This is a genomic window from Rhodoligotrophos defluvii (assembly GCF_005281615.1).
In the GTDB taxonomy this organism is placed as follows: Bacteria; Pseudomonadota; Alphaproteobacteria; order Rhizobiales; family Im1; genus Rhodoligotrophos; species Rhodoligotrophos defluvii.
Window position 1 is genome coordinate 109,740 of the sequence record NZ_SZZM01000004.1, and the last position, 57,671, is coordinate 167,410.

At 61.4% G+C, this 57,671-nt stretch carries 54 protein-coding genes and 1 pseudogene (2 of these 55 cut by a window edge); 13 read left to right on the forward strand and 42 right to left on the reverse strand.

From position 1 onward, the window contains the following. From E4P09_RS17655 to E4P09_RS17680, 6 genes are all read left to right on the forward strand, one after another. Positions 1-619 carry the 3' portion of an ABC transporter ATP-binding protein gene (locus E4P09_RS17655; protein WP_137390946.1) on the forward strand. The gene continues 176 nt to the left of window position 1, outside the view, so only the last 619 of its 795 coding nucleotides appear in the window; its start codon lies off the left edge, out of view; the stop codon is at positions 617-619. Further along, positions 619-1,422 carry an ABC transporter permease gene (locus tag E4P09_RS17660; protein ID WP_137390947.1) on the forward strand — a complete coding sequence of 268 codons (804 nt, stop codon included), beginning with the start codon at positions 619-621 and terminating at the stop codon, positions 1,420-1,422. The genes E4P09_RS17655 and E4P09_RS17660 overlap by 1 nt, the downstream gene beginning before the upstream one ends. Positions 1,423-1,457: 35 nt before the next feature. Continuing rightward, a complete protein-coding gene (locus E4P09_RS17665; protein WP_137390948.1) occupies positions 1,458-2,534 on the forward strand; it encodes an ABC transporter substrate-binding protein in 1,077 nt (358 codons plus the stop codon). Positions 2,535-3,010: 476 nt separating this feature from the next. Next, entirely contained in the window at positions 3,011-4,054 is a 1,044-nt protein-coding gene (locus E4P09_RS17670; protein ID WP_137390949.1) for a putative 2-aminoethylphosphonate ABC transporter substrate-binding protein, read from the forward strand. A gap of 16 nt (positions 4,055-4,070) precedes the next feature. Then, positions 4,071-5,195 (forward strand): putative 2-aminoethylphosphonate ABC transporter ATP-binding protein, encoded by a 1,125-nt coding sequence (locus E4P09_RS17675; RefSeq protein ID WP_137391216.1) that lies wholly within the window; start codon positions 4,071-4,073, stop codon positions 5,193-5,195. Continuing rightward, positions 5,192-6,898 (forward strand): putative 2-aminoethylphosphonate ABC transporter permease subunit, encoded by a 1,707-nt coding sequence (locus E4P09_RS17680; protein WP_137390950.1) that lies wholly within the window; start codon positions 5,192-5,194, stop codon positions 6,896-6,898. The genes E4P09_RS17675 and E4P09_RS17680 overlap by 4 nt, the downstream gene beginning before the upstream one ends. 116 nt (positions 6,899-7,014) lie before the next feature. Here the strand turns inward: E4P09_RS17680 and leuB are convergent, their stop codons facing one another. The 14 genes and pseudogenes from leuB to ehuR all read right to left on the reverse strand — a co-directional run bounded on the left by leuB (position 7,015) and on the right by ehuR (position 21,678). Beyond that, on the reverse strand, positions 7,015-8,082 hold the full coding sequence (gene leuB / locus E4P09_RS17685; protein WP_205042171.1) for a 3-isopropylmalate dehydrogenase: 1,068 nt from the start codon (positions 8,080-8,082) through the stop codon (positions 7,015-7,017). Positions 8,083-8,100: 18 nt separating this feature from the next. Next, on the reverse strand, positions 8,101-8,685 hold the full coding sequence (gene leuD, locus E4P09_RS17690) for a 3-isopropylmalate dehydratase small subunit (protein WP_137390952.1): 585 nt from the start codon (positions 8,683-8,685) through the stop codon (positions 8,101-8,103). A gap of 2 nt (positions 8,686-8,687) precedes the next feature. Continuing rightward, positions 8,688-10,079: a 3-isopropylmalate dehydratase large subunit gene (gene leuC, locus E4P09_RS17695; RefSeq protein ID WP_239025273.1), complete on the reverse strand. Its 1,392-nt coding sequence runs from the start codon at positions 10,077-10,079 to the stop codon at positions 8,688-8,690. 109 nt (positions 10,080-10,188) lie between these two features. Beyond that, entirely contained in the window at positions 10,189-10,887 is a 699-nt protein-coding gene (locus E4P09_RS17700; protein ID WP_137390954.1) for a LysR substrate-binding domain-containing protein, read from the reverse strand. After that, positions 10,854-11,150, reverse strand: a complete 297-nt coding sequence (locus E4P09_RS26905; protein WP_137390955.1) for a LysR family transcriptional regulator — start codon at positions 11,148-11,150, stop codon at positions 10,854-10,856. Before E4P09_RS26905 ends, E4P09_RS17700 begins: the two co-directional genes overlap by 34 nt. A gap of 18 nt (positions 11,151-11,168) precedes the next feature. Then, positions 11,169-12,935, reverse strand: coding sequence for a putative 2-aminoethylphosphonate ABC transporter permease subunit (locus tag E4P09_RS17710; RefSeq protein WP_137390956.1), 1,767 nt, complete (start codon positions 12,933-12,935; stop codon positions 11,169-11,171). After that, positions 12,928-14,025, reverse strand: a complete 1,098-nt coding sequence (locus tag E4P09_RS17715; RefSeq protein WP_137390957.1) for a putative 2-aminoethylphosphonate ABC transporter ATP-binding protein — start codon at positions 14,023-14,025, stop codon at positions 12,928-12,930. The genes E4P09_RS17710 and E4P09_RS17715 overlap by 8 nt, the downstream gene beginning before the upstream one ends. A gap of 83 nt (positions 14,026-14,108) precedes the next feature. Continuing rightward, positions 14,109-15,116 (reverse strand): putative 2-aminoethylphosphonate ABC transporter substrate-binding protein, encoded by a 1,008-nt coding sequence (locus E4P09_RS17720; RefSeq protein ID WP_239025256.1) that lies wholly within the window; start codon positions 15,114-15,116, stop codon positions 14,109-14,111. A 1,213-nt stretch (positions 15,117-16,329) separates the two neighbouring features. Next, complete coding sequence (locus E4P09_RS26780; RefSeq protein ID WP_338049009.1) at positions 16,330-16,689, reverse strand: hypothetical protein; 360 nt, start codon at positions 16,687-16,689, stop codon at positions 16,330-16,332. Positions 16,690-16,966: 277 nt separating this feature from the next. Beyond that, positions 16,967-17,236: pseudogene (locus E4P09_RS26910) on the reverse strand (CRISPR-associated helicase/endonuclease Cas3); the annotation flags it as partial. 379 nt (positions 17,237-17,615) lie between these two features. Next, complete coding sequence (locus E4P09_RS26785) at positions 17,616-18,041, reverse strand: CRISPR-associated endonuclease Cas3'' (protein WP_338049010.1); 426 nt, start codon at positions 18,039-18,041, stop codon at positions 17,616-17,618. 409 nt (positions 18,042-18,450) lie between these two features. Beyond that, the gene (ehuD, locus tag E4P09_RS17730) at positions 18,451-19,107 is read right to left on the reverse strand and encodes an ectoine/hydroxyectoine ABC transporter permease subunit EhuD (RefSeq protein WP_137390959.1); all 657 of its coding nucleotides are present in this window, start codon (positions 19,105-19,107) and stop codon (positions 18,451-18,453) included. Continuing rightward, positions 19,107-19,769: an ectoine/hydroxyectoine ABC transporter permease subunit EhuC gene (ehuC, locus tag E4P09_RS17735; RefSeq protein ID WP_137390960.1), complete on the reverse strand. Its 663-nt coding sequence runs from the start codon at positions 19,767-19,769 to the stop codon at positions 19,107-19,109. The genes ehuD and ehuC overlap by 1 nt, the downstream gene beginning before the upstream one ends. A 523-nt stretch (positions 19,770-20,292) precedes the next feature. After that, complete coding sequence (gene ehuR, locus E4P09_RS17740) at positions 20,293-21,678, reverse strand: MocR-like ectoine utilization transcription factor EhuR (protein WP_137390961.1); 1,386 nt, start codon at positions 21,676-21,678, stop codon at positions 20,293-20,295. A 343-nt stretch (positions 21,679-22,021) separates the two neighbouring features. On the opposite strand from ehuR, the gene ehuB reads away from it, so the two are divergent. The 3 genes from ehuB (at position 22,022) to E4P09_RS17755 (ending at position 25,143) form a co-directional block, all read left to right on the forward strand. Continuing rightward, on the forward strand, positions 22,022-22,894 hold the full coding sequence (gene ehuB, locus E4P09_RS17745) for an ectoine/hydroxyectoine ABC transporter substrate-binding protein EhuB (RefSeq protein ID WP_239025257.1): 873 nt from the start codon (positions 22,022-22,024) through the stop codon (positions 22,892-22,894). A 306-nt stretch (positions 22,895-23,200) separates the two neighbouring features. Next, on the forward strand, positions 23,201-23,788 hold the full coding sequence (locus E4P09_RS17750) for a maleate cis-trans isomerase family protein (protein ID WP_137390963.1): 588 nt from the start codon (positions 23,201-23,203) through the stop codon (positions 23,786-23,788). 233 nt (positions 23,789-24,021) lie between these two features. After that, positions 24,022-25,143 carry an alcohol dehydrogenase family protein gene (locus tag E4P09_RS17755; RefSeq protein ID WP_137390964.1) on the forward strand — a complete coding sequence of 374 codons (1,122 nt, stop codon included), beginning with the start codon at positions 24,022-24,024 and terminating at the stop codon, positions 25,141-25,143. Positions 25,144-25,290: 147 nt separating this feature from the next. On the opposite strand, the gene E4P09_RS17760 is transcribed toward E4P09_RS17755, so the two are convergent. The 9 genes from E4P09_RS17760 to hutI form a co-directional block, all read right to left on the reverse strand. After that, positions 25,291-26,703 (reverse strand): ABC transporter ATP-binding protein, encoded by a 1,413-nt coding sequence (locus E4P09_RS17760; protein ID WP_137390965.1) that lies wholly within the window; start codon positions 26,701-26,703, stop codon positions 25,291-25,293. Continuing rightward, positions 26,700-27,524: an ABC transporter permease gene (locus tag E4P09_RS17765; RefSeq protein ID WP_137390966.1), complete on the reverse strand. Its 825-nt coding sequence runs from the start codon at positions 27,522-27,524 to the stop codon at positions 26,700-26,702. The genes E4P09_RS17760 and E4P09_RS17765 overlap by 4 nt, the downstream gene beginning before the upstream one ends. After that, on the reverse strand, positions 27,521-28,459 hold the full coding sequence (locus tag E4P09_RS17770) for an ABC transporter permease (RefSeq protein ID WP_137390967.1): 939 nt from the start codon (positions 28,457-28,459) through the stop codon (positions 27,521-27,523). The genes E4P09_RS17765 and E4P09_RS17770 overlap by 4 nt, the downstream gene beginning before the upstream one ends. A gap of 8 nt (positions 28,460-28,467) precedes the next feature. Further along, entirely contained in the window at positions 28,468-29,991 is a 1,524-nt protein-coding gene (locus E4P09_RS17775; RefSeq protein WP_137390968.1) for an ABC transporter substrate-binding protein, read from the reverse strand. A 170-nt stretch (positions 29,992-30,161) separates the two neighbouring features. Further along, the gene (locus tag E4P09_RS17780; RefSeq protein WP_137390969.1) at positions 30,162-30,731 is read right to left on the reverse strand and encodes a HutD/Ves family protein; all 570 of its coding nucleotides are present in this window, start codon (positions 30,729-30,731) and stop codon (positions 30,162-30,164) included. Between the two features lie 28 nt (positions 30,732-30,759). After that, positions 30,760-32,430 carry a urocanate hydratase gene (gene hutU / locus E4P09_RS17785; protein ID WP_137390970.1) on the reverse strand — a complete coding sequence of 557 codons (1,671 nt, stop codon included), beginning with the start codon at positions 32,428-32,430 and terminating at the stop codon, positions 30,760-30,762. Continuing rightward, entirely contained in the window at positions 32,427-33,236 is an 810-nt protein-coding gene (gene hutG, locus E4P09_RS17790) for an N-formylglutamate deformylase (RefSeq protein WP_137390971.1), read from the reverse strand. The genes hutU and hutG overlap by 4 nt, the downstream gene beginning before the upstream one ends. Further along, positions 33,233-34,771, reverse strand: coding sequence for a histidine ammonia-lyase (hutH, locus tag E4P09_RS17795; protein ID WP_137390972.1), 1,539 nt, complete (start codon positions 34,769-34,771; stop codon positions 33,233-33,235). The genes hutG and hutH overlap by 4 nt, the downstream gene beginning before the upstream one ends. Beyond that, a complete protein-coding gene (gene hutI, locus E4P09_RS17800) occupies positions 34,768-36,000 on the reverse strand; it encodes an imidazolonepropionase (RefSeq protein ID WP_137390973.1) in 1,233 nt (410 codons plus the stop codon). The genes hutH and hutI overlap by 4 nt, the downstream gene beginning before the upstream one ends. 105 nt (positions 36,001-36,105) lie before the next feature. On the opposite strand from hutI, the gene E4P09_RS17805 reads away from it, so the two are divergent. Together E4P09_RS17805 and hutC are read left to right on the forward strand one after the other, a co-directional pair. Beyond that, positions 36,106-37,452 carry a formimidoylglutamate deiminase gene (locus E4P09_RS17805; protein ID WP_137390974.1) on the forward strand — a complete coding sequence of 449 codons (1,347 nt, stop codon included), beginning with the start codon at positions 36,106-36,108 and terminating at the stop codon, positions 37,450-37,452. Positions 37,453-37,505: 53 nt separating this feature from the next. After that, positions 37,506-38,246 carry a histidine utilization transcriptional repressor HutC gene (hutC, locus tag E4P09_RS17810; RefSeq protein WP_137390975.1) on the forward strand — a complete coding sequence of 247 codons (741 nt, stop codon included), beginning with the start codon at positions 37,506-37,508 and terminating at the stop codon, positions 38,244-38,246. 22 nt (positions 38,247-38,268) lie between these two features. Here the strand turns inward: hutC and E4P09_RS17815 are convergent, their stop codons facing one another. Beyond that, entirely contained in the window at positions 38,269-38,868 is a 600-nt protein-coding gene (locus tag E4P09_RS17815) for a TetR/AcrR family transcriptional regulator (protein WP_137390976.1), read from the reverse strand. A gap of 92 nt (positions 38,869-38,960) precedes the next feature. On the opposite strand from E4P09_RS17815, the gene E4P09_RS17820 reads away from it, so the two are divergent. Continuing rightward, entirely contained in the window at positions 38,961-39,467 is a 507-nt protein-coding gene (locus E4P09_RS17820; RefSeq protein ID WP_137390977.1) for an anthrone oxygenase family protein, read from the forward strand. A 197-nt stretch (positions 39,468-39,664) separates the two neighbouring features. Here the strand turns inward: E4P09_RS17820 and E4P09_RS17825 are convergent, their stop codons facing one another. Genes E4P09_RS17825 through E4P09_RS17855 form a run of 7 tightly spaced genes read right to left on the reverse strand, consistent with a single transcriptional unit; the run spans position 39,665 to position 46,818 of the window. Beyond that, entirely contained in the window at positions 39,665-40,687 is a 1,023-nt protein-coding gene (locus tag E4P09_RS17825) for a thioesterase, FlK family (protein WP_137390978.1), read from the reverse strand. After that, positions 40,684-42,267: an AMP-binding protein gene (locus tag E4P09_RS17830; RefSeq protein WP_239025258.1), complete on the reverse strand. Its 1,584-nt coding sequence runs from the start codon at positions 42,265-42,267 to the stop codon at positions 40,684-40,686. Before E4P09_RS17830 ends, E4P09_RS17825 begins: the two co-directional genes overlap by 4 nt. Positions 42,268-42,315: 48 nt before the next feature. Next, complete coding sequence (locus E4P09_RS17835) at positions 42,316-43,470, reverse strand: ABC transporter substrate-binding protein (RefSeq protein ID WP_137390980.1); 1,155 nt, start codon at positions 43,468-43,470, stop codon at positions 42,316-42,318. Then, positions 43,467-44,198 carry an ABC transporter ATP-binding protein gene (locus E4P09_RS17840; protein WP_137390981.1) on the reverse strand — a complete coding sequence of 244 codons (732 nt, stop codon included), beginning with the start codon at positions 44,196-44,198 and terminating at the stop codon, positions 43,467-43,469. The genes E4P09_RS17835 and E4P09_RS17840 overlap by 4 nt, the downstream gene beginning before the upstream one ends. Next, entirely contained in the window at positions 44,185-44,964 is a 780-nt protein-coding gene (locus tag E4P09_RS17845) for an ABC transporter ATP-binding protein (RefSeq protein ID WP_137390982.1), read from the reverse strand. Before E4P09_RS17845 ends, E4P09_RS17840 begins: the two co-directional genes overlap by 14 nt. Further along, positions 44,964-45,947 carry a branched-chain amino acid ABC transporter permease gene (locus E4P09_RS17850; protein WP_137390983.1) on the reverse strand — a complete coding sequence of 328 codons (984 nt, stop codon included), beginning with the start codon at positions 45,945-45,947 and terminating at the stop codon, positions 44,964-44,966. Before E4P09_RS17850 ends, E4P09_RS17845 begins: the two co-directional genes overlap by 1 nt. Before the next feature lies 1 nt (position 45,948). Then, positions 45,949-46,818, reverse strand: a complete 870-nt coding sequence (locus E4P09_RS17855; protein WP_137390984.1) for a branched-chain amino acid ABC transporter permease — start codon at positions 46,816-46,818, stop codon at positions 45,949-45,951. Positions 46,819-47,038: 220 nt separating this feature from the next. On the opposite strand from E4P09_RS17855, the gene E4P09_RS17860 reads away from it, so the two are divergent. Further along, complete coding sequence (locus E4P09_RS17860; protein WP_137390985.1) at positions 47,039-47,692, forward strand: GntR family transcriptional regulator; 654 nt, start codon at positions 47,039-47,041, stop codon at positions 47,690-47,692. A 151-nt stretch (positions 47,693-47,843) separates the two neighbouring features. On the opposite strand, the gene E4P09_RS17865 is transcribed toward E4P09_RS17860, so the two are convergent. From E4P09_RS17865 to E4P09_RS17915, 11 genes are all read right to left on the reverse strand, one after another. Beyond that, positions 47,844-48,617, reverse strand: a complete 774-nt coding sequence (locus E4P09_RS17865) for an ABC transporter ATP-binding protein (protein ID WP_170984483.1) — start codon at positions 48,615-48,617, stop codon at positions 47,844-47,846. Next, positions 48,608-49,411 (reverse strand): ABC transporter ATP-binding protein, encoded by an 804-nt coding sequence (locus tag E4P09_RS17870; protein ID WP_137390986.1) that lies wholly within the window; start codon positions 49,409-49,411, stop codon positions 48,608-48,610. The genes E4P09_RS17865 and E4P09_RS17870 overlap by 10 nt, the downstream gene beginning before the upstream one ends. Beyond that, on the reverse strand, positions 49,408-50,370 hold the full coding sequence (locus E4P09_RS17875) for a branched-chain amino acid ABC transporter permease (protein WP_170984484.1): 963 nt from the start codon (positions 50,368-50,370) through the stop codon (positions 49,408-49,410). The genes E4P09_RS17870 and E4P09_RS17875 overlap by 4 nt, the downstream gene beginning before the upstream one ends. A gap of 79 nt (positions 50,371-50,449) precedes the next feature. Further along, positions 50,450-51,322, reverse strand: coding sequence for a branched-chain amino acid ABC transporter permease (locus E4P09_RS17880; RefSeq protein ID WP_137390988.1), 873 nt, complete (start codon positions 51,320-51,322; stop codon positions 50,450-50,452). Between the two features lie 27 nt (positions 51,323-51,349). Then, entirely contained in the window at positions 51,350-52,513 is a 1,164-nt protein-coding gene (locus tag E4P09_RS17885; protein WP_137390989.1) for an ABC transporter substrate-binding protein, read from the reverse strand. Between the two features lie 53 nt (positions 52,514-52,566). Continuing rightward, positions 52,567-53,109, reverse strand: a complete 543-nt coding sequence (locus E4P09_RS17890) for a 3-hydroxyanthranilate 3,4-dioxygenase (RefSeq protein WP_137390990.1) — start codon at positions 53,107-53,109, stop codon at positions 52,567-52,569. Positions 53,110-53,139: 30 nt separating this feature from the next. Beyond that, positions 53,140-53,994 (reverse strand): NAD-dependent epimerase/dehydratase family protein, encoded by an 855-nt coding sequence (locus E4P09_RS17895; RefSeq protein ID WP_137390991.1) that lies wholly within the window; start codon positions 53,992-53,994, stop codon positions 53,140-53,142. Continuing rightward, positions 53,991-54,413, reverse strand: a complete 423-nt coding sequence (locus E4P09_RS17900) for an ester cyclase (protein WP_137390992.1) — start codon at positions 54,411-54,413, stop codon at positions 53,991-53,993. The genes E4P09_RS17895 and E4P09_RS17900 overlap by 4 nt, the downstream gene beginning before the upstream one ends. 107 nt (positions 54,414-54,520) lie before the next feature. Continuing rightward, entirely contained in the window at positions 54,521-55,978 is a 1,458-nt protein-coding gene (pdxR, locus tag E4P09_RS17905) for a MocR-like pyridoxine biosynthesis transcription factor PdxR (RefSeq protein ID WP_137390993.1), read from the reverse strand. Between the two features lie 224 nt (positions 55,979-56,202). Beyond that, on the reverse strand, positions 56,203-57,039 hold the full coding sequence (locus E4P09_RS17910) for an aspartate dehydrogenase (protein WP_137390994.1): 837 nt from the start codon (positions 57,037-57,039) through the stop codon (positions 56,203-56,205). 4 nt (positions 57,040-57,043) lie between these two features. Then, on the reverse strand, positions 57,044-57,671 hold the 3' portion of the coding sequence (locus E4P09_RS17915; protein ID WP_137390995.1) for a dihydrodipicolinate synthase family protein. Its footprint extends 329 nt past the window's final position; only the last 628 of its 957 coding nucleotides appear in the window; its start codon lies beyond the right edge, outside the window; the stop codon is at positions 57,044-57,046.

Here is a 57,671-nt window from a genome sequence, read left to right on the forward strand (position 1 = left end):
GAGAATTCTGGCAGGGCTGTCACCCCCGACACGCGGCAAGGTACTCATCAACGGGGACCTTGTGACCGAGCCTCGCAGAGATATTGGAATCGTATTTCAAACCCCCCTGCTTTTCGAGTGGAGAACCGTCCTCGATAACACACTACTGCCCGTGGACGTTCAGCGATTGGGGCGTGCCCGGAACACGGAAAAAGCCCGCGAGTTGCTCGCCCTCGTCGGGTTGTCGGATTTCGAAAGTTATTATCCAAAGCAGCTCTCCGGCGGGATGCAGCAACGGGTCGGGATTGCACGCGCACTCGTCCATGATCCGGCAATGCTGTTGATGGATGAACCTTTCGGTGCACTGGACGCCATGACACGTGAAAAGATGAACCTCGAATTGAAGCGTATCTGGGAAGCCCGGAGGAAGACTATCGTCTTCATCACACATTCCATTCCCGAAGCGGTCTTTCTTGGCGAGAGAGTGGTGGTTCTGGCTCCACGGCCGGGGCGGATCGCCGATGTGCTCGAAGTCGACCTGCCGCGTGACCGGGGCCTCGACATTATGAACACAGACCGATTTGGAAGCTACGTGCGACGTATTCGCGCCCATTTCGGGTCCTCGGGAGGGATCGACTGATGGGCAGCGATATCGACACGATCGGCAATCGGTTGCTCAGTGTTTTCGGCCTCTTCTCGACGCTGGCAGCATGGGAGATTATCGTACGTCTGCTTTCTGTCCCAGCCTTTATTCTTCCCGCGCCAAGCTCAGTGATCGCCGCCCTTTGGAATGGCATCAAAAGCGGGGTCTATCTAGACCATCTTCTGGTAACGCTGACGGAACTTGTTCTCGGCTTTGGGCTGGGGTCCATCCTCGGCCTGGGGCTCGGGCTTGCGATTGCATTGAACCGACACCTGGCCTACTTCTTGTTTCCTTACATCATCATGTTTCAATCGCTTCCCAAGGTGGCCCTAACACCGCTGATCGTTCTTTGGTTCGGGCTGGGTATCACCTCCAAAGTCGTCACTGCCGCGCTGACGGCATTCTTCCCATTGATGATCAATACGATCGCCGGATTGAAAGCGGCGGATGCCGACCGTATTAGTCTCATCCGCTCGTTGGGTGGGTCGGAATTTCAGATCTTCATGTTGCTACGCCTGCCGGTCGCGTTGCCCTATATTATGGCAGGGCTGGAGATCGGGCTCACCTTTGCTTTGATCGGCACCATCGTCGCTGAGTTTCTCGGGGCTGAGAAAGGCCTTGGGATGCTCATGCAAAGCATGAATTTCACCATGGATGTTGCCGGATCATTCTCCATTCTGTTCATCCTCTCGCTCCTTGGCCTATCTCTCAACCGGTTACTTGGATTCGTGCGTCGGCGCGTCCTCTTCTGGGAAGAAGACAGCCCCTCTCCAATCATCAAAACAAGAACAAACACGTGAAATTCGACCTCATCGAGAACAGTGGGAGAGCTCAGATGAAATTCTCGCAATTCCAATATTTCGGCGTCCCCCTCTTCGCTGCCAGCGTGCTGGTGAACGCCTCAACAATCCCGGCTTTTGCCGAAAGCGATATTCAAACGGTCCGTATAGGGTGGTGCACTCAAACGCTGAATGTGACCGCGGCTCCCCTGGCGATCGCGGAGAAAATGGGCTGGTTTGAGGAAGGAGGGGTCAAGGTCCACCTCGTACCTCTTCCCGGCTCGGCAGACTGCGCGCGAAATGTGGCAACGGGCGAAATAGATGCTGCTGTGGCGGCCCCTGAGCCCATTGCAGTGCTCCGGACCCAAGGCGTCGATCTGAAGGTGTTTTACACCGCCTATCGCCGTAACATCTTTGGCCTTGCTGTTCCTCAAAGCAGTGACATACAGACTTATAATGATCTCCGCGGCAAGAAGATAGGTGTCACCTCGATGAGTTCAGTCGGCGTGATCATTGCTCGCTCGGTAGCTGCGGACGCTGGTCTGAACCCTGACAGCGATATAAGGATAGTCGTATCCGGGGAGCCTGCGCAGAGCGCTTCCCTGCTCCGGTCAGGTGAGGTGGCGGCGCTCAGCCAGTGGGATACCAACTATCTGCTCGTCGAGCGCGCAGGAGTGCCCATGCGCAGGATTGAGGACCAGCAGATTGCATCCTTCCCGTCCAATAGCCTCGTTGCGCTCCAATCCACCTTCGAGAAGAAGAGCAAAGAGCTTGCGGCCGTTGCGAGGGGATATGCGATGGGCACCGTATTTGCGATCGAGAACCCGGCTGCGGCTAGCGAAATTATGTACGAGCTTCATCCCGATATCCGGCCGACCGGACTTGACCCGGAAACCGTGCGGGCGATCGATATGAAGACCTTGGCCGAACGTGCGAGGGTATGGGCGCTGGAAGATGGTCAAAGGTGGGGTGAGAGCAACCCTGAAATCTATCAGCGGTATGTTGAATGGCTTCAAAAATGGGGCATCGTAAAGGGTGAAGTGAAGGCAACGGACATGATAAGCAACGAGTTCTTGGATGAAATCAATAACTTTGATCCATCCGAGGTCAAGCAGACCGCAGCCGAGTACTGAAACCTCTACGCGGCCAGGATGCAGCCACACTCATGTTGGCCGACCAACCAGTTCCTCGCCCGCCCCTTCCCGTGGTCCGACCGAGAGTGCGGGGTAGGGGCTCGGCATTTCACCCGGTGGCGCTCATAGATCCTATCGAGGGCTCCAACCTGACGGGTCATCAGTCTGCGGGATTAGATCGCCGGGCGTGGCGGGCCAAAAGATGATTTTCCCCATCATGGAGGAGATCACTGCGCGATGGCGCAAGCACTTCAGATCCTTCGAGCCCCCGCTAGCTCTGAGAAGCGTTAGGCATCGCGACGATTCCGACTGCTGGTTTGAAGACGAATTGCTAGCCTGTTCCCGGTCTGCGCTCACCGTCGATCAGTTGAACTGCCATCACTGATGATCATCGTGATCATCACAAGACGTTATTTTCATCGCCTTCACGTTTCGTTGTAGCGTTTGCGGCTCCGGTCGAAGGGAGGGAATACTAAATGCCTCGACGCGTTCGCATTTCCACAGCTTTGGTCACGATGGCGGTCGCGCTTTCGGCGATCGCGCACTGGTCAGTCGCGGCTGCCCAGGATCGCACGAAGCTTACCGTCTACACAGCGTTGGACAATGACCAGCTGGCAGCGTTCGAAAGTGCCGCCGAAGCCGCAAACCCCGGCATCGACATCACCTGGCTGCGCGAGGGAACAGGTGTCCTCACCTCGCGTGTCCTTGCCGAAAGAGAGAACCCTCAGGCCGACGTGATCTGGGGCTTAGCCGCTACCAGCTTGATCTTCTTGGAATCGGAGAACCTGCTGGAGCCGTACGAGCCGACCAACGCTTCTGCGCTAGTCCCGCTTTTCCAAGATCAGAAAGAACCGAAGACGTGGGTCGGTATGGATGCATATCTCTCTGTAATCTGCTTCAATCCGATCGAGGCCGCAAAGAAGAACATCCCGGCGCCGAAGACTTGGCAGGATTTGCTGGATCCGGTGTACAAAAACGAGGTCGTCATGCCCAATCCGGCATCCTCGGGTGCGGGCTATCTGACCGTTGCCGCTTGGCTGCAGCTGATGGGAGAGGAGAAAGGCTGGCAGTACATGGACGGGCTCCACAAGAATATCGCCGTGTACACCCATTCAGGCTCCGCATCCTGCGTGCAGGCTGCCCGCGGTGAGCGCGTCGTAGGAATCGGCTTCGACATGCGGGCTGCAGCCGAGAAGACCAAGGGAGCTCCGATCGAGATCATCATCCCCGAGGAAGGTGCCGGATGGGAGTTGGAGGCCACTGCCATTGTACGCGGCACGGATCATCTAGAGGCCGCGAAGCAGCTTGTAGACTGGTCGGTAACGCGGGAGGCGAACGAGCTCTATTCCCGGTATTACGCGATCGTCGCCCATCCGGAGGTAAGCAATGCTCCTCCCAACTACCCGGCAAATGCCAAGGAAAAGATGATCAAGAACGACCTCGAATGGTCTGCCGCGAACCTTAAGCGTGTAACGGAAGAATGGACCAAGCGCTATGACGGGAAATCTGCTCCCAAATAGAGGGGCAGGATTGGAAATGCGTCTACAGAGAAAGGCGTTCACAGCGCTCCCGGATCAACCCCAGACCGGCCCATGCCTGAAAGTAGAGAGGGTTACGAAGCGCTTCGGCACATTTGTCGCCCTCAAAGACATTTCGTTCTCCGTTGCCTCGGGTGAATTTGTCTGCCTGCTTGGTCCCTCGGGTTGCGGTAAGACGACACTTCTTCGCACCATCGCCGGTTTGGAGTCTCAATCCGATGGTCGTATTGAGCAGTATGGCAGGGACGTGTCGCTCCTCCCGGCTGCCCAGCGGGACTTCGGCATCGTCTTCCAGTCCTACGCGCTCTTTCCGAACCTCACCGTCTTTCAAAACATCGCCTACGGTCTGGTCGCTCGGCGTCAGCCCGCCGACCGCATCAAAAAGCGCGTCGGTGAACTGTTGGACCTGATCGGTCTGCAGGACGAAAGCGGCAAGTATCCTGGTCAGATTTCCGGCGGTCAGCAGCAGCGCGTTGCATTGGCCAGAGCAATCGCGGCTTGGCCCGGCCTGCTCCTGCTGGATGAGCCCTTGTCGGCGCTGGACGCGCAGGTTCGGGTGAGCTTGCGCGAGGAATTGCGGATGCTCCAACAGCGTGTGGGTATTCCAACCATCATGGTCACGCACGATCAGGAGGAAGCGTTGGCCTTGGCGGACCGGGTGATTCTGATGAACCGGGGTCACATCGAGCAGATCGGTACACCGCCGGAAGTCTACAACAACCCCGCTAGCGAGTTCGTTGCACGGTTCGTCGGTGCTTCCACGTCTTTGCCCGGAATACTGACCACAGATGGCCGGGTGAGGGTCGGAAACGCAGAATTCTCCGCCGCCGCTGAAGATCGGCTGAGCCACGGAGACGCTGTCACAGTATGCATTCGGCCTGAGTATGTCACTGTCACATCAGCCAATGCCTACCCTGGCCAACTTGCTGTGTCCGTCAGGAGCAAAACCTTCATGGGCAGTCACTGGCGTCTGGAGCTTCGACTCGTCGATGCACCGGAGTTCAGCCTGAAGGCGGATATTGCGGATGATTTGCAACGAAAGCTCGCCCTTGAAATCGGCAGCCAGGCCTGGATTTTCGTCGATCCTGACCGTGTTCGCGTTTTCCCCAGGACCGCGAAATGAGCCTGCAAAGCGAAGCCAACCACGGGCTGATATCCCCGAAGACCGCGTATGTGATCGATCGCGCATTTTGGATCGGCATCTGCCTTCTCGCGATCCTACTCTTTGCGATTTTCCTGATCTTCCCGCTGGTATCGGTATTTTCTCGGAGCCTGCAGGATGCGTCTGGCGAGTTTGTCGGCATTGCCAATTACCTTGAGTATTTCCGCAATGAGACGCTGCGTGTGTCGCTTCTCAACACAATATTTGTGGCCGGCGCTACCGCCATCATCTGTGTTCCTCTGGCGTTCTTTTTCGCATATTCGGTGACCCACACCAAAATGCCGGGGCGCCGTATTTTCCAATCAGCGGCAATGCTTCCGCTATTTGCGCCGTCATTTCTTCCTGCCATGTCTCTCATCTATTTATTCGGCAATCAGGGACTTATAGGAAACTGGGTGTTCGCAGGAGATATCTACGGTCCAGCCGGGATCATCGTCGCTGATATATTCTTCTGTTTTCCGCACGCCGTCCTCATCCTCTCTGTGTCTCTAGGTCTGAGCGACGGGCGACTCTACGAAGCTTCGGAGGCCCTTCGCGCGTCGAAATGGACCACGTTCAGACGTGTCACACTGCCGTCCTGCCGATACGGGCTGCTGAGCTCCTTTTTCGTGGTATTTACGCTCGTCACGACGGACTTCGGCATACCTAAGATTATCGGAGGCAACTATTCCGTCCTGTCGACCGAGATATACAAGCAGGTCGTGGGACAGCATAACTTCCAGATGGGGGCAGTTGTAGGTTTCCTGTTGCTTGCGCCTGCCGTGATTGCGTTCAGTCTCGACCAGGCTCTGCAACGCAGGCACGTGGCATTGTTCTCTACTCGCTCTGTTCCCTATGTGCCCAAGCCGACAGCGTTGGACGGGGTAGCGCTGGTCTACTGCTCTGCCATAGCGGCCTTCATCGTCTGCCTGATTGCCGTAACAGCTTGGGGCTCCCTGGTCACCTACTGGCCCTATAACCTGTCGCTTTCCTGGGCGAACTATAACTTCAAGAATTTCGATGTCTCTGGCTGGTCGCCATTCTTCAATTCACTTCAGTTGGCAGCCATCGTGGCCATCAGCGGGAGCTTGACAGCTTTGCTCAGCGCTTATGTGGCAGAGAAGATATCTGGGCTACAACCGGCACGCTTCATCATCCGTGCTCTCGGCATGTTGCCCGTCGCCGTTCCCGGTCTCGTTCTCGGATTGGGCTATGTCTTGTTTTTCAACAGCCCTTCGAACCCGCTCTCTTTTTTAGTGGGGTCCTTTGCGCTCATGGCGCTGAACACAATCATTCACTTCTTTACCGTCCCCTATCTGACCGCCCTCTCATCGCTGCGGCAGCTGGATCGGGAGTTCGAGATGGTCTCGGATTCGTTGCGCGCCACCAGACTGATGACGTTCTGGCGGGTGACGCTGCCCATGTGCGGGTCCATGCTCCTCGAAATATTTGTTTTCTATTTTATCAACGCGATGACCACGGTAACCGCCGTCGTGTTCCTATACACCCCTGAGACACGCACCGCTGCGATCGCCGCCATCAACATGGATGACTCCGGCATGCCGTCCGTGGCTATGGCGATGGGCATGCTGATATTGGTCACGTCGCTGCTCGTCAAGGTAGCGCAGATCTTCTTCGACAGCTTTCAAGTTCGACATTCTGGTAGATGGCGGCAGAGGCTCTGATGGGGCTCAAGTTGTTTAGGTGTTCATTTGATGGTCGCATCGGTGTGACGGCAATCGCAGATCGATCTGATGATGGCCACCTATTTGTCCGCACTCGATTGGCACGACATGAGGCCTCAGGGGAGCGCCGCCACCACACGGTCTCCCATCTCCTCGGTCCCGACGAGAACGCAGCCAGGCCAGAAGATGTCTGCGGTCCTTGCCCCGTCTCTCAGGACCGTGTCGACCGCCTTCTCGATCCGCGCGGCCTCCTCGTCGAGCTTGAAACTTTGGCGCAGCATCATCGCGGCTGAAAGGATCGCCGCCAGCGGGTTTGCGATGTCCTTCCCTGCGATGTCTGGCGCACAACCGTGGACGGGTTCGTAGAGGCCCTTGCCGTCGGCGCTCAAGGAAGCGGAGGGCAGCATTCCGATCGAGCCGACCAGCATCGAAGCCTCATCGGAGAGAATGTCACCGAACAGATTCGCCGTAACGATCACGTCGAATTGGCGCGGATTGCGGATCAATTCCATGGCGGCCGCATCGATATAGAGATGCGTAAGCTCGACATCGGGATATTCCTGGCCGGTTTCGGTCATGATCTCGCGCCACAGTTCCATCGTCTCAAGTACATTGGCTTTGTCGACCGAGCAGACCTTCCGGCGGCGCTCGCGGGCAGTACGGAATGCGACATGCGCTATGCGTCGGATCTCGCTTTCCGAGTAGCGCATTGTGTTGATGCCGTAGCGCTCGCCGTCGAGCGCCTTCTCGATGCCGCGCGGCTCGCCGAAATAGAGGTCGCTGGTCAATTCGCGGAGAAGGACGAGGTCTAACCCTTCCACGACTTCACGCTTGAAGTTGGAAGCCTCGATCAGCGCCGGCGCAGAGACGATCGGGCGGAAATTCGCGAAGAGATCGAGTTCGCGCCTGAGCGTCAGCAGGGCGTCACCTGGCCGAAGGCCGCGCGGCAGCGATTCGTAGTGGAATCCGCCTTCTGCACCGAACAGTATGGAGTCGGCCTCCCGGGCCAGAGAGAGCGTCTCGGCTGGCAGGGGATGGCCGGCCGCATCATAGGCGCAACCGCCGATGAGAGCTTCCTGCATGTCGAACGCATGGCCCCGCCTGGCAATGGACTTCAGAACCTTCACGGCCTGACGCGTGACTTCGGGGCCGATACCGTCCCCCGGCAGGACTGCTATCTTCATGATATTCTCAAGGATGGGCTACGATTTCGATGCTTCGAATGCGCGGATGCGATGGAGTAGGGTCAGGGAGTAGTCGATCTCGTCCAGCCCCTCGAGAAGACATGACCGAGCAAACGGATCGGTGGAAAACGAATGCACCGACCCGGCGAGGTCGGTCACAGTTTCGCTCTCGAGATCGACGGTCAGATGCCCGCCGGGTTGTGCTTCAAGCGCTTCCCTGATCTCGCGCACCACCGGGTCGCGAAGTACAACGGGCAGCACGCCGTTTTTGAGGCAATTGGTCTGGAATATGTCGCCGAAGCTAGGTGCGATAACGCAGCGTATGCCAAAATCGGCCAGCGCATGCACCGCCTGTTCGCGCGACGATCCGCAGCCGAAATTTCGATCACCCACGACGATCTTCGCTGTCCGAAAAGCGGGCTTGTTGAGGATGAAGTCGTCTCGGGGGGTGCCGTCGCCGTCAAAACGCAGATCATGGAAGAAATAGCGGCCGTAGTTTTCCCGCTTCTTATGCATGAAGCGGGCGGGAAGGATCTGGTCGGTATCGATATCGATGCCGGCGATGGGAACCGCCACGGCATCCAGCGTGCGGAATGTCTGCATTTTCAACCGATTTCCATCTGGCGCACATCGACGAGACGGCCCGATACGGCCGCGGCCGCCGCCATGGCCGGGCTCATCAGATGCGTCCGCGCGCCCGGGCCCTGCCTGCCGACGAAGTTTCGATTAGTCGTCGAGGCGCAGCGTTCCCCGCTCGGCACAATATCCCCATTAATCGCGAGACACATCGAACACCCGGCATGTCGCCAATCGCAACCGGCGTCGATGAAGATACGATCCAGCCCCTCGGCCTCGGCCTGCGCCTTGACCATGCCCGAACCGGGGACGACCACGGTCGGCACCATCGTCCGCTTGCCGCGCATTATCCCCGAAGCTGCACGCAGATCCTCTATGCGGCCATTCGTGCAGGAGCCGATGAACACCCGTTCGACCACTATTCCTTCCAGCGGCATGCCCGGTTTCAGCCCCATATAGGCTAGGCTCTTTTCCAGCCGCCGGCGCTTCACGGGATCGTCCATCGTTGTGGGATCGGGCACACACCCGGTGATCGGCCCCGAATCATCCGGGCTCGTCCCCCACGAGACCATCGGCGCGATCTCGTCCGCCCGCATCATGATGTCGCGATCGAAGACGGCCCCTTCGTCGGAAGCCAGGGTTGACCATTCACGCACGGCATGCTCCCACGCCGCGCCCGACGGGGCAAACGGCCGGCCATGGAGATAGGCGAACGTCTTGTCGTCGGGACCGATCATCCCCGCGCGTGCGCCCGCCTCGATCGACATGTTACAAAGCGTCATGCGCGCCTCGATCGAGAGGGCCTGAACCGCTGAGCCGGCATATTCGATGACGTGTCTTGCGGCGCCCGCGACCCCGATGCGCGCGATTACCGCCATGATGAGATCCTTGCTCGTAACGCCGAGCCCGGTCTCGCCTTCGATGCGGATACGCATGGTGCCGGGGCGGCGTTGCCATAGGGTTTGGGTCGCCAGAACATGGCTGACCTCCGCGGCGCCGATGCCGAAGCCGAGTGCGCCCAGCGCGCCATGCGTTGATGTGTGGCTATCACCACACACGATCGTCATGCCGGGAAGGCTCAATCCCTGCTCCGGACCCACCACATGCACGATGCCCTGGCGCACATCTTCGAGCCCGAAGAGACGAATCCCGTTGTCGGCCGAAAAACGCAAAAGCTCCTCGATCGATGCCCGGCGTTCCGCGTCGACTGTATCGGCGAGACTGCGTCCCCTGGTAGAGACGTAGTGGTCGGGGATCGAAAAGCTCAAATCCGGTCGGCGGACCTTCAACCCCTTCCGGCGCAGGGTCTCGAACGTGTCCATCGGCAGGTCGTCACCGATGTAGTGACGGTCGATATATAGCAGCGTCTGGCCGTCCGGCCGCTCGTAAACCTTGTGACGATTCCAGATCTTGCCGAACATAGTTTCGGACAAGGCGACTCTTCCTCGATTGAAGGTGGCGGCCAACGGTCCACCACCCATAGATCCGAGGAAAGCTTACGATACCGGGAGCAGACCCAGAACTCGTTGTTCAGCAAGCTGGCAACGTCGTTGACGATGGGGACGGCTCACTCGTCAAATGGCGCAGTAGCAAACGTGTCGCCACCGGCAGGTCGTCCTGCGCCCGCACGCAGATCTTGTGGATGCGCGTCGCCCAGCTTTCCGCAAGCGGGATGACGGCGATATCCATGACGGGCGCCAATCTCTCGGCGAGAAGGGACGGAATGACCCCAATACCCAGCCGCGACTCCACCATGCGGCACACCGCATCGAAGCCGCCCACACGCACGCGCGACTTCATAACGCTCCCCTGTTCACTCGCCTGGCGGAACAGAAGCGTCTGGATCGAACTGCGCGGCTCCTGTTCGACGAATTCGTAGCGCAGTATGTCAGCAAAGCGTACCACCGACGATTTCTCCAGAGGATGGCCCCTCGGCACGATCACCATGAGCTTATCCTCGAAACAGGTCTCGACGGTAAGGTCGGCCGTCGGCAGGTTTCCGGAAAAGATGCCGATATCGGCGCTGTTATCGCGCACAGCCTGCACGTTGAAGGGGCTGAGATTCGATTGCAGTTCGATCCTCACCTGTGGGTAGGCCTCGGTGAAGCTTTCCAGCCGTTCGGGTATGAAGCCGAAAAGCGTCGACTCATTCGCCCAGATGCGGACATGTCCACGTATGCCGGACGAGAAATCAATCAGGTTGGCCTCGAGATCGGCGACGTTGCGCATGATCGTCTGCGCGTGGTGATAAGCGCCTGCCCGGCCGGGGTTGGACTCGTTCCCTGCCTGTGCCGTTGAAGAAGTTCGACACGCAGAGCCTGCTCGAGATCGCCGATACGCTTGCTGACGGCCGAGGCGGCGATATTCTCTCGGTCGGCGGCGCGTGAGATGCTGCCTTCCTCGACAATTGCCACGAACAAGCGAAGCGTCACCAGGTCTAGCCGCGAGCCGACATTGATGCGCAGAGGTTCAATCTCTTGCGGCGGCACCATGGGCAGAACCAAGTTCTTTCATGTGAGCATTTCTGCACGACTTGGCTGCAGGATCAAGGCGTCTGGCTTGCGGTTGCGCCATGCCTGCGTGCGCCGCACCAGCACGAAGCTCAGCGCCAACTGAAGCAGCTTCACGGCCCCGGCGGTGAGGAGAATCATTACGGCCATTGCTGCGGCTGCGGCGGTGTCTCCGGTATCGTCCATCTCGACTACGGCCACGGAAGCCAGCTTGGTCATGGGAGAATAAAGGAACACGACGGCGCCGATCGTCGTCATCGCGTTGAGGAAGAAATAGGTCGCGATGTCGATGATTGTGGGCGTGCAGATCGGCAATGTGACCCGGAACCCTGTCTTCCAAAACGGCACGCCGAGGGATGTCCCAGCCTCCTCAATTTCATCGTCGAGCTGCTTCAGCACGGTAGTCGCCATCAGGTGCGGGACGGTGTAATAGTGCGCGATCGTCGACATCACGAGGATTGCCATTGTGGCGTAAAGTCCGCTGAGCGGGTTAGCGCGATCGTTGAAGAAAAAGATGTAGCCGAGCCCGAGCGCCAGCCCCGGCACCGCGATCGGCAGCAACGCGAACGCTCGGTAGACTGCTGCAAGAGCGCGGCTGTTGTCGCCCTTCTCCGTCAGATAGGCTCCAAGAAAAGCCATGCATGTGCCGAAGAGCGCAGTCCAGCCTGCCATTTTGAGCGTATTGATATAAGAGCTCCAGCCAGCCGGATCGTAGGTCGCGAAGTCGTAGTTGGTCAGCGACAGGCTAAGATCATAGGGCCAGAAGCTGGCCAAGGAAGCGAAGATGGCCGTGCCGACGAGAAGAAGGATCAGCAGCGAAACCGCCACGACGCAGAGCGACATGACGATGTCTATGGCCGGACGGGACTGAGGCTTCAGCATCACCGCACGCGCGCTCAGTTGCGCCTTGCTGCGCCGACGCACATACAGGTCGACGATGAACGACAGCACGGCCGGAACCAACAGGATCACGCCCACAACGGCACCGATCTGGAAATTCTGCTGCCCGATCACCTGCTTGTAGATGTCGATCGAGAGTATGCTGAACTGGCCGCCGATCACCTTCACGACCCCGAAGTCCGTGACGGAAATCGTAAACACGACCGAAATGGCGCTGATAATGCCGAAACGCGCGGATGGCAAGGTGACTGTGCGGAAGATCCGCCAGCCCGACGCCTTGAGCATTTCGGCCGCCTCATAGAGACGTGCATCGGCGAGGGAGAGGGCGGTGATGAGGATCAGCACCGCATGTGGAAAGCAATAGAAGACCTGACCGGCCACCACGCCGCCGAGACCGTATATTGATGCATCGCCAATCCAGTCCTTCAGGAAACCCTGATTGCCGAAAAGATAAACAAGCGCAATCGCGGGCAAAAGCGACGGGGCGAGGATCGGCAGCAGCGCGATGCCGCGAAAGATTATTTTGCCGGGCAGGCGTGTGCGTGTCAGCGCATAGGCGAAGATGAATGCCAACGTAACCGTAATGAGCGTGGTGAGGAAGCCGAGCAGAAGAGTGTTGGTCACCGACTGCGCGAGCGCCGGATTTCCGAGATAGGCGCGGAAATTCTCCAGCCCGATAAAGGTGCCGGAGGCGCTTTCAAAACTTTTACGAAGGATCGAAACGACTGGAAAAACGACGAGAACGAGGAGCACGAAAACCAGAAACGCAGTTAGCAGAATGCGGATCGCCTTCTCGGATATCGAGGACGCCGCGTGGCACGCCGACCCTCCCGTCTGGCTGAAACGGGCTGCGGAGACTTCATGCATGCCGAGTTCCCGGGAAGGTCTTCAAGACGGCCGGCGACAGCGTGACCGCAAGCCGCTCGCCAGGTTGGAGCTTGAGGCCCCGCGCATTCTGGATCGGTATGTCGGCCGTCAGTACCGCTCCGCCCCAGTCGGCCACAACAAGATCGGTGCGATAGAAGGAACCCAGGAACTCCATTTCCTTGATGGTCGCCAAGGCAGTATTGACGCCCCCATTCCCTGGCGCGGGGGAAAGCACGATGTCTTCGGGACGAATGGACAGGATGCAATTGTCGCCCGGCGGAGCTGGCGAGGCGAGTTCGAGATGGCAGTCGCATGCGTTCAACGCGAAGGTGCCGTTCGGTCCCGCCCGGCCGGAGAGGAAATTCATCCGTCCAACGAAATCCGCCACGAAGAGAGATTTCGGATGGCCATATATCTCGGCAGGCGTCCCAACCTGCTCCACGGTGCCATGGTTCATCACGACGATGCGGTCAGCAATTGCCAACGCCTCTTCCTGGTCGTGCGTCACCATGATGGTCGTTATGCCGAGCGTCCTTTGCAGCTCCCGGATCTGTTGGCGAAGATGCACGCGGACCTTGGCGTCGAGCGCACTTAGCGGCTCGTCGAGTAGCAGAAGCGACGGTGAAGGGGCAAGCGCACGTGCCAGGGCCACGCGCTGCTGCTGGCCACCTGATAGCTCACTCGGATATTTGTTTTCTATATCAGGCAATCCCACGAGAGCGAGGAGTTCTCGCACGCGCGCTTTCACCTGCGCTCCCTTCCCCTCGATGCCGTAGCCGACATTCTGGGCCACGGTGAGGTTGGGAAAGAGCGCATAGGACTGGAAGAGTATTCCGAACCCGCGCTTACCCGCGGGCTGGCGCGAGATGTCCGCCCCCGATTGTAGCAGCAATCCCTTCGTCTGCCGCTCGAGCCCGGCTATGATGCGAAGCAGTGTCGACTTTCCGCAACCCGAAGGTCCCAGGAACGTCACCAGCTCGCCCTCGCGGATATCCAGCTCGATGTCCGAAAGAGCTGTGAAGCTGCCGAACTGCTTCGTAACGCCTCGGACCTCAAGGAATGGCGCGAATTCGAAGCGCCGATCGTTCATGTCCAGCTCGATATCCTGAAACTTGGAAGGAGCGCCCGGACCGGCACGATCGCGGCCCAGAACGCCCAATCTCCGGCTTTCGATCAGTTGGGCTCTACCTTGGAATCATAGCGCGCAACCCATTCCTTCGTCATCGCCTCGCGAGCCTCGGCGCTCTCGTGCAGATTCTGATCTGCCATGGCCGATTCGGCGTTCTTCGGATAGAAGTCAGGCGTCTTGAACTCGCCCGGCCGCGCCACGATGGCCATATATTGGTTGTAGGCTTCGTTGGCCGCTTGCGAGACGGAAAAGTCTGCCAGCGCCTTCGCGGCCTCGAGGTGTTTGGTGCCCTTCATGATCGCGGTCGCCTCGATGTCCCATCCCGTGCCGTCGCTGGGAACGATAATATCGATTGGCGCTCTCTTGGCTTTGAGCTGGGGCGCGGTGATGTCCGTTGATATGCCGACCACATACTCGCCGGTCGCGGCCATCTTGCAGGGCTTGGAGCCGGAATGCGTGTACAGTGCGATGTTCTCGTGCAGCGCATCCATGAAGTCCCAGGCCTTATCGCCCATGGTCTGCGACCAGTGGTTGATCGCGAGGTAGCCAGTATGGCTGGATGCGGGGCTCGGCATCGTGATTTGTCCCTTATAGACCGGCTTTGCAAGATCGCTCCAGGACTTGGGCTCTGGGATGCCTCGCTTCTTCGCCTCGACCGTATTGAAGCAGATCAGCGTCATCCAAGTATCCATGCCGGTCCACGACGGCGGCGTCTTGTCGTCGCGAAAGCGCGGCTTGAGTTCCTCGTAGCCCTTTGGCGCATAGGGTTGTAGCATGCCGAGCTTGTCCATGGTGAGAAGGTGCATCAAGGGGATGCCCCAGACCACATCGGCCTTCGGATTGTCCTTCTCGGCGAGCAAGCGGGCGAGAACGATGCCAGGACTGTCGCGTAGCCAGGAAATTTGAATGTCGGGATGCACTTTGTTGAAGGCCGCCGCGTAAGGTGCGAGCTGCTCCTTTTCCAATGTGGTGTACACGGTCAAGGTTTCCCCAGACGCTGCCGCAGACATCAAAAGCGATACCGCCGAAGCCACTGCAAGCACCGGCACCACTAGGCGATGGCGTCTCAGGAAACCTTGGAACAGCTTTCGGGTTTGCATGTTTCTCCCCTATTTTTCTTGATCAGACCAAAGCGTATTTTGAAATCCTGTTGCCCGTGAATACGCAATTGGGAAGTCTGCCGTCGCGAAAGGCGAAGCCTCCTCGATTGATCCGGTCCATTGTTCCCGGTCCTGGCAGTCTAATGCCGGCGAACAGACGTTTGGAACCCGCCAACTCGGTGTCGCGCCTGTCCTTCAGAAGGGCAATACTCGGCAACTGTCTGCCATAGATCGTTCGGGCTTTCTGTTCCTCCGAGCTGACATCACGCCAATAGCTGTATCATGCAAAATTGCCGATTGTGGATCATGATAATTGCACGCCTGTGTTGTCTCCGGTGGCAGCGCCGATGAGCAGCCCGTAGCGCCGCAAACTAAGCAGAATGCTGAGCCCCGCCCTTGCCTATCCAATTGAACTATTCCTGACCCAAGCGGGGTCCCATAGCTAGAAGCAAGATGACAGCTTTGCGCCCCACATCGGCCATTCCAACGGTCCCGGTCGTTCGCCAAAAGCGGACATTGCTGGTGCGAACCCAGGAGATTGCGCGAGCCAGATCCCCCTTACGGAATGGCTGCTTCGTGTTGATTAGGAGCCTCCCGCTAGCGCAAATGTGGTCAATATAGATGCTTGAATCCCTTTTGCCCGCCGTTTGCCGTCGATTGCCCTCAATAATGCGCCACTGCCGCCGATCACCGCACTCCATCCACCGACGTGGCAAACCGCCGGTCCCAGTTTCAGCTCGATACAATTGTGACCGGGTCATAGATTGCTTCAGCGAGAACGGCGGCTCTCGACCCTCTGCTGTCCTTGGCGTCCGGCGCGACGAACGTTCTGGTCGAGCCGCTTGCGGACGTTCTCGGCTGCTCGTCCTGCAGATAGGATCACCGTCGGACAAGACCTTTTTCTAGCACATTTGAGCGCAGCGCCCGAGCGGACGTTCTTCTCCGAACGTGCCGACGGATAAGCTTGGCGGCGGCTATACGCGATTAGAACATATCAGGAACATGCTCGCAAGGGGCAACAGAATCGTTATGATCGCAACTCAGTTATCCCTGCTTTGGTAGCGCCGATAAAAGAGGCATAGTTTCGATCCACATCACCTCTTGGGAGCGACAATGAAAGTGGCCAAGATCTGAGCCGATTCACAGGTTTTGGCTTCTATTGGCATCAAATCGTCCACTGCTCCGCCCACAGATACTCCGCATCCTCCCACGAGAGCCCAACCTCCGCGCGATAGAGGCTCCCCGTCACCAGCACCGCGAACTGCTCGCCGCGTTTGTCCGCCTGCGCGAAGACCACATGCCCACAATCGATCAGCCGCTTGCGCGCCTTCGGTGGCACCTGCACGGTGTAGCGCTGCAAGTCGCGGGCGAGCCTGACGGAAGGGATGGACTCGACGGCGAGTTTGTCGACCAGCGCGCGCGCCTCGGGCGCGATGGCCACGATCACCGGCTCCATGCCGCTCTCGATCATGCGGAATTTTTCCGCCACGCTGCGATAGGCGAAGTTCGTTTCGCCGCCACCCACGCGGAAATCCTTGATGATCTTCTCGCGATCCAGCCCCGGCCGGTCGAGGGCGCCAGTAGACTTCGCCGAAGAAATCCTCCATCGCCTCGGGCGAAAGTAGGTCGTCGTGGGTGTTCATGACCCTGCGCATATCGCCGGAAAGGCAATTGATCTCGGTCGGCGGCGGATTGTCGGGCGCGCCTAAGACGGTGACGATGCTCGCCTCGCGGCCGCGTTTGCCCTCCCGGTTGCATCGCCCGGCTGCCTGCATGATCTGGTCGAGCCCGGCTTCGGCCCGCCACACCCGGGGAAAATCGAGGTCCACGCCCGCCTCCACCAGCGAGGTGGCGATGAGCAGGGAGGGCAGATCGTCCTTGAGCCGCTGCCGCACGTCGTTCAGAATTTCGCGCCGATGCGCCGGATATTGCCGCGTCGTCAGATGAACGAGGCCCTCCAGCCCTGCTTCCTTCGCCGCCTTGTAGAGCGCAAGGGCATGGCCCCGGCTGTTGACGATGACAAGTCTCTGCCGCTCCTCCGCCAGAGCCGCGATCAGCGCTTCGTCGTCCATGTCGCCGGCATGATGGAGGCGCACGCGCGCCAGTTTGCGCGCCAGGCCTCGCGGATCGGGCGCGAGCTCCCGGCCTTCCCGCGGCAGGCCCAGGGGATGCCCGGGCTCGAAGCGGCGCGCGTCGAGCGCTGGTTGCGTGGCCGTGCACAAGACGATGGTGCAGCGGTAGTTTTCGGCCAGCTCGCGCAGCACCCAGACGGCCGGGATGAGCAGCGGGCGCGGCAGGGTCTGCGCCTCGTCGAGTATGATGATGCTTTTCGCGATGTTGTGCAGCTTCCGGCAGCGCGAGGTTCTCGCCGCGAAAAGGCTCTCGAAGAGCTGCACATTGGTGGTGAAGACGACGGGCACCCTCTCCTGGGCGCGGGAAGCCCGCACGAAGTCAGGAACGAGACCCGTCGCGTCGGCCGCAATCCAAGCGGGGTCCAGCGAAGCGGGATCGAAAGCCCGCAGACGCTCGGCCAATGTGGAGAAGGCGTCGCCCTGCCTGTCCGGCAGACCGGAATGATGGCCGGCGATGACAGGCGAGCAGGTCGGCGACGATCCTGTCCTCGCCGCCGGCCATCTGCAAGACTATGGCGGCGCCGGCCGTGGCGTGATCGACCCTCAGCTTCGCGCCTTTGATATAGGCTTGGAAATCCGGATTGTACTTGCCTAGGTCGTGTAGGAGCCCGGCGAGCCGCGCCGCCTTCTCCGCCCCGAAGACGGCGCCGAATCTAGCGGCAAGTTCGGCAACACCGAGCAGGTGTGCGCTAAGTGTTTGCCACTGGACGTGTGACTTCCTCTCCGCCGAATGAGCGTAAAACATAGTTCCTCCCCCACCTCTGCAGGTTTGGATGAGTGGAGCTGCCTGTCAGGGACCACACATCGATATCCCTTTACCTAGAGATGCTGAGCGTAACCTTCCCGCCGAGTATCCGCCGCGGCGGTCGAGCGCTGCCGAAGAGCAGTCGAAACAACACCCCCGTCGATGAGTGCGGAGGACTGGCTGAGCAATGTGCGGGAAGCATCAGGCAGGGCCATATCGGATTGACTTGCAAGTGCAATGCGCCGTGCTTCCGCACGAAACTGTGGCGCTTGCTTGATGCGAGCCGGGAGGCGGCCGCAAGGCAGGCCGAAACAGATCTTATGCGGCAACGAGGGCGAGCTAGACGCGCTTCGCGATCGAACTTCAGCTCTTGACGGCCATTGCGACGCGATCCGGCCTGGCACGTGTCCTACTGTATGATTCTGGTGTGGCGCTCGAGGAGCCGGGTCAGGTAGGCGCAACCCAGGCTAACGATCAGAAAGAACGCCCCCACCATGGTAATCGGCTCGATATATCTGTAGGTTTTGCCGGCAATCGCGAGCGCTTGCCCCATGATCTCGTAAACGGTAATGGCTGAAAGCAGCGGGGTTTCCTTGAACATCGCGATCAGATAATTCGAGAGCGCCGGAATCATCGGAGGAATGGCTTGCGGCAGAATGATGTGGCGCCAAGTCTGCGCCATGCTCAGATTGCAGGCTCGTGCGGCCTCCCACTGCCCCCGCGAGATGCTTTCTATGCCCGCGCGGTAAACCTCGGCAATATAGGTCGAATTGTGCAACCCCAGCCCGATTATGCCTGCCGTGAGGGGCGACAGCACGATCCCCGCGCTCGGCAAGACGAAAAACAAGATATAGAGCTGCACCAGCAATGGGGTGCCCCTGATGAAATCCGCACCGAATCCGACCGATTTGGCTAGCCACTGCTGACGGGAGCGCCGTGCGAGCGCAATGAAGAGCCCGATAACGGCGCCGAGGAAGAATCCCAGGAATGTGGCCAGCACTGTTGTCTTGGCGCCGTCCATCAGTCTCGGCAAGATCGCCCAGGCGAAAGACCAATCCCACTCCATCACCGCGCTCCAGACGTCTCGATGCGATCGGCCCCAATGGCGAGTCTTCTCTCAAGTCGGCCCACGCCTTTCTTGATCAGCGTCGACAAGGCGAAGTAGATGACCATGATGACCGCGAAGGGGAAAAGCGTTTGGCCGGTTTCGCTGCGCACCAGCTGTGCCTGATAAGTGAGATCCGGTAGGGAGATCAGCGAGGCGATCGCGGTCATCTTCAGCAGGGTGACCGCCAGGTTCCCGAAGGGCGGCAGCATCATCACAAGTGCTTGTGGGATGATCACATGCCGCAAGCGCTGATACCGCGTGAGGTTCAACGCGATGCAAGCCTCGGTTTGCTCGGCACCAATGGCCTGCACGCAGCCACGCACCACCTCTGCGCCGTAGGCACCAAGGTTGAGCCCGAGCGCCAATACGGCGGCCTCCATAGGTCCCAGCGACACGCCCAGCAACGGGAGCACGTAGAAGGCCCAGAACAGTTGGACGAACAGCGACGTGCCCCGAAAGAATTCGATATAGGTGGTCGAGACCACCCTGACTGGCGAAAACCTGGAGAGGCGCCCCAGTCCGGCAGCGAACGCCGCCAGCAGGGCCAGCATCGCGCTCAACAGCGATAGTATTACCGTTACATGCAACCCCTTCAGGATCAGCAATATACCTTCAGTCACCCTCCAACTCCGCGGTTGTCACGCCTTCGCATCTGACCGGCCAATGAGGCGGCAGCTTGCTGCGCGCCACGACAGCCACCAGGAGGCCGCCTAAGGCAGTTCATGGACCAAGACAGTCTCGATTTGCGCCGGCATGCGCCCCCTCTCTTCTATGCCAACCTGACAATGGTGGAAGGGACAAGCGCGTGTCAATCCGCATGTTTGCGTCAGTACAATTGTCGACGCCGGATGTGGAGCGCACGACCGAAAGGGCTGATCGGTGGCTAGGACGCGTGGCAAACTGCCGGCAGCTCCCCGGAAATCTAGGCAACATGAATGGCATGATCCGTTGGACTGAGAACCAGTTCAATAGACCAGATGAACCGGAGCAAACCATAACGGGCCATGTGGTGAAGCGCTTTCGCATTCACGGATAGGCCAGCCCGATGCCAAGCCCTAACCGCCTAGGGCATTGGTTGAGCAAAGTGGGTACCGGTTCGCTCGAAGAAAATGCGACCAAGCAAGCACTCGAGGCGCGGATGCCTCATCGCAAGAGCGGCGCTTCGGGCGGCGCCGCCAGCACGCTCGCGATCGTCGCAAGGCCCGCCGACAGATCCTCTTCCGAGACAGAGCCGAGGGACAGCCGGATCGCCTGATAGGGCGGCTCATCCCCCGTCACGAAGGAACTTGCCACCGCGACGGCTACCCCCAGCGACCGCGCATGCGCGGCGAAGCTGGCTTCGCTATAGCCCTCCGGCAGCGGCATCCAGACGTGAAGGGCCTCGGGATGGGTGGAATGGCGCATGCCGCCCAGGATGTCCTGGAAGATCCGATGTCGAGAGCGCAGGGCCTTGCGCTGCCAGTGCACGAGGTTTAGCGCGGTCCCATCCTGCACCCAGCCTGTGGCCAATTCCTCCAGCAGCGGGGTCGCCATCCAATTCGTCACCAGGTGCCGATTGGTGGCGGTTGCAATGTATTTCTGCGGCACCACGAGATAACCGATCCGCAGCCCCGGCATGACGATCTTGGTGAAGCTGGTGACGTAGAACGTTCGCCCGGGCGTGATGGAGGCGAAGGGTTGCGGCCTGTTGGAGATCAGAGGCCCAAGCGCGTCGTTCTCGATGATGAGCACGTCGTGCTTCTCGGCAATTGCGGCAACCTGGCGTCGTCTTTCCTCCGACAGGATCGTTGCAGGTGGATTGATCGCCGTCGGCTGAATGAACAGCGCGCGGATCTCCCGCTCCATGCACGCCCTTTCGAAGGCATCCGGGATCAAGCCGTCCGCGTCGACGTCCAGTCCCACGAGGTGGATGCCCATATAGGACGCGAGAGGCTTCAGCGAGTGGTGGCCCAGACTCTCGGTTGCCACCACGGAACCGGGTGGCGCGACCGTCATCAGTGCCACGGCCAGGGCCGAAGTCGCCCCATTCGTTATGCACACGTTATAGGGCGAAGCGTCGACCCCGCACTCCCGCAGCCATTGCAGCGCCGCCGCCCGGTGGTGTGAGGCGGCCCGTTCAGGCCGAAACGCATTCACGATGCGGTGCGGCACCGATGACGCGAGCCGCGACAGAGCATTGCTCATGTGCTGCAGATGAATATCCTCGCAAACGGGCTTCAGTATGGAGAGATCGACGACATCAGGGCTGCGCTGCAGCGAGAAAGGCGGGCCCCTGTCGGCCTCTTTGGGACGCTTCACGAAAGTGCCGCGTCCGGCGGCGCCGGACAAGAGATCGCGACGGGTCAGCTCTTCATACGCCCGGCTGACGGTCTGAACGGAGACATCCAGCTCGCTGGCCAGTTGGCGCTGCGGCAGCAGGCGGGCTCCATCAGGAAGGCGTCCATCGCGAATGGCTTCGGCGATCTGATCGGCGAGCGATTTGTAGATGGGGACGCTCAGGGATGCGCGATCTGGCTTCCAGCTTTTCATCAGTATCACTCAATTGCCGTACTGATGTCGTGGGCTTGGCATAGTAGACCCTTGCCAGAGCGCGCGACATGTCCGGGGCAGGTCATAACATTCCGTGAGTCGAATTGCCCCCAGCGCCAACCTCCGAACCGCTCTTGCCGCAGCTTGGTACACCGGCCTGCGGAATACAGCATTCCGAAGCACTCGTCCACCGGGCGAACGCTGTGTCGGTCGGCGAACGCCGCCGACTCATCATGGAGACGAGAAGAGGCTTGCTAACCGATCTGTCTCCCAATATCGTGATTTTGCACCAGTACAATAGCCTAATGTCATGGGGCGAGGGATGAGCAAGAGGGAGACGCAAATGAAGACATTGTATGCCGCCGCAAGGTGGACCGGTCTAGCAGTTGCGGTTGTGCTGCTGACAGCGCCGAATACCGCGACGGTTCATGCCGATGATCTCGCTGCGATCAAGGAGCGGGGATATGTGAGAGGCGTCACCGCCAACGAGAAGCCATACGGATATATCGACTCTGAAGGGAAAGGAGCAGGCATCGGGCCGGACGTCGCAGCGGCGGTGTTGGCCAAGCTTGGCATCGAGAAGATCGAATGGACGGCCGTTGCGTTCGACGGGCTCATTCCAGGGGTTAAGGCGAACAGGTTCGACTTTTCCGCTGCGGAGCAGGCGATCAGGCCGGAGCGATGCACGCAGGTCCAGTTCAGTGCTCCGACATCGAGCTACACGGGAAACTTGCTGGTCAAAGCCGGAAATCCGAAGAATCTGCGCAGTTACAAAGATATCGTTGCCAAGCCTGGCACCAAGCTTGCCGTTATTGCAGGTGGCACCGAGAGACTTCTCGATGCGTACAACATCCCTCAGTCGGACCGGGTCTACCTCAAGAGCAACGCCGATGCGATTCCTGCCCTGATCTCGGGGCGCGCCGACGCTTACCATGCCACCGAGTTGACCAACTACGCGCTTGCCAAGCTGTCACCTGAGGTCGAGGTTGCGGAGATGACGCGCGACCCGGTGATCGACGGCAAGCCCTACAGGAACTACGGGGCCTTTACGTTCAGGAAGGAGGACAAGGACTTCTACACCGCCTTCAATGCGGAACTCATCGCATTCAAAAAGACCGATGCGTATGAGAAGATCCTGACCTCCTATGGTTTGACCAGGGGAAGTGTTGAGGCGGCGCGCGAGGCCTCGACCGAGGCCCTGTGCGCGGGGAAATGACCCCGGCCACGCAGTCTGCAGCCCAATCGAGACGACAATGGAGATGGTCGCCTGGCTTATGCGATGGCGGCCATCGCGCGGTTTGAGCCGCGGGATGAACGCTAAGCCGGCATTTGCGAGGCAGACATATTGCTCAAGAGGTTGCTCATGAGACCGTTGAGAATTGGTGTGATCTATCCAAGTAATGGCGTATACGAGGATGAGTTTTACAGATTCACACCGCCCGGTGTGACGCTCCACTTCACGCGGTGGACCTGGCCTGACAGAAAGTGGTTTCGTCCAAACTGGCCAGACCGGATGGCGTCTTTGGCTGACGATCCGGAAATCGCCACCTGTGCTGGCCTGTTCAATCAGATCGAGCCGGCCGTGGTGACCTTCGGCTGCACCAGCGCGAGCTTTGCCGGGGGCGCCGGCGGCGACATACCGGTGCTGGAAAACATAAAGCGCGGCACCTCCGCAGCGCCATCGTCGACGTCAACAGGCTTTCTCGATGCATGTCACACACTCGGTGTGACGCGTGTGGCGATTGCATCTGTTTACAGGGAGGAGGTCACCACGCGTTTCGTCGAATTCCTGTCTCACGCGGGCATCGAAACGGTTTCGCATCGCAGCGTCGGTTGGGAAGGCCAGCCAGACGATGATCATCGCCTGACGACCGCGGATGTTGAGCGACTCGCACGAGAGTGCGACCATCCCTCCGCTGCCGCCATCCTTATTCCTGAAACCAATATTCTGACCACCGAGGCCATTCCGATCATAGAGGCCCAGTTGGGCAAGCCGGTCCTCACCGCAATACAAGTGACCGTGTGGCATGCGGCACGACTTGCGGGATCAGACTGGACCGGTGGAATTGGGCGGATTTGGCAGGCAGGGCTGCCTGCGAAGTCAGCATAACTGGGCCGTCGTTCGCTCGCGTTCTCCCCAAGAATGAGAACCCTGGCGCACTGCCTCCGCGCCTCCAGCAATCCGGATCGTTCCGATCGCTCTCGGGCATTTTGTTATGAGCCAAATAGCCGATTGACATGATATTTGCGCCGTAACATTGTGAGGCTGATCTGGTCCGTCGGCTGACCCTGCGCGAGCCTTCAGGCCGCGCGAGCATCTGAGAACGAAGCGACGAGGAAAGAATGATTCCGAAAACCATGAAGGCCATTGTGCTGACCGGCCACGGGGGCATGGACAAGCTGGTCTACCGCGACATGCCGGTCCCCACCTGCCAGCCGGGCGAAGTCCTCCTCGAGGTTGCGGCCTGCGGCCTGAACAACACCGATGTCTGGGTCCGCGAAGGCGCCTATGGCACCGACGATGACCCCGAGGCTGTTTCGACATGGCGGCGAGGGCGGTCGACCCTGACATTTCCCCGCGTGCAGGGCGCGGATATCGTCGGCAAGATCGCCGCTGTTGGGGAAGGCGTTTCCGCGAAGCGCATCGGCGAGCGGGTTGTCGTGGATGCATCGATCTACAACCGCGATGACGACAGCCTGGCCGACATCGATTATATCGGGCACGGACGGGATGGCGGCTATGCGGAGTACGTTGCCGTGCCCGCGGCGAATGCACACCCGGTGACTGTCTCCTACAGCGACGCCGAGCTCGCGACCTTCTGGTGCGCGTACCATACGGGCGAGCACATGTTGGATCGCGCCGGGGTGCGGAGCGGCGAAACCGTGCTGATCACCGGCGCTTCCGGTGGCGTCGGCTCTGGGCTGATCCAGCTGTGTCGCGCCCGGGGTGCCATTCCCTATGCCGTGGTCGGCAGAGGTAAGGAGCAAGCCGTGAAGGACCTCGGTGCCGAGGGCGTCATGTTCCGCGACAGCGACGATTTCCATGGCGAGCTTCTGGCAATGACCAATGGTCGGCCGATCGATGTCGTGGCCGATCTCGTGGGGGGACCACTTTTCGCCAAGCTGCTCAATGTGCTTCGGCCTGAAGGGCGTTACACAACCGCGGGAGCAATCGCGGGGCCGGTTGTGCAGCTTGATCTTCGCACGATGTATCTCAAGCACTTGCAGCTTCATGGCTCGTCGCAAGGAACGCGGGCGGCGTTCAGGCGGGTCATTGATTATATCGAGAGCGGCGCCATCAAACCGATTCTCGCCGCCAAGTTCCCATTGTCGCAATTTCACGAGGCGCAGACGCTGTTCATGTCGAAGTCTTTTGTCGGAAACATCGTGGTCATTCCCGACAGGCTCTATTCGAGCGCGCTGGACCAGCCAAACGCCGATCGTCGCGAGATCGCCGTTTCCTGAACAATCAGCTGAAGGGGTGATCGGCTCACAAACTCGCTTGGGAAGAAATTGGGCAGGTCGGGCGTCATCGTCAACGCGATCGCGCCGGGTGTGCTGCAGACCTCGATACGGACCAGCAAGGCGGTGGCGGCTGTACGCGCAGCCATGTCATACCGCGCCGAGCCGTATCATCCGTGTGGCTACACGTTCGGCCAGCGCAAGGTCGTGTGTGACCAGCAGAAGGCCGAGCCCGCTCTTCTCCACGATCTCCAGCAGCAGCTCGATCACCTCCTTCTGGCTCAGAGGATCGAGCCGGGAGGTCGCCTCGTCGGCGAACAGGAAAACGGGGTCGAGCAGCAGCGTGCGGAGAATGGCAAAGCGCTGCAGTTCGCCTCCCGAGATCTGGTTGGGCAACCGGTCGAGGAGATCGTGCTGGAGCTTGAGCCGCACCAGAAGCCGCTCCACCGCGCGCCACTCGCGCCGGTGCAGCCTCACGAGATCCTCCAGGCCTTTGCGTATCGTCTGGTGCGGCGCGAAGGCAGCGGGAGGATCCTGGTAGAGCTTCTGAAACCGGAAGGGAGCAACGCCCCCGCGCCGCTCGACCCTGCCGACATCGGGCAGCACCAGGCCGAGCAGGACGTTGCCGGCCGTTGTCTTGCCGCATCCGCTGGGCCCGACGATGGCGACCACCTCGCCTGCGCGCACCTCGACGTCGAGGTCCTTGAACACGGTCCGGTCGCCGAAAGACTTGGCAAGGCCACGGCCGGCGATCACGGCATTTCCCGCAGGCGGCGGCGTGCGGCGCGGCCAAGCCTCCGGATCGGCCGCAAACAGCGCACGGCTGTAGCCATGACTGGGGCTGGTGAGCACCTCGTTCGCGGGGCCGTAGTCCACCAAGCGGCCCTCCAGCATGACCCCGACCGTGCCGCCGAGCGCCCGCGCCACCGCAATGTCATGGGTGATCGTGAGCAGGAGCCGGCCGGCCTCGATCTCCTGCTTCAACCGCGCCACCACGCTGTCGCGCAGATCCGCATCGAGGCCCTTGGTCGGCTCATCCGCAATCAGCAAACCACTGTCGCTCGCATGGGCAATGGCGATCGCCACGCGCTGGCACATGCCGCCCGACATCTGGAAGGGATAGAGCGCGCCCGCCTGGCCGAGCCCAACCTCCCCCAGATTGTTCTCTGCGCGCATACTGCTGTCCTGGACCCCGCGCCCATGCACGAAGCGATGCACCTCGGCGACCTGCTCGCCCGTGCGCATGGTCGGGTCCAGCGCCAGCCACGGTTCCTGCGGAAGAAGCGCGATCCTGCGGCCCCAGAGCTTCCGGCGCTCGCCGGGCGGAGCAGAAAAGAGGTTCATGCCGTCGAGGCGAATGGTCCCTGATGCCTCGAGGTCCGGCGGCAGCGTGCCCATCACCGCCTGCGCGACGAGGGACTTGCCGGAACCGCTCTCGCCGAGCAAAGTCACGGGCGTGCCCGGCCGCAGCAACAGGGAAACGTCCCTCACGATCGGGCCGGCCGCGGAACGAACCGACAGCCCCGCGACGGAAAGCTCGCGGATGGGGGCCGGTGCGTTCATCGATCATCCCTCTGGGCCACGAGTTGCAGGGCGAGCACGAGCAGGAAGATCAGCAGCGCCGGAAGCAAAACGTGCAGCGGCGCCTCGGCATAGTATGGGAGCAGTTCCACGATCATGCTGCCGAGTTCGGGCGTGGGTGGCTGCAGGCCCACGCTGATGGCGCTCAGCGTGGAGACCGCAATGATCGCCGCTGCCATAGCGAAGGCCGCCAGCGTGGCGATATTGGGCGCGATCACCGGCAGGACATAGCTGCGCAGAATATAGCCGGGCCCGAAGCCGAGAAGCTTTCCCGCCTCGATGTGAGGCTGCTTGAGCACGCTTGCTGTCGTTGCGCGCGTGACCCGGTAGAATTCCACCCACAGGGTCAGCGCCAGCCCGAGATAAAGCGGCCCGAAATTGCCGGGCGCGAAGGCGAGCAGCAGAAGAACGAGCATCAGCCCCGGCAGTGCCAGCACCATGTTGGCCAGGAGATCGAAGGCCCGCTCGAGCCAGCCACCGCGCCAGGCGGCGAGCAGGCCGAACAAGACGCCGGGAATGGCGGCCGTCAGCATGGTGAGGAGGGCCATGCCGAAAGAAAGCCTTGCGCCATGGGCAAGGCGCGCAAGCAGGCTGCGGCCGTAGTGATCCGCACCGAGAAGATATTCGCCGCCCATGGGGGCAAGGCTGGCGCCGAAATCCTGCGCTGCGGGATCCGCTCGCACCAGCCAGGGCCCCAGGATCGCGAAGGCAGCCAGCGCCGCGAGCAGCCCCGCGCCGGCGAAACGCGAGCGGGAAGGCGGCCGGGGTGGCGCGGTGCCGACTGAAGCGGTCTCGGTGCTCATTGCCACCTCCTCAGACGCGGATCGATCCACACGCAGGCGGCGTCCACGGCGGCGGTGATGGCGACGAAGATCAGCCCCATGACGAGCGCCGTGCCCTGGACCATCGGGATGTCGCGCTCGATAATGGCATGGACGAGCGCATGGCCGATCCCCGGATAGGCGAAGATCGATTCCACGACGACGACGCCCTCAACCAGATAGACCGCTTGCAGGCCGAGATAGGAGACGACGGGGATTGCCGCGTTGCGCATCCCGTGGCGGCGCACGACCACCGATTCGGGCAGGCCCTTGTGCCGGGCGAAGGCGAAATAGGGAGCCTTGGCGACGGCAGCGATGGCGTTGCGCGTCACCCGGCTCGATACGGCCGCAAGGCCGAGCGCCAGGGTCAAGGATGGCAGCACCAGGTCGCGCCAGGTGCCGAACCCGGCGGGCGGCAGCCAGCCGAGCCAGATGGCGAAGATGAGCATGAGTATGAGACCCAGCACGAATGGCGGCAGGGCGCGCAGGGTCACGGAGCCGGCAAGCCCCAGCCGATCGACCGCGCCATTGGGCCTGAGACCGGAGAGGACGCCGACGATGGGGCCGATCAGCAGCGACAGAAGAACGGCCGTGGCCGCAAGCAAAAGCGAGGCTCCGAGTTGAACCTTCAGCTCCTGAATGACCGGAGCGCCGGTGACGAGGGAATGGCCGAGGTCAAAGCGCAAGAGATTGCCGAGCCACTCCAGGAACTGCACGAGCCACGGGCGGTCGAGACCCAGCTCCAGGCGCACCTTCTCTGCCGCATCCGTGATCCCCGCGTCCGGACCGTAGCGGCCGGCGGCAATCCGCATGGCCGCGTCGCCGGGAAGAACCCGCATCAGGACGAAGCATAGCGCCCCGACCACGAAGGCGACGATGCTGGCCTGCCCCAGGCGCGCGAGCAGGAAACGCCCCATCGCACCGCTCACTTGGCCCAATGGATGGAGGCGATGCCGTAATTGACCTCCAGCGGGTCGACCTCGACCCCTGTGATGCGCTTGTTGGCAACGATCGCCAGCTCCGACCAGGTGACCGGGATGCTGGGCAGCTCCTCCTGCAGGATCTCCACCGCCCGGCGCTGGAGCGGCGCCCTCTGCTCCGGATCACTTGTCGCCACCAGCTTCTTGACGAGAGTGGCCATCTCCTCGTTCGCCCAGCCCGTGGCGCCCCAGTCCCCGCCACCGGGCCCATAGTCCTGCAGTAACGTGCCGACCGGATCGGGCACGATCGAGTAGAGCCGGGAGATCAGGCCCATTTCCAGCGTGCCGTCCTTGTGCCGGGCCGGGATTTCCGAGCTGTTGCCCACCAGGACTTGGACATCGATCCCGACCTTTCTGAGCTGCGCCTGAAGCGCGGTGGCGATCGGCGGCAGTTCCGGCCAGCTCGCATAAGTGATCAGGGAGGCGCTGAAACGTTTGCCGTCCCGCTCCAGGATGCCGTCGGCGCCGGGCTTCCAGCCCGCCTCCGCCAGCAGCCGCTTGGCGGCCTCCACATCGTGCCTCAGCGGCTCGAGATCCGGCATGTGCCAGCCACCGAGGGCCGGCGGAAAGAGCTGGGTGGCGGCGAGGTCCGGGTTGCGCAGGATGACTTTCGTGATCCCCACGCGGTCGATGGCGAGACTTACCGCCTGCCGTTCCCTGACGTCGTCGAAGAAGGGCGAGCCGGCATTCACCTTGAGAATGCGCGTGCGCGGAATGGTGGCGATCTTCACGTCGAGCTTCGGGTTGCGCTTCAGCCGCTCGACCGAGACCGGCAGCATGGAGAAGACGAGGTCGGCCTCGCCGCTTTCGGCCATCAGCGCCCGCGTCTCGCCCTGTCCTACCGCTAGATAGCTGACCGCGCCGATGCCGGGCTTGCCGCCCCACCAGTTGCCTGAGGCCTCGAGCTCCAGCTTCAAGGGCGGCGTAAACGCCTTCACCTTGTAGGGGCCGGAGCCGATGATCTGGTTCACCTTCCCGGATGCATCATAAGAGGCGGGCGCCAGAATGATCGCGCTGAAATTGACGAGATAGGCCGGCACGGCGGCGAACGGCTCTTTGAGCCGTATCACCACATCCTGCCCTTCGCTCACGATCTCCGCGATCGGCACTTGCGCCAGCACGCCCACGCCCTTGTGGGCGCGCTCGAGGCTGTTCGCCGCGGCGCTGGCGGTAACGGGCGTGCCGTCGTGGAAAACCGCGCCGTCGCGCATGGTGAAGCGCCAGGTGAGCCCGTCATCGCTCACAGACCATTTCTCGGCCAGTGCCGGGATGAGCTTGCCGGTCGGATCAGCCGAGACCAGCGTCTCGGCCACTTGCAGCCGGCTGAACACATAGCCGGATTGCGCAGGATCAATCCCGGCGATCTCCCAAGGGCCGGCGACCTTGAGGGTGCGCTCCTGGGTGAACCCCGGCCCGCTGGAAAGGCCGAGCGCCAAAGCCGCCGCGAGGAAAAAAGCTGCGAAACGCATCCAAGCCTCGTTTGCGATGTTATAACGTTGCATTTCTTTGATCCATCCCGGCAGGAAGGTCAATGCTCAATCTGAGTGGATTGAGAGGTCGCGATAAACCGCAATAGGGCGATGTCTGAGAATGGACTGAGCTGCAGGCGCCACGGAGCCGATGATGGCTGAAGCGTCGGCTAGGTACCCGTCAGCTCGACGATGAAGATCTCGGCCGACTGGTCCGAATAGAGGTCCAGCGCCGTTCCAGGAGAGATTTCGGCAACGGTGTCGAGCGGCCGAAGCCTATCCCGGCCGCCTGTGGAAAGTTCCAGGAACCCGTTGGACACGACGAAGGTCTGATCGGCCACACCCCTGATGGTGATCCTCCCAACGAACTGCTCTCGGCGCAGGGTATGACGGAAGAAACCTCGGCGGGTCATTGCGTTGAGGTCGACGGTTGCGCCGCCAATCAGCTCGCACGAGATCTCTGTCTCTCCATCGAAGGAGACGGGCGGTGTACCCGCACTCACGCTCATGCTCGCGGTGGGCGAGCGCAGCAACATGCCCCCGCCGCTGATGAGAGCAATCGTTCTGTCGACGCCATCGAACCGGGAGAATGGCCCGGACCGTGCCACGGTCGCGATGCTCAGGCGCCACAGGAAGTCATCATGTCGGCTCGGATCGCGATATACCGCAATCTCTCGAGTGGTGCCGCCACCGTTCCGCCAGGGAACGGTGGTATATCGGCGAGCGCGCAACACCCTCATGTGATGCTGACCATCGGCAGTCGAAACATCAGCCGAGGATAGCCGGGAGGTTCAGGCCGTTCCGGCGTGCGCAATCGACGGCGATGTCGTAACCGGCATCGGCATGGCGCATGACCCCGCTCGCCGGATCGTTCCAAAGCACACGCTCCAGGCGGCGCGCCGCATCGTCCGTTCCGTCCGCACAGATCACCATGCCGGCATGCTGTGAGAAGCCCATGCCGACACCGCCGCCATGATGCAGGGATACCCACGTGGCACCGGATGCCGTGTTGAGGAGCGCATTGAGAAGTGGCCAGTCGGACACCGCGTCCGAGCCGTCCTTCATGGCCTCGGTCTCACGATTGGGCGAAGCGACGGAACCGGAATCCAGGTGATCGCGGCCGATCACGACCGGAGCCTTGAGCTCGCCGCTGCGAACCATCTCGTTGAATGCAAGGCCAAGGCGGTGCCGATCGCCTAAGCCAACCCAGCAGATACGCGCGGGTAGCCCCTGAAAGGCGATGCGCTCCCTCGCCATATCCAGCCAGTTGTGGAGCTGGGTGTTGCCCGGCGTCAGCTCGCGCACCTTGGCATCGGTCTTGTAGATGTCTTCCGGGTCGCCCGACAGCGCGGCCCAGCGGAACGGCCCGACCCCCCGGCAGAAGAGAGGCCGGATATAGGCCGGGACGAAGCCGGGAAACGCGAAAGCGTCCTCGAGGCCTTCATCCTTGGCGATCTGGCGGATGTTGTTGCCGTAGTCGAGGGTCGGGATGCCGCGGTTGTGGAAGGTCACCATGGCCTGGACATGGTCGCGTATCGAGGCACGTGCGGCTTTCTCGACAGCCTTCGGATCGCTGATGCGCTTCTCGCGCCACTCCGCCATCGTCCAGCCCTTGGGCAGGTAGCCGTTGATCGGGTCGTGCGCAGACGTCTGGTCGGTGACGATGTCCGGGCGGATGCCGCGGCTTGCGATCTCCGGCAGGATTTCGGAAGCGTTTCCGAGAAGGCCCACGGACTTGGCTTGGCCAGCTTTTGTCCACCGCTCGATCATCGCCAGCGCCTCGTCGAGCGTTTCCGCCTTCTCGTCGAGGTAGCGCGTACGCAGACGGAAATCGATGGAGTCGGGGTTGCATTCGACCGCGAGACAGCAGGCGCCCGCCATGACGGACGCCAGCGGCTGCGCGCCGCCCATGCCGCCCAGGCCCCCGGTGAGGATCCACTTACCCCCGAGCTTGCCGCCATAATGCTGACGCCCAGCCTCCGCGAAGGTCTCGTAGGTGCCCTGCACTATGCCTTGCGTGCCGATATAGATCCACGAGCCGGCCGTCATCTGGCCGTACATGGCGAGCCCCTTCTTGTCGAGCTCGTTGAAGTGATCCCAGGTGGCCCAATGCGGCACGAGATTGGAATTGGCGATGAGAACACGCGGGGCATCTGCATGGGTGCGGAAGACACCGACGGGTTTGCCGGACTGAACGAGCAGCGTCTGATCGTGCTCGAGCTTTTCGAGCGATGCCACGATCAAATCGAAGTCCTGCCAGGTGCGTGCGGCTCGTCCGATACCCCCATAAACGACAAGCTCGTTGGGGTTCTCGGCGACATCGGGATCGAGATTGTTCATCAGCATGCGCAGCGGCGCTTCGGTGAGCCAGCTCTTGGCACGAAGTTCGGTACCGTGGGGCGCGCGAACTACGCGCGCGTTGCGGCGTGGATCGGTCATGATGCTACTTTCGCAAGAGTGGGAGCGAGGTCTTCGATGCGCTTGAGCATGTCGCTCAGGTGCTTCCGCAAGCGGCCAGCTTTCGCTGGATCGAGATCGAAGGGCGGTTCTTCCTTACTGAGATAGGTGTCCTGCGCCAGCTCGAGCTGGATCGCATGGATGCCTTGTCGCGGCTGCCCGTAGTGTCGCGTCGTCCAGCCGCCCTTGAAGCGACCGTTGAGAACGTAGGTGTAACCGGCCGCGGCGGCCGCAACCTCGACGGCGGCAGCTTCGATCGCCGTTGAGCAGGAGGTGCCGTCGACGCTCCCGATATTCAGGTCGGGGAGCTTGCCCGAGAACAGGAACGGGATGGTGGAGCGGATCGAGTGGCAATCGAACACGACGGCGACGCCATGCTCGGCCCTCACCCGCTCGATCTCCGTCGACAGCGCGAGATGGTAAGGCCCGTGAAAGCGCTCGAGCCGATCGGCGGTCTCCGTATCGTCAGGCGCCTGCCCTTGTTTCCAGATGGGCTTGCCGTCGAAGTCCGTTTGCGGAATGAGCCCGGTGGTATTCTGTCCGGGGTAGAGGCTGATACCCCTCGGGTCGCGATTGGCATCGATCACATAGCGATGGAAGAGCGCCCGAATGCTCGACGCGCCCGGGAGAAGGCCGCGATAAAGTTCGTGGATGTGCCAATCGGTATCCGTCAGCAGGCGACCCGTGTCATTGAGCGCGGCCGCGATCTCGTCGGGGACATAGGTGCCCGTGTGCGGAAAACCCAGGATGACCGGTGAGTTGCCCCGATAAAGCTCGAAAAGACTCATCGCGGTGTCAGCTCCGGGAGAATGCCGGCGCTGACGGCGTTGGTCAGCGTACCGTTGGCGACCAGGCTCACCGCAGCTTCGATGTCGGAGGCCATGTAGCGATCGCCGTCGAGCTCGCGGACCACTGCACGAAGCGCCGATCGGGCCTTCTGCAGTTCGTGCCCGGTCTGCAGGGGAGCCCGGCAATCGATGCCTTGGGCTGCCGTCAATGCCTCGATGCCAATGATCCCGAAGAGATTGTCGGTCATCTGCAGCAGCCGGCGAGCGCCGTGGCAGGCCATCGACACGTGATCCTCCTGGTTGGCGGAAGTGGGGGTCGAGTCGACCGACGCCGGATGCGCCATCTGCTTGTTCTCGCTCATCAGCGCGGCAGAGGTCACTTCCGCGATCATCAGGCCGGAGTTGAGCCCCGGCTTTTTCGTAAGGAAGGCAGGCAGTCCGTAAGAAAGAGCGGGGTCGACCAGAAGGGCGATCCGACGCTGCGCGATCGCGCCGATTTCGCAGATCGCCAGCGCGATCTGATCCGCAGCGAACGCGACAGGCTCGGCGTGGAAATTGCCTCCGGACACGATGCTGTCGTCCGGCAAGACCAGGGGATTGTCGGTAACGGCATTCGCCTCGATTTCCAGCGTACGGGCCGCGCTGCGCAGCAGATCGAGACAGGCGCCGTCGACCTGCGGCTGGCAGCGGATGCAATAGGGGTCCTGAACGCGTTCGTCGCCCTCGATGTGGCTCTCGCGGATGGCTGAGCCGTGCAGTAACGCACGCAGCGCGGCAGCGGTGTCGATCTGCCCCTGATGACCACGGAGAGCGTGGATGTCCGGGTGGAAGGGCGTCGGCGAGCCCATCGCCGCATCGGTCGACAAGGCACCGGTGACCAGAGCAGCCTGAGCGGCGCGATGCGCACGGAACAGGCCTGCCAGTGCCAAGGCGGTCGAGGCTTGGGTGCCGTTGATGAGCGCCAGACCCTCTTTTGCTGCGAGCACCACCGCATGGAGGCCCGCCCTGTCCAGCGCCTCGCCACCGCCGAGACGGCGGCCTTCGAAGACCGCCTCGCCTTCGCCCATCATCACGGCCGCCATATGCGCAAGCGGCGCCAGATCGCCCGAGGCGCCCACCGAGCCCTTTTCCGGGATGACGGGGATGACGCCGCGGGCCAGCATCGCTTCGATCAATCGGATCAGTTCGACCCGAACGCCGGATGCGCCCCGTCCCAAAGACACGAGTTTGAGCGACATCATCAGGCGAACGACATTTTCGGGCAGCGGCTGGCCGATGCCACAGCAGTGGGAGAGGATCAGGTTGCGCTGCAGTATCGCTAGGTCCGCCGAGTCGATCCTGATCGACGCGAGTTTTCCGAAACCCGTATTGACCCCGTAAACCGGTGTGCTGCCGGAGGCGACGGCAGCGATGCGATCCGCCCCGCGCCGCACGGCCTCGTTCGCATCGGGATCCAGCGCCGCCGGAACCCCGTCCCAATAAATTGTCGCGAGTGTCTCCAGGGAAACGGCGCCGGGGGTAAGCGTCACAGTCATGGCGTCTTGCCCTTGAAGATGCGTCCATGAAGCGGGTTGAACCCGATCCGGTAGACGAGTTCTGCCGGCAGTGCGCAGTTCCAAACAGCAATGTCCGCTGACTTTCCCGCCTCGAGGGTTCCGGTCTCGTCGATGAGGCCCAAGGCCCGTGCCGCGTTTCGCGTGGTGCCCGCCAGGCACTCGTGGACCGTCAACCCGAAGAACGTGGCCGCCATGTTCATGGCGAGCAGCAGGGAGGTGAGCGGCGAGGTACCAGGGTTGCAATCCGTAGAAACGGCCATCGGAACCTTGTGTCGCCGGAGGGCAGCGACGTCCGGCTTCTTCGTTTCTCGGATGGCGTAGAACGCGCCCGGCAGGAGCACTGCCACAGTTCCAGCGGCGGCCATGGCTCGGGCGTCGTCCTCGTCGATATATTCCAGATGGTCGGCGGACAGGGCACCGAAACTGGCGGCGAGACGCGCGCCGCCCAGCCAACTCAGTTGCTCCGCATGCAGCTTGACGGGAAGGCCGAGTTCCTTCGCGAGGGTGAAGACCTGGGCAATCTCGTCAGGCGAGAAGGCGATGCTTTCGCAAAATCCATCCACGGCATCGACGAGGCCCTCGGCATGGGCGAGGCGCAGTCCTGGAAGGACGATCTCGTCGAGATAGGCTTGGCTGCGGCCCTTGTATTCCGCCGGCAAGGCGTGCGCCGCCAGATAGGTCGTCTTCACGCGAACGGGACGCGCCTGTTCCAGCGCACGCGCCGCACGAAGCATCGCGAGCTCGGCCTCTATCGTCAGGCCATATCCGGATTTTATTTCGATGGTGGACACCCCCTCGGCGAGCAAGGTGTCGAGCCGCGGCAAGGCCTGGGCGACAAGCTCCGCCACCGACAAGGCTCGCGTCGCCTTGACCGTCGAGACGATGCCACCACCGGCCTCTGCAATCTCGAGGTAGCTCGCACCGTTGAGACGCATCTCGAACTCGCGAGCCCGGTTTCCACCATGAACGAGATGGGTGTGACAGTCGATCAGCGCGGGCGTCACGAGCCGCCCCTCCAGATCGATGACGTCCGTAGCGGACTCTGGCCGCGGGGCGTTGGCGCTGCTTCCGGCATATTCGATGCGCCCCGCCCGGATCATCAGTGCGCCGTCCTCGATGAGCGCGCCCTCGGGATGAGTCATCGTGGCCAGCCGGCAATTGCGCCAGAGGACGGGAGGCACATCGGGTGAGGAAGAGCTTGGCAGCATCGCATGGACCACTTTCAATCTGCCTATAACATGTATAGACATAATCGGGTCGATGACAAGCGCGAATCTTCTCTTGAACACGCAATGCAGATCGGGAGCCCTGCCATGACGACGTTGTTTGCTTCAACCGCGCTGCTACCGGGAGGGCTGGCCCGCGATGTCGCCATCGAAATCGAAGGCGATCGGATCGCGCGCGTGTCCGCCGGCGCGACCGCCGCCAGCCCGGATGAGCGCCACGCCTTGATCGTGCCGGGCATGGCCAACCTGCATAGTCACGCTTTTCAGCGTGCAATGTCAGGATTGACGGAGAGGAAGGGCCCGGCCGAGGACAGCTTCTGGAGCTGGCGAGCCGTCATGTACGAGTTCGCGCTGTCGATGACGCCGGACGATGTTGAGGCCGTTGCGGCGCAACTCTATGTGGAGATGCTTGAAGCCGGCTTCACGCGTGTGGGCGAATTTCACTACCTGCATCACGATCGGGACGGCATGCCTTACGCGAACATTGCGGAGATGGCCGAACGCATCGGAGCGGCCAGCGTCGAGACGGGCATCGGGCTGACGCTCCTGCCGGTTTACTATGCTCATTTCGGATTTGGCCCGAAGCCCCCTGCCGAGGGGCAGCGCCGGTTTATCAACGATCGCGAGCGGTTTGCCTCCCTCATGGCTGCGAGCCGGTCGGTCGTCGCCGGTGTGCCAGGCGCGCGGCTTGGCGTCGCGCCACATAGCCTTCGAGCGGCGACGCTTCCCGAGATACGCGACGTGATTGCACTCCCGCACGACGGACCTGTCCATATTCACGTCGCGGAGCAAGTTCTGGAAGTCGACGAGTGTCTCGAAGCCACGGGGGCCCGTCCGGTCGAACTGCTTCTTTCGAGCGTCGACGTGACGGACCGCTGGTGTCTCATTCACGCGACGCATATGAGCGATGCCGAGCTGCACGCCATGGCTAGGCTCGGCGCCATAGCCGGTCTTTGCCCGATCACCGAAGCCAACCTTGGCGACGGCATCTTTCGCGCCGCCGAATTTCGAGCAGCGGGAGGACAGTATGGCGTCGGCAGCGACTCGAACGTGCAGATCTCCCTTGCTGGCGAGCTTCGCCAGCTCGAATACAGTCAGCGGCTTGCGCGACGGGTGCGGAACGTCTTGGCGGCCGCTGGTGGCTCGACAGGCGAGGCCCTTCTGCTCGATGCCATGGCCGGCGGAGCACGGGCGCTAGGCGTTGCTGCCGGTATCGCCGAGGGGATGCCCGCAGACCTTGCTTCGCTCGATGTCAGCTCGGTTGAGTACCTGCCCGAACACAGTCTGCTCGATGCATTCGTGTTTGGCTCGGGGGTGAGCGTCGCGGACGTCTGGGTTGCCGGGCGAAAGCGCGTCTCCGGCGGCCGCCATCGGGACCGCGATGCCATCCGCAAGCGGTTCGAGGCGGCAATGGTTCGGCTGGTTCGGCGCTGAAGAACCCTGTATCAATCCCGGCATCGATGCCGTGCTTCGGAGTGTAACCGCGCGTGACCAAGGTCGAGGCAGCTGAGCGCGAGCCCGAGGCGGCCACGCTTCATCAGAAGATCGCCGGAGAAATACGGGGCAAGATCCTCTCGGGCGAATGGCCGGTTGGATATCGCTTACCCATCGAGGTCGATCTCGCGCGGGAGTACCGCGTGTCGCGGATGACGATCAACAAGGTGCTCACCCAGCTGGCGCGCGCCGGCCTGATCGAGCGGGTGAAGAAAGGCGGGACATTCGTCAGTCAGCCGCACACCCAGTCGGCCGTTCTCGAGATCGGCGACATCCGTCGAGAGGTGGAATCCCTCAAGCTTCCCTATGCCTTCAGGCTGATGAAGGCCGAACGTCGGAGGGCGACCAGCGCGGATCTGGCGCTGCTGGATGTCAGTGCTGGCGCACCTCTTTTGGAGGTCGTCTGTGTGCACACAGCAGGCGGAAGACCCTTCTGCCTCGAACAGCGTTTGATCAACCTGGTGACCGTCCCTGACGCCGCATCCGTAGAATTCAAGGACGTGTCTCCGTCACAGTGGCTGCTCAGCCAAATACCTTGGACGTCGGCGGAGCATCGCATTCATGCTGCAGCCGCTGCTGGCGATGACGCGGTCGCACTCGAGATTGCCGAGGGCACGGCTTGCCTGGTGATCGAACGGCGGACCTGGGGCGGCTCTGGGCCGGTGACGCATGTGCGGCTGACCTATCCGGGCGATCGTCACACGCTGATTGCGACCTTCACACCGGCATCGTAGCGCTGAGGCTCGCTGCAGGACCTCATGCGGCACATAGCTTTCGGAAGGCGACCATGGCTGTAACCGCTCTCTCCCGGATCTCCCTTTCGCTCGGAAGAGACAGTGCGCGGATGGCCCGTCGTATCTGCTGATCGCCAATCAGCAAATTCAGGAACCATTCCGTCGCTGTTCGGGCAGAGGGGGCTGTCAGCGTTCCGGCTCTTATTCCCCGCTCAATCAATGCCTCTATCAGTGGGAATACGCGTTCCCGGCCGGCTGCAGCAATCGTTGCACCAAGCTCACCGCTTTCATCGGACGCTGCCGCCCGGTTCAGCAAAATGGCTCTCTCGCCAAGCAACATCGAAAGCAGGACCGGGGCGACCGCTTCGAGCGTTTTCAGTGGGTCGGCGCCATCACTGATTGCGAACTCCAGGGTTGCTGTCGTTGCCTTGGCATTGCTCTCTACCATGGTCTTGAACAGTCCGCGCTTGTCACGATACCAGCGATAGAGCGTTTCGTTGGAGGCTTTTGCCTCCTTCGCAATGGCGAGCATGGATGTCCCGCCATAGCCGCGCTTTTGCAGCACCTTGTAGGCCGCTTCCTCGATCTGCCGGTGCCGTTCGGCCCTGTTCTCTTCGCGCATTGGCAACCTCCAGCCGCCTTGACTTGAAGCGTACATATCTATACGGATATGGTAAAGGCGTATAGATGTGTACGGTCTTTCGGAGGCCCGCCATGCCTGCAATGCTCCTAGTGCTGCCGATCGCATCCATTGTCTTTTGCGGAGCGATTTTCGGGTTCTTCTATGCATGGGTCTGCTCGACGATGTGGGGACTGGATCAGGCAGACCCCCGCATTGCGATCGAAGCCATGCAGGCGATGAACGGCTCGGTGCGCAACGCGGTCTTCTTTCCCGCATTTTTCCTGACGCCGGTCGTTCTGGTCGTCACGGTCGGCGCGTTGCGCATAGCCGGTCAAGGCGCGGCTGCGGCTTGGTTTTTTGCGGCTGCTGTTGTCTATCTGGCTTTTGGCCTTTTCCTTACGATGGCGGTGAACGTGCCGATGAACGAGGCGCTGGCGGCAATCACCGCTCCCACCGACAGAGAAGCTGCGCGTGAGATCTGGGCGAGCTATTCGGGGCGCTGGCAGTTCTGGAATCAAATCCGAACCATCGCATCTGGCACCGCTCTCGTATTCGCCGCCTTAGGGTCGATGAGAATGATCTTGCCTAGCAAACGATGATGGATAGGGGTCCATGCGGAACGACTGCTCGTGGGGCGACCCTTTCCCCCAAAGCGGCGGGACCGCCACTAGCCCGGAGTCGACCTCTTATGTCTTCGCTCTCCAGGTTCGACAGTCTTGGAGGAGGGTTGACGACTTTGTGCGCCGTCTGTTCACCTCAGCGTCAAACGCCGCGACGACCCCCGACGGCGGGCCACCTAAATTAATCCCGCTGCGAACCGATTCAAACTATCGCCGCCAAGGTGCCGGTCAAGCATGGAAAGACGATCATTCCCGAAGAATAGCTTGTCGTCGACTGCGAAAGTAGGCACCCCGAATACGCCCCGCGCAACCGCATCCTTCGTTTCACGCTCGAGGCGGTCCTTATAGACCGGCGAAGTCGCAGCGGCGCGAATAGCCTGTGGATCAAGCCCGATCTCCTCCGCCAGCCGGCCCAGCACGTCGAGATCGGAAATGTCGGCATTTTCCGACCAATACGCCTGCATGACGCGAACGACCCACCCGGGCGCGTGTCCTTCGTCGGCCGCAAAAATGGCAGCGCGCAGTGCCCGCGCCGGACGCAACGGAAATTGAGGGTGATAGGAGATCGTCAATCCGTAAAGCCGCGCCCAGTCCTGCATGTCCTCCTTATACCAACGAACGAATGCCGGATTCTCCTCAAGAACCCGGCGGCCGCCGATGGCGTCGATCAGGTTCGCCAGATGCAGCGGCCGCCAGTCAACCGTTGCGTCATGGCGTTGGGCGAGCCCGCCGATACGCGTGCTGGCGAGATAGCTCCAGGGGCTGTGAAAGTCGAACCAGAAGGTGACATTCCGTCGTGGCGCTTGCTCCGCCTGGACCTCCGAGGCCGCCGACAAAAAGCGGTCCAGCCGCACGAGGTGGCGCTCGTGTCGTCCCTGCATGATCACGCGCTGATCCTGGCTCGCCGCGACCGAAAACGCGAGGCGGCGGCCGTCAACCTCGACAAGCCGTGCTGTCATGCGCAATGGTTTGCTCGGAAAGGCAGGCGCCAGATGCTTCACGTCGATCAGGCTACCGACGGATGCCTCGCCGGCCGCGAAGTAAGCTCTGATCGCGAGATGGCACGCTTGCTCGAGGAAACCGATGATCGCCGAACTCGCAACGACGGTCACTCCCTCATTGCCGATCCTCGCCGCCGTTTCGTGCCCTTGGGGGACAACCTCGAAGGCGGCCTCGGCGCCGGGCGGGAAGCGCCTCATGGCAGGGGCTCCAATGCGCCTTGACTATGAAGCTCCCGAAGAGCCTGTTTGCGGATTTTTCCGCTCGCGGTCTGCGGGAATGATTCAACGCGGAAGAAGAGGGCGGGGACCTTGAAGCGCGCGATGCGCTCCGCGCAAAATGCTGCGAGATCGGCAGAGGTCGCCGTTCCGTCGAGCTTCACGACCGCTGCCACGATCTCCCCGTAATAATCATCCGGCACACCGAACACGGCGACGTCCGCGACGGCGGAGTGGCTCATGAGAACGTTCTCGATCTCGATCGGATAAATGTTTTCGCCGCCGCGAATGATCATATCACGAAGTCGGCCGCCAGCGATGACGAGATGGCCGGAGGAACGCAGGGAACCAAGATCGCCCGTCCGCAGCCAGCCATCCGGGCCGATAACGTCCGCCGTCGCCTCGGGCTTGTCGAAATAGCCCCGCATGACCATCGGTCCGCGCGCTTCGATCTGCCCGATCATGCCGATCGGCAGCGGCTCCCCGGTGTTCGGATCGGTGATCCGCACCTCATAGCCGGGCAGCGGCAGCCCCGCCGTTTCCAGCCGGTCCGGGTCGTTCTCGGTGGGACAGGAAATCAGCGTGCTCGACTCCGTCTGTCCGTAGACCTGAGCCAGCAGCGGCTGCGGAAACTCCTTTGCGCAGCGCCGAAGAATGTCCGGATTGCAATCTGCCCCGCCGCAGGTGCCGGTCCGCAGGGACGACAAATCATAGCGCGACCGGCTGGGGTGCTGCAGCATCGCAAGATAGGAGGTCGGTACGCCTGACAACGCGGTGCAGCGCTCACCTTCAATGACACGGAACATCAATTCCGGGTCGAAGGCCGGAACGCCGACATAGGTTGCCCCCCGCTGCAGACAGCCGAGAACATTCATGATGCAGCCGGCGCAGTGGAACAGCGGGATGATCGAGGTCCAACGGTCGCCAGCGCGGATGCCGAGCCGCTCGGCAACTTCCCAGGCATTCTGCAGCATACCGCGATGGGTAAGTAGCGCACCTTTGGCAAATCCCGTGGTGCCAGACGTGTATTGCAGCGAGGCGAGGTCGTCCGGACCGACCTGCGGCAGGGCGATACGGGTCTTGCTGCCCCGGCGCAGCAGCATCTCGAAATTGTGTTCTTCCTCCCCTGCCGCGCCGAGGACAATGACCAGCCGCAGGTCCGGCAGACCGCCGCGAAGGCCGCGCACCATTTCGAGATAGCGGTTGGACCGAAAGCTCTCGGAAACGATCAGCGCCTCGCTGCGCGACTGCGCCAACGCATAGCGCAGATCATCGGTGCGGTAATGCGTATTGAGCGGCACGAAGACACCACCCATTCGGGCCACGCCGATCTGTGCCAGTGGCCATTCGGGTCGGTTTTCCGCCAGGAGCGCGATATGCGCCCCTGGCCGCAGCCCGAGGTCAAGAAGTGCGCGGGCGAGCTGATCGGCCTGTTCATGCCACTCGGAGAACGTCACCCGCGCCCCGGTTTCCGGAAAAACCAGCGCTTCGGCCAAGCCACGGATCCGCGCCTGGTAGGCGAGCGCGGCTCCGGGCGTGTCGAACTCCAGATGGTGGGACACGGATGCTCGGGCAGGATTCTCTGTCATCGAAGAATTCGGACTCTCAGCTTACCAGCTCTTGATGATCTCGAGCTTGCCGCCCTTCCAGATGGCTACGCCGAACTTGTCGACGCCGGCATGGTCTTCCTCCGAATAGGTGATCGGCGGGAAAATGCCGGATTTGAAGTCCTTTATGCTCTCCATGGCTTCAATCAGCGTCTCCCGTGTCGGCTCGCCTTCGATCCGCTTCAAGGCTTCGACGAACAGCATGGCGCCGATCACACCGTTGTAGGCGAAGTAACCCGGACGGGTGTTGGGCGCGTATTTGGCGAGGATCTCGTTCGTGGCCTGCGCCTCCGGCATGTTGGGCAGAGCCACGTCGAACACGATGTGCATGCCTTCCACCGCACTGCCGCCGAGTTCAGCGAACAAAGGATCTGCAAGAAGCGAAGGGCCGACCCAGGTCGGAGCCCAGCCCTGCGCTTCCGCCGTCTTCAGGAACAGCGCCACCGGCTTCGGAATCCCGGCAAGAACCACCACGTCGGGTTCGGCGCTTCGGAGCCGTGCCACCTGGCTGCTCATGTCTATGTCGTTCGGCTCGTAACTGGCCTCGGCAACGATCTCTTTGCCGGCTTCCTTCAGCACCTCGACCAGGCCGTCATACGGATCCTTTCCGAAATCGTCGTTCTGGTACAGGATCGCGATCTTCTCCGCCTTGAGATCATCGAGGATGTATCTGGCAAGCGCGCGGCCACGCTCGACGCCGGTTGGCAGGATCCCGAACACCTCCTTGGCCTCCGGCTCGAGCAGTGTCGGGCTACCGACGATCGGTCCGATGAGGGGGACCTGCCGCTGCTTGATATATGGCAGCACCGCAAGATTGGTCACCGTGCCGAGCGTCGACACGAAAGCGAAGATTCCATCGCGCTCGACCAGGCTTCGCGCCGCGGCGACCGACTGTTGCGGATTGTACGAATCATTCTCGACCAGCCACTCGATCTTTCGGCCGTTCACGCCGCCATTCTCGTTCACGTGCCGCAGGTAAGCATTGGTGCCGTCGCGGACCTGGACGGCGCCCGCCGCCAGCCCGCTCTGCAAGGGCAGGAACGCGCCGATCACGACCTTGTCCTCCGTCACGCCGGTCGCCTGCGCCAAACCAGGCCCGGTGATGCCGACGGTAAACAGGGCCGCGACCACCGCCGCTTTGATGGCTTTTGCTTTCATTGTGTCTCCTCCTTGTGCTTGCTTGTTATTCCGTGCCCGAGATAGGCGGCCGCGACGGTTTGGTCCTTGACCAGCTCGGCGGCCGGACCCGCCCTCACGAGCCGGCCTTTTTCAAGGACGAATGCATCCTCGGCGATGCTTAGCGCCTGGCGCGCATTCTGCTCGACGAGGAAGACCGTGATGCCCTTGCGGTGAATGGCATCGATGAGACGCATCACCTCACGAACGAAGATCGGAGCGAGGCCCAGCGATGGCTCGTCGAGCAGCAGCAGACGCGGCTTCGACATCAAGCCTCGACCAATTGCCACCATCTGCTGCTCGCCGCCGGACAAGGTCTTGGCGAACTGCCTCCGCCGCTCGGCGAGCCGCGGGAACAGCGCCATGACCTCGGCGAAATCCTCATCGAGCCCATCGCGCCTGAGATAGGCGCCCATGCGGATATTTTCCTCGACCGTCAGGTCGCCGAAAAGCTGCCGCCCCTCGGGCACGAGGGCGAGCCCACGACCGACGCGCTGTTCGGTCGGCATGCTGAGGACATCATGCCCCTCGAACTGGATGCTTCCCGTCGAGGCGGGCACCAGGCCCAGAATAGCCTTCATCAGGGTGGACTTGCCGGCGCCGTTCGCGCCGAGAAGGCAGGCGATCGTCCCTGCGCGCACCTCGAGCGTCACGTCATCGAGCGCGACGACACCGCCATAGCGGACGCCGAGCGCCTCAACCCGCAGCATCGGCGACCTCCTCTCCGAGATAGGCCTCGATCACGTTCGGATCGCTCGCGATCTCGGCGGGCATGCCTTCGGCAATTTTGGCGCCGTGGTCGAGGACGACGATGCGGTCGCATGTGCGCATGACGAGCGGCATGTCGTGCTCGACCAAAAGGATGGTGAGGCCCCGCTCCTCGCGCAGCCGCAGGATCAGATCGCCGAGCTCGGCGCTTTCGGCCGGATTTGCTCCGGCGGCCGGTTCATCGAGCAAGATGAGCTTCGGATCGGCGACGAGCGCGCGGGCCAGTTCGACGCGCTTCTCCTGGCCGTAGGGGAGCGTGCTGACCACTCTGTCGGCGACCTCCGTCAGGCCGAGCGCAGCCAGCTCGGCCTCGACGCGCTCATGCGCGGCCCGTGCCTTCGCCCGCGCGGCTGGTCCGGCGACGAGGTCGGACAGGAGGCCCGCACGAAATCGGAAATCGCATCCGACCAGCACGTTCTCGCGAACCGTCGCTTCTCTGAACAGCTCCAGGTTTTGAAAGGTGCGGGCGATGCCGCAGGCGGCAAGTTCGTCCGTTCGGCGATCGAGCAGATTCGTGTCGGCATAGCGGACTTGGCCGGCGGTCGGCTCGTAAATGCGGCAAAGGCAGTTCAGGAGCGTGCTCTTGCCGGCGCCGTTCGGTCCGATCAGGCCGACGATCGAGTGCTCGTCGATCGCGAAACTCACCCTGTCGAGAGCGATGAGACCGCCGAAGGCGCACGTCAACTCCTGCACCTCGAGAATGGACATCAAGCCTCCTTGCCTGCCGCGGGCGTGCCGGCGGGGACGGGCCGCGGCTGGGGCCTGGCGAACAGGCTTGCGACGCGCTCGGGTAGACTCGCCAGCCCGCCCGGGAGGGTGAGCATGACGACGACCAGAATGACGCCGTAGACGACCATCTGTGCCTCGCCCATGTCGCGCATGAGCTCTGGCGCGAGCGCAAGGAAAGCGGCGCCGAGAACGGCGCCGGAGAGGCGCCCGAGCCCGCCGATGACGATCATGGTCAGGAAGGAAAGCGAAGCGGTCAGCGTGAATGTGGACACGCTTAGATAACCGACGAGATGGGCATAGAGCGCCCCGGAAATCCCGGTCAGGAATGCACTCAGCACGAAAGCTGTGATGAGGCTGCGGCTTCTGCTGATGCCGCAGCACTGGGCAGCGGTCGGACTCAACCGTAGCGCCATGAGCGCCCGTCCGCTCGGAAAGCGTTTAAGATTGTGCGCTGCCCACGCAAACAGCGCGCCCACTGCCACTATGACGTAGTAATAGTATTGGTCGGCAAGCAGTTCGGCCCCGAAAAAGGACGGTCTCGGCACGAACATCCCGGTGCGCCCGCCGGTCAGGCCTTCCCACTCATGCAGCACCTGTTCAATCACAAGCGCGAAGGCGAGCGTGGCGATCGCCAGATAGTGCCCCTGCACGCGCAGAGCCGGGATGGCGACGAGCAGGCCGAAAAGACCCGCGATGACGCCGCCGGCGATAACGCCCAGCAGGAAAGGAAAGCCGACTTTCGTGACGAGGATTGCAGAGCCGTAGGCGCCGAGCGCCCAAAAAGCGGCATGCCCGATGGAGACCTGACCGGCCTGCGCCACCAGGATGTTCAGGGCGAGCGCCACGATGAAATATGCGGCGATCGTGCACAGGATGAAATCGACATAGCTGCCGCCGAGCCACGGTAGCGCTATGATTGCAACAACGGCGGCGAGCGTCTGGAGAAGGCGATACACGCTCACCTCACACCTTCTTCACCGACGGTTTCCCGAGCAGTCCCTCGGGGCGAACCATCAGAACGGCCACAATCACCACGAACGCGATCGCGTCGTCGAAAGCCGAGGAAACGTAGACGCTCGTCAAGCTTTCGACGACGCCGACGAGCACGCCGCCCAGTACCGCGCCGGGAAGGCTGGTGAAGCCGCCAAGAACAGCTCCCGCCAAGGCTTTGAGCAGAACCAGGAACATCATGTTCACATCGATGAAGGTCAGCGGCGCGATCAGTACGCCGGCGACCGCACCGATTCCGCCTGCGATCGCCCACGACAGGAGTGACACGCGGCCGACAGATACGCCCATCAGCCGCGCCGCCTGCGGGTTCATGCTCGCCGCCCGCATCGCGGTTCCCTGGCGGGTATGCTCAAGGAAGACATACAGCCCAACGAGAACCAGAACCGAGACCCCGGCGATGGCGAGATTGCTTGGGGAGACCAGAGCGCCAGCGATCTCGATCGGCGCTTGGGGCAGAAGCGAGGGAAACGTAAACGCGTCGAAGCCCCAGATCCAGCCGGCGCCATAGTGAAAGATCATCCACAATCCGATCGTGACGATGAGCGCGTTCAATGGTGGCGCGCCGAGCAGCGGCCGGATAGCGATCCGCTCCGTCAGAGCGCCTAAAAGGGCGCCGATCGGGAAGGCAAGCAAGAGCACGGCGAGCAGCGGCAGCTTTCCCGCAGTCAGCAAAGATAGTCCCGCGAAGGCGCTGACCATGGCCATCTCGCCCTGGGCGAAATTCACCACGTCGGTCGCTTTGAAGACCAGGACGAGCGCGAGCGCGATCAGAGCATAGATGCAGCCGATGGCGACCCCGGAGACGAGAACCTGAATCAGCATCGCGCGAACCGAAACTTCGCGCGAAAGTCCGACCGACAGAAGGCCGCGCTACCGCTTTCCGGTCGCGACATCCACCCATTGCAAGCTCTAGGACTCCTCCGCATGCGTTCCTAGCCTCGGCAAAACCAGTGTAATATATTACCGATATATCGCTCGTATGCAACCGCCAGAATCGTCTATATGCTTTGCGATTTTCGCGAGGTGCTTGGGAGCACGATGAATGACGCAATCAGAGCTTGCGTTTAACACGCTTCAGCGACTGATCGAGGAAGGGCGGCTCAAGCCTGGCTCGATGATATCAGAACGGGGTTTGATGGCGATTACGGGTCTCGGGCGCACCCCGGTGCGCGAAGCCATCCAACGTCTCGAACGCAACTACATGGTTCGCGTCCACCCGAGCAAGGGAATCGAAATTCCGGCGAACTCGGTCGAGGATCAACTCAGCAGGCTCGAGGTCCGCAGAGCAATGGAAGTCCTTGCGGTGGGGCTGGCCTGCAAGCGAGCGACGGCGAAAGATCTTGAACTGATTGAGGCAATGGCGACGGCGCTGAAAGCTGATTTTTCGTTCAGCGACTATGCCGAAACGGTACGCCAAACCCACAAGCTGATCATTGATTCCGCGCATAACCCCTACTTGGAGGCTCTGATGAAGCCTTTGCAGGCGCTGTCGCGGCGCTTCTGGATGACGCATGTTCGCGACGAGAACGCCGAGGTTTTGCGCGGCAAAACCCTGCATCGTGAAATTCTTCTGGCAATCGCGGAACGCAATGTCCGTCGGGCTGAAGCGGCATCGCTGGCGCTGAACGATTACCTGGTCGAGTTCGCGTTGAGGACTGTCAACGAGAATGTCAGGACCGGCGGAGGGTGGTTTTGAACCCGCCCCTGTCATTGCACTGAACAGTTCGGCGCCGCACGAGATGGACGAGAGATCTACCCTTGGACCGGTGCCGCTCCATGGCCGCCACCAGGTGTCCCAATGCAGAAATACGTGCCCTCCGAACAGATGCTGCGAAACGTAGCTTTGATCAGCCGTGCGCTTCTCGTCCAAGATAGGCAGAAATGACGTTATGATCGGCCATTACGGTCGCCGGATCGCCTTCCGCAAGAGATCTGCCGTAGTCCAAGACATGGACCCGGTCCGCAAGATCCGAGACCATTTGCATGTCATGTTCGATCCAGAGCATGGGGAGGTTGCGCTCTGCCTTTATCTTCAACATGAAGAACGCCAGGTCTTCGCGCTCTGGTTGGGTCAAGCCCGCCGAAGGTTCGTCGAGCAGCAGAATGGAGGGCTCGGCACACAGCGCGCGGGCGAAGCCGACGATCTTCTGCAGACCGAAGGGCAAGGTTCCTACCTTTCGATCGCGAAATTTTTCCAGCTCAAAAAAGCCGATCATCTCGTCGACGGCCTGTCGGTGCCGCTCTTCCTCGCGCCGCATCTTGCGCGTGCGCAGCATCTCTGACCAGATGCCCGTGTCCATGAGGCTGTGACGGGCTGTCAGCAGACTGTCGGCGATTGTCATCTGGGCGAACATTTCGCCGTGTTGGAAGGTGCGCCTCACTCCACGCGCGGCAATGTCATGCGGCGTCAAACCGACCAGGCTGGTGTCATGGAAGGTAATCGTGCCAGAAGGCCTGTAGATGCCGCTTATGCAGTTGAGCACGCTCGTTTTTCCAGCACCGTTCGGCCCTATCAGAGCGAACAGGTCGCCGTTGCGCACACTGAACGAAACCTCGTTCAGTACCGTCAGGCCCCCGAAGCCAAGGCTGACCTTCTCGAGAACGAGTGCCGTCAACTCCAACTTGAAACTCCTCCGGCAGCGCGGCAATCCCGGTAGCTCTTGCGCGTGCCATTGTTGGCGCCGAGATAAATGCGCTGGACATCCGCATTCTCGGCAAGTGCCTTCGGCGTCCCTTGCGCCGCAAGGCGGCCGTTTTCGAGCACATAGACATAGTCGGCCATTCGCATGGCCAGCCCGGCGCTTTGCTCGACCAGCAACAGCGTCAGCTTGATCTCACGTCTGATTTCCAGCAACCGTTCCGCCAGCTCTTGTACCACGATGGGCGCAAGCCCCAGTGAGAGCTCGTCGATTGCAAGGAGGCGCGGCCCGCAGACGATGGCAGCAGCGATCGCAAGCATCTGACGCTCGCCTCCCGAAAGCAGCCCGGCTTCCTTGCGCCTCAGATGGGCCAATCGGGGGAAATAAGTGTAAGCCAATTCCTCGCGACGCGCTCTGTTGGAAGCGCTCCACCGAGATGGTCCTACTGCCGCGATGTTCTCGCTCACGGACAGGTTCGGGAAGACCTTGTCACGCTCCGAAACCAGCACGAGCCCCGCTGAAGTGATCTGATGTGGCAAAAGGCCCAGCAACGAAGTTCCGCAAAATGTGATGGCGCCACGCCGGACACGCGCCCTGTCGAGTGGAATAAACCCGGTGATTGCCCGCAGCGTCGAGGTCTTCCCGGCGCCATTCGCCCCCAAGATGCTGACCACCTGTTGCTCGGCGACGTGAAAGCTCACATCCTGGACGGCGATGATCGCTTTCTTGTACGTGACCTCGAGGGAATCCACCTTGAGCAAAGGCTGCTCGCTCATGGCCGCCTCCCGAACCGCATTCTCAGATCGCCCCACATTCCAGCCAGTCCACTTGGCTTGAAAAGCAGGAACGCGATCATGACGGCTCCGAAAGCCGCGTAATTCACGGCAAAGACCGAGCCCGCATACAAATCGGCTCCCGGCAGAAGATCCAGCGCCGCCTCGATCGCATAGGGCATCAGGACGACGAAGAATGCGCCGCAGATCGCTCCAGCGAGAGATCCCATTCCGCCGATTATGACCATCGCGATATACTGGATCGAGACGAAAATCGAGAACGCTTCGACCGATACGAAGCCGCGGTAGTATGCGAAGAGAGCGCCTGCTATCGCAGTTATGGATGAACTGAAGACAAACGCCAGGAGCTTGAATCGAGCAACGTTTATGCCGAGCGCGGACGCTACGGTCGGGTGGGCGTGCAGGGCGAGCCAAGCCCTGCCCGTACGGGCGTGGACAAGGCGCCAGCACAACAGATACGCCAAGCTCAGTGCCGCCACCAAGACGAAGTACCAGGTCCGCCCGCCATAGATCTCGTATCCGAAGAGAACGGGCGGATCGATCAGGATCCCGCTCGAGTAGCCACGTTTGACCTCATATTCGGCTCCTCCATAGAGCACCACAAAATGCAAGGCGAGCGTGCTTACGGCGAGATAGACGCCGCGGACCCGCAACGACGGGAGACCAAAGATGAAGCCGAGTGCCGCGCCGGCGAGGCCGGATGCCGGCAAGGTGATCCAGAACGGCGCGGAAAACTCGCGGAACAGAATGCCAGTGGTAAAGGCTCCTGCTGCCATTAGTCCGGCGTGGCCAAGCGAAATCTGGCCGGCGATACCGGTGAGGATCATCAGCGAAAGCGCGCCGATCGAAGCGAGCAGAAACTGGCATGCAAGATCGACCAGGAAAGGCGATGCGAAGAATGGCGGCAGGGCTACAACGGCGGCCCACAGCGGCAGAACCAACCACCTGAGTTCACGCCGGCCGGCACCGAGGGGCGTTGCGGCCGCGCCCGGCCGCCCTGCCAGATCCGGTGAAACCAGGTCAGACACGGTCGAGTTCCTCGCGAGAGCCGAAGATGCCCCAAGGCCGCACTATGAGCATTGCGATCAGGATAAGGAACGGCACCACATCGGAAAGCAGCGGATCGACATGTTGAATGAGCGTGACCTCGATGAACGAGACGATCAGCGACCCGATCACTGCGCCAAAGAGACTGTCGAGGCCGCCGACGAGGGCGGCCGGAAAGGCCTTCAGGCCGATCATCATCATCGAATTGTTGAGGCCCGAGTCGAGGGCGATGAGCATTCCGGCCAAAGCGCCGGTGAAGGTCGATATGCCCCATGTCATGGCGTAGATCCCGCCCAAATTGATGCCTCTTTGGCCGGCGAGCAGCGTGTTCTGTCCGGCGGCCCGCATTCTGATGCCCCACCGGGTCAGCTTTAGAAACGCGAACAGCGCCGAATAGACGACCGCGCATGTCGCGACCAGGAAGAGCGACATGAGCGAGATTCGCGCACCAAGAAAGATCTCCACTGAGGGATTGGCGACTTTTAGGGCCGCAGCTGGATATTGCTGCTGCGCGGACCAGATGAGAGTGACCAGTCCGCGGATGAGGATGCCCAGCGCAATTGTGGTCAGTACCGCAGCCAGCACGGACTCCCCCGTCATGCGGCGCATGAGCATTAGGTAGACGAGAACGCCGACCGAGAGGCTCAACAGCGCCGCAACCGCGAGCGCGACTGCAGGATTGCTCGATACGGAAGCGGCAGTCGTCAGCAGCAGGTAAGCGCCAAGCATCATGAGCTCACCGTGCGCCAGGTTAAGCACGCGGCTCACCTTGTAGATAAGCACGTATCCACAGGAGATCAGCGCATAGATAGATGCGAGAACCACGACATTGACGGCGAGCTGCATCGCCCTTTCCCCCTTCGGCCGGCACGACTATTCGACGTCGTATCCGCGCCAGTCGCGAACGATGCGAACACGCCCACTTTGCCTGTCCCATCGGTAGACCCGATAGGACTGCTTGAGGCGGAAGTGGTTTTCGGGAGACCACTGGATCGGGCCTGCACGCAAGCCCTTGGTGTCGATGCTGAGATTGGCCATGGCCTCTGCGAGGCCCGCGCCCGTGACAGGCCAACCGGCCTTCTCGAAGGCTGCCTCTATGGCCATGCCGGCGATCCAGCCTTCCGCCATCTGATCCGCCGGAAAGGTCGCCTTCGCGGCTGCGGCCGCTGCGGAGATCTCTTCATGCACCGGAAGGCGCTCGCTGAAAAGTGCATTGGTCCCGATGGCATAGAAGCCTTCGTCGCCTAGCCGAGCCAATTCCTGCTCGGCTTCGATATGCGCCCAGGTAATGTAATTGCCAGTCCAGCCCAGCTTGCGCAGGCTCTCGAATGTCCTCACTTCGGTCACCCACGGCGCCCAGGTATAGACCCAATCGGGCCTGGTCCGGTTTAGGCTGGTTGCGAAGGAGGTGTAATCTGCGGAGGCCGGTGGAATAATCTGCTTGTCGGTGACCTTCATCCCCCGTTCACCGGCAAGCTTCTCCGCGAAATCGATCCCGGCGCGCGAAATTGGAATCGTCGCTGCCACCAGACCGAGAGTGACCTTTTCCTCGCCGGACTGCGACTCTATGAAGTCAATCGATGCGAGACTGTCATATGTCGCCGCATACCCGGTGGTGCAGAACAGGGTCGGCTCGGCCGGCGGAAAGACCTCCTCCGGACACACCGAACTGGCGAACAGCAGGGGCACGCCCGCCCGCACGGAGTCGGCGATCATGGGCGCGAAGGTGGAAGATAGGCTGGCATTGACCAACAGCACCACCTGATCCTGGTTGATCAGACGCTTCGTATTCGCCGCTGCCTTGGACGGTTCGCCTTGATCGTCCAGCAAGATCAGGTCGATCTTACGGCCATTGAGGCCGCCATCGCCGTTGAGCCTGTTGATATAGAGGCTCAGTCCTTCCATGGCGGCAGCGTAGTTTCCCGACGCAGGTCCGGTGAGCGCTGCGCTCACCCCGACCTTGTAAGCCTCGTCAGCCAATGCAGGTCCAGACACGCAGGCCAGCAGCAACACGGCCATCTTTGCCTTGAGCTTCACGATCCCCACCCCTTTTTATGTTCGTAGCGTCAGCTTGCTTCATGTCGCGGCCGTCATAGCCGCACCCAGCCCTCGGGGGGCTCCTTGCCGGGATGCAGCGCGCCGCAATTGGGGCATGTGCGCTTTTCCATGCTTGCGTAGAAATCTTTGTAGACCGGGGGCAGATCGCGCACGATCGACACCAGGTCCACCTCGGCGCGATGGACGAGATGGCTGCATTCGAAGCAGTACCATTCGAACCCATCGAGGGCACCCTCCGGCCTTTTCGGTTCGACCACCAGGCCTATGGAACCCTCGACAGGCCTTTGCGGTGAGTGCCGGACATGAGGCGGCAGCAGAAAAATGTCCCCCTCTTTCATCTTGACGTCATAGAACTCGTCGCCGTCCTTCAGCTTCAGCACCATGTCGCCCTTGAGCTGATAGAAGAACTCCTCGACCGGATCATCATGGTAATCCGTTCGCTTGTTAGGCCCCCCGATCACCGTCACCATCAGGTCGGCGCTCTCCCAGATCTGTTGGTTGCCGACGGGCGGTTGCAGCAGATGACGGTGCTCGTCGATCCATTTCTGGAAATTGAATGCACTGAGCCTGCTCACGTTCACCTCCATGTGCCTGCGGTTGCGATGTCAGGACCAACCTGACCTGTAGGTCGCGTAGACTGGGCTCCAGCCAAATGTTTCGCGCATGCGACTGTTGCTGGCCCGGCAGGATGCCCAGACCACAGCGCCACCCGGTTTCGGGCTCGGTCCGCGCTCTACGGCGGCGATGTGCTGGAAGAGCGTCGCATAAGGTACCGGCTCATCGTCTACGACATTGAATACGGTGCGTTTCGGCTCATGCTCGAGGGCTGTGATGACGGCTCGCGCATAGTCCACAACGTGTATGAGCGAGATGAATCCACGACCATCTCCCGGAAGCGACAGGGAGCCGTCACGTGCCGCGGCACGCCACGCTTCGTCTTGCCCTGCATGGGGGCCGTACAGAATCCCGCCGCGTAGTATCGTCCAGCCCAGGCCGCTTTCCTTGACCAGTCGCTCCATTTCGATAGAGGACTCCGTTGCCCGCGTGGGATGCGGCGGGGCGTCCTCGTCGCGGAGCTGATCCGTCCCATCGGCGGTCAGATGGACGACACCCTGTTGTATGTAGCGCTCCACGCCCAGGTCGCGACAGGCGTTCAGCAGGTTGGCCGTTCCCTCGGTCCGGATCCGGTCGTTGAGTGTCCAGTCTACCGGTTGGCCAGGACGCGGAACGGCTGTCGCGACATGAATGGCGGCATCGCACGAGCGAAGTGGCGCCCGCAGATCAGCCGGACTGAGGATGTTCCCCACGGCGCATTCGATGCCGAGTTGGCTCAGCCATCCAGCGGCTTCTCCTTCGAGAACCAGGGCAACAACCTTGTGGCCGCGCTCAACCAGCCGGGGCATCAGTTGCCGGCCGATGACGCCCGTCCCTCCGACGACGAATACCCGCATCGCGTTCATGCCGCCTGCTCACGGGCACCGATTTGCGAGAGCAAGCTGCCGAGATCGTAGTACGTCCTTTCGCCTGCGAGCAGACCGTCCCGAAAAGTGAGAAAGCACACGAGCGGGAAGTCTATCCGGCGTCCTGTCGGTTCTTCACCAACGAAAGAGCCCTGGTGTCTTCCCTGGTACCGGGCTTCCGAAACGATGTTGTTGTTGTCGAGGCGGTGCCGCTTTTCGCTCACCACGATCAGATCGAAAGCTTTCCACCAGAGCCCGTAATACTCAGCCGCCCCCTTGTGCCCCACATAATTGATCATCCGAGCCCGGTCTTCGAACAGACATTCGGGGTGGAGCGTCGCGAGGGTAGCCTCCATGTCATGTTCGTTCTCAGCAAGCAAATGCTGCTTCAGGATCGCAAGGTTCTTTTCGAACTCCATGATGGAACTCCCACTCTTTATTCGCGAGCAGGGATAGCGGTCACGAGCAAAGCCTGGAAGTTCCAAAAACCGCGATACGGACTGGGCCAATCACGACCCGCGCGCGGTCAGGCGAATTGTGGAAAGTGGTCTGCGATGGCGTCGTAAAGGCGCCCCACGAGTGCTTTGGCGCGTCTCTCGTGAATGTTGGTGAAGCCGAGGATGAGCCCTTGCTTCTGGGGACCTGACCAATAGCGGTCAGACAGCGCCTCCACCGCCAGCCCGCTTCGATAAAGAAGCCGGCTGATCTCGCTATCGTGTCCCACCTGCGGAAGCCTGGCGATCAGATGCATTCCGCCCTGGTTCTGGTCGACCGACAGGCGATCGTCGAATCTCATCGAAATGGCGCGCAGCAAAGCGATGCGGCGCTTGCTATAGAGGTCGCGCATCCGCTTGACATGTCTTGCAAAATACCCTTCGTTCATAAAATCGGCGACAATGGCCTGCTCGAAGGGTGACCGGCCGGCATTGGCTGACCTAGCCGCAGCAGCTAGCCGCGCGAGGAGGATCTCCGGAGCAACCATGTAGCCCAGACGCAAAGCCGGAAAGAGGACCTTGCTGAAGCTGCCGACATAGATAACGCGATCAGATCGATCCATGGCCTTCATTGCGGGCTGGCGGACACCGCAATAGTGAAACTCGCCGTCGAAGTCGTCTTCTACGATCCAAGAATGGTTCGAGCCGGCCCAATCCAGAAACAGCGATCGCCGCGCGACCGTCATGGTCGTGCAAAGCGGCTGCTGATGCGCGGGCGTTAAAATCGCAAGGGACGCGTTGGGGCAGTGCATCATTGCCTCCGAGAGATCGGCGCCGCATTCGTCTATCTCGAGCGGCACCAACCCGGCTCCCATTGACCGGAGGAGGAATTGGGCACGAAAATAACCGGGGTTTTCGAACCAGACCGGATTGCCAGGCTGGAGCAGGGCGCGCGCGATCAACTCGAGCGCGCCCTGGTAGCCATTCGTGATGATTATGTTCTCGGCCGAGCACTGAATTCCCCGTGAGACGAGAAGATAACTCGCGATCGCGCGCCGCAAAGGTTCAAATCCGAGCTCGTTGGGGTAGTCCATCTGGCGCGGACTCATTCTGCGTGCCCTGCAACTCGCCAGCCTCGCCCATGTCTTGTATGGAAATTGGTCAAGCGCGGGAAGGCCGATCTGAAACGGCAGCGGTTCGGCTTTTTCCCCATTTATTCCGGTCGCTTCGGCGCTCAGGCTCCTCTCCTCGGTCGCTTCAGCGCCGGACGATAAACCTTGGTCAGTGACGACGGTGCCAACGCGCCCTTGAGCAACCACCAACCCTTCGCCCTGGAGCCTGGCATAGGCTACGTCGACCGTACCCCGTGCGATTCCAAGGTGTGAAGCAAGAGCGCGGGACGAGGGCAATCGATCGCCAGCCCCAAGAACCCCTTTTTGGATGGCGCCACGGACACGTTGATAGATCTGCTCGTGGAACGGCATTACCGCATCACTCGTGAGTGGCTGCTGAAGCTGAAGAAGACGACTGTCACGCGCTGTGAATTCCATCGTACAATCCTGCGATGGCAGCCCCACATCCAGATCGATACATACTCGTCTCGGCGATGCTGACGCGTCACCCACTCCCAGTCTATCGCGGGTGCGCGAGGGCGTTCAATCATGGCAAAACGCCGGCAGGCCGACATGGCCCTCCTCGACGCTTATGGGTGGCCGGAGTCATCTCGACCAAGGCCATGTGCAAATCGGCGCCGCGCCACTCCGACATCAGCCTGCTATAGCGCCACCGGCAAGAACCTGTTCTCGAGAGTTCGTACTATGCTCAAGGCTGTCATCAGAGAAGATTTTGGATTGTCCTTCACCGGCACGGCGTCGATCTTGAATTCCAGGGATCCAAACACGCCGCGGGCGCGGACGTAGTGTTCATTTCTCTGCAGCTTTGGATCGGCGATCAGCGTGCTCCGTATCTGCACAACGTCTCCAACCGCCAGGCGGATGGTTGCCGCTACATTTGCATTTTGGGGAAACAGTTCCGCCGCCCGTTCCGCATTTCCCGTAAACACCACGACACGTTCGTCGCAGCCATCGAGGTCGATAAAGTCATCCGCCGCGGTTCCGCGCCATGCCACGGGAGGCTTGGCGATTACGTGCTCGACGGTTTCCACCCCCGCTATTGCGGCGGCGCGCAGGCCGTCAATACCGCCGATTGCGCCAGGTATCACAAGCAACTGGCGGCCTGCGGCCTGCGCCAGCTGCAATATCTCTGACCTGAGTGCTTGATCCATCAGCGCCGCCGTGGAAACGAGGGCGAAATCGCTCGGAATCGAGAATGCAGCGACCGCCCATGGCGCCACCGCTGAACGGCCAGCGATCTCCAACACCAGGTCGGGTGCCAGGTCTTTCAGCTCGCTCGGCTTTGCAACAACCCTGGCGCCTTTGGGAAGATCGCTGCGAGGCACGGTCACATGTCGGACGACCACGCCGACAACGTCTGCGGCCACGTCGCGATGCTGGCTCAAAAGCTGGCTGACATGCCGTGCGAGAGCACCCCAGCCGACGATGCATATGCGGCCAGGCCTGCGGGCTCTCGCATCGGTAGCAAGTCCCGTCATCGACTCAGCCCACGATCAGCCCGCAACGTTCAAAGGCGGTACGCGTCGCGATCTTCTCCTCGTTGGTCAGCGGCAACAATGGCATCCGAACCGTTCCGCCTACCTGGCCAAGAAGTTCCTGCCAGTACTTCTGATGGGCATGCGGCTTCTCGGCGGGACGTGTCGACCTCAGAGCAGCACGGACCGGGTCGAGGCTGTCGCGGATGCGCCGCGCCTCCTCTCTTTTCCCTGCGAAGGCGAGATCGGTATACTCGCGCATGCGCTTATCGCGCGCGGTTTGCAGCAGGTAGGGAGGAGAAGAGCAGAGGTAAAGCTGCCACCCCAGATCGAGGATATTGTCCAACCACTCTTCTTCGGACGCCGTGCTCACGAGAATTCGGTCGCCGGCAAGCCTCGTCAGCTCGGCATACATGTGCCGCGGGACGCTGTATTTGATGGCAACGACGTTCTCGATGTCTGCCAGACGATTGCAGAGTTCCGGACTCATGAGGTATCCGCTGTCGGGATGGCTCCAGAGCGCGATTCCGATGTCGACCGCCTGCGCGATGGCCGAGTAGTAGTTCAGAAGCGTCTCGTCGTGAGCCTTGAAGAAGTGCAGCACGGGCGCATGCACCACGATGTAGTCCGCGCCC

Coding starts and splice junctions, on each gene's coding strand:
- E4P09_RS17680 (WP_137390950.1), top strand. CDS start 5,192: ATGAGCCTGCAAAGCGAAGCCAACCACGGGCTGATATCCCCGAAGACC.
- hutU (WP_137390970.1), bottom strand. CDS start 32,430: ATGACCGATCCACGCCGCAACGCGCGCGTAGTTCGCGCGCCCCACGGT.
- E4P09_RS17715 (WP_137390957.1), bottom strand. CDS start 14,025: ATGAACGATCGGCGCTTCGAATTCGCGCCATTCCTTGAGGTCCGAGGC.
- E4P09_RS17760 (WP_137390965.1), bottom strand. CDS start 26,703: ATGAACGCACCGGCCCCCATCCGCGAGCTTTCCGTCGCGGGGCTGTCG.
- E4P09_RS17710 (WP_137390956.1), bottom strand. CDS start 12,935: ATGCATGAAGTCTCCGCAGCCCGTTTCAGCCAGACGGGAGGGTCGGCG.
- hutI (WP_137390973.1), bottom strand. CDS start 36,000: ATGCTGCCAAGCTCTTCCTCACCCGATGTGCCTCCCGTCCTCTGGCGC.
- E4P09_RS17895 (WP_137390991.1), bottom strand. CDS start 53,994: ATGAACGCGATGCGGGTATTCGTCGTCGGAGGGACGGGCGTCATCGGC.
- E4P09_RS26905 (WP_137390955.1), bottom strand. CDS start 11,150: ATGGTGCCGCCGCAAGAGATTGAACCTCTGCGCATCAATGTCGGCTCG.
- pdxR (WP_137390993.1), bottom strand. CDS start 55,978: ATGGAATTCACAGCGCGTGACAGTCGTCTTCTTCAGCTTCAGCAGCCA.
- leuB (WP_205042171.1), bottom strand. CDS start 8,082: ATGAAGATAGCAGTCCTGCCGGGGGACGGTATCGGCCCCGAAGTCACG.
- hutG (WP_137390971.1), bottom strand. CDS start 33,236: ATGAGTCTTTTCGAGCTTTATCGGGGCAACTCACCGGTCATCCTGGGT.
- E4P09_RS17670 (WP_137390949.1), top strand. CDS start 3,011: ATGCCTCGACGCGTTCGCATTTCCACAGCTTTGGTCACGATGGCGGTC.
- E4P09_RS17770 (WP_137390967.1), bottom strand. CDS start 28,459: ATGGGGCGTTTCCTGCTCGCGCGCCTGGGGCAGGCCAGCATCGTCGCC.
- E4P09_RS17815 (WP_137390976.1), bottom strand. CDS start 38,868: ATGCGCGAAGAGAACAGGGCCGAACGGCACCGGCAGATCGAGGAAGCG.
- E4P09_RS17820 (WP_137390977.1), top strand. CDS start 38,961: ATGCCTGCAATGCTCCTAGTGCTGCCGATCGCATCCATTGTCTTTTGC.
- E4P09_RS17755 (WP_137390964.1), top strand. CDS start 24,022: ATGATTCCGAAAACCATGAAGGCCATTGTGCTGACCGGCCACGGGGGC.
- E4P09_RS17780 (WP_137390969.1), bottom strand. CDS start 30,731: ATGAGGGTGTTGCGCGCTCGCCGATATACCACCGTTCCCTGGCGGAAC.
- ehuD (WP_137390959.1), bottom strand. CDS start 19,107: ATGGAGTGGGATTGGTCTTTCGCCTGGGCGATCTTGCCGAGACTGATG.
- ehuR (WP_137390961.1), bottom strand. CDS start 21,678: ATGAAAAGCTGGAAGCCAGATCGCGCATCCCTGAGCGTCCCCATCTAC.
- E4P09_RS17870 (WP_137390986.1), bottom strand. CDS start 49,411: ATGAGCGAGCAGCCTTTGCTCAAGGTGGATTCCCTCGAGGTCACGTAC.
- E4P09_RS17825 (WP_137390978.1), bottom strand. CDS start 40,687: ATGAGGCGCTTCCCGCCCGGCGCCGAGGCCGCCTTCGAGGTTGTCCCC.
- E4P09_RS17675 (WP_137391216.1), top strand. CDS start 4,071: ATGCGTCTACAGAGAAAGGCGTTCACAGCGCTCCCGGATCAACCCCAG.
- E4P09_RS17775 (WP_137390968.1), bottom strand. CDS start 29,991: ATGCGTTTCGCAGCTTTTTTCCTCGCGGCGGCTTTGGCGCTCGGCCTT.
- E4P09_RS17660 (WP_137390947.1), top strand. CDS start 619: ATGGGCAGCGATATCGACACGATCGGCAATCGGTTGCTCAGTGTTTTC.
- E4P09_RS26785 (WP_338049010.1), bottom strand. CDS start 18,041: ATGTTTTACGCTCATTCGGCGGAGAGGAAGTCACACGTCCAGTGGCAA.
- E4P09_RS17835 (WP_137390980.1), bottom strand. CDS start 43,470: ATGAAAGCAAAAGCCATCAAAGCGGCGGTGGTCGCGGCCCTGTTTACC.
- E4P09_RS17805 (WP_137390974.1), top strand. CDS start 36,106: ATGACGACGTTGTTTGCTTCAACCGCGCTGCTACCGGGAGGGCTGGCC.
- E4P09_RS17845 (WP_137390982.1), bottom strand. CDS start 44,964: ATGTCCATTCTCGAGGTGCAGGAGTTGACGTGCGCCTTCGGCGGTCTC.
- E4P09_RS17860 (WP_137390985.1), top strand. CDS start 47,039: ATGACGCAATCAGAGCTTGCGTTTAACACGCTTCAGCGACTGATCGAG.
- E4P09_RS17910 (WP_137390994.1), bottom strand. CDS start 57,039: ATGACGGGACTTGCTACCGATGCGAGAGCCCGCAGGCCTGGCCGCATA.
- leuD (WP_137390952.1), bottom strand. CDS start 8,685: ATGCAGACATTCCGCACGCTGGATGCCGTGGCGGTTCCCATCGCCGGC.
- E4P09_RS17700 (WP_137390954.1), bottom strand. CDS start 10,887: ATGCGCAACGTCGCCGATCTCGAGGCCAACCTGATTGATTTCTCGTCC.
- ehuB (WP_239025257.1), top strand. CDS start 22,022: ATGAAGACATTGTATGCCGCCGCAAGGTGGACCGGTCTAGCAGTTGCG.
- E4P09_RS17880 (WP_137390988.1), bottom strand. CDS start 51,322: ATGCAGCTCGCCGTCAATGTCGTGGTTCTCGCATCTATCTATGCGCTG.
- E4P09_RS17855 (WP_137390984.1), bottom strand. CDS start 46,818: ATGCTGATTCAGGTTCTCGTCTCCGGGGTCGCCATCGGCTGCATCTAT.
- hutH (WP_137390972.1), bottom strand. CDS start 34,771: ATGACTGTGACGCTTACCCCCGGCGCCGTTTCCCTGGAGACACTCGCG.
- E4P09_RS17840 (WP_137390981.1), bottom strand. CDS start 44,198: ATGCTGCGGGTTGAGGCGCTCGGCGTCCGCTATGGCGGTGTCGTCGCG.
- leuC (WP_239025273.1), bottom strand. CDS start 10,079: ATGTTCGGCAAGATCTGGAATCGTCACAAGGTTTACGAGCGGCCGGAC.
- E4P09_RS17900 (WP_137390992.1), bottom strand. CDS start 54,413: ATGGAGTTCGAAAAGAACCTTGCGATCCTGAAGCAGCATTTGCTTGCT.
- E4P09_RS17665 (WP_137390948.1), top strand. CDS start 1,458: ATGAAATTCTCGCAATTCCAATATTTCGGCGTCCCCCTCTTCGCTGCC.
- E4P09_RS17765 (WP_137390966.1), bottom strand. CDS start 27,524: ATGAGCACCGAGACCGCTTCAGTCGGCACCGCGCCACCCCGGCCGCCT.